Below are 57,387 nucleotides of genomic sequence, written 5' to 3' on the forward strand. Positions count from 1 at the left end.
CTCAAGAAAATGTCTCCTCTCTCCATGGTGACATTTTCTCAGACCGCTTACAGGGTGACAATATCACAGTCCGACGACATTTTCTATGAAAAAAATTTTACCAACCATGCGGGATATGATATACTGGTGGGTGGGCCGTTGGACTGGCCACCGGAACGAAGGAGGTTGTCCGCATATGGAAATAACTCATCCACAAAAGACTATTGTGGTGAGTATTCAGGGATGGGAACTGGAAGTATTGGAAGGACCGCGTAAGGTAAATGTAGATTTAATGGGAGAAATGTTGGAATTCAAAGGGATCTGGCTAACCGAACCGGAACGGGGCGTGGTAACCGTGCTCTGCTACCCGGAAAAGGTTTTTTACCTGGAAATAACTGAGGAGGAACTGCCGGTAAAAAGACCCGGTCGAAGAAATAAAGTTACCTTCTTACGGCCCATTGAACAGATGCAGCCGGAAAAAGATAATTGAGCACCCGCACGGCCTCTTGCCGTGGAGTGCCCATCATTACCAGCCTCACCCAGCCGCCGTAAAACTAACGGCGGTGTCGCTCTTTATGGGTCTTGCCGTGGCGAGATTTGCCCTCACCTGAGGAGGCTACCTTTAACACGGCAAAACTGGCCTGGCTCTCCATCAATACAGGTTCTATTTCCAGTGCCTCCTTGGGGCGCATAACCGTCTCCAGTTTTTTGAGTGTTTCCGGGGAGATTGGAGCCGACTTATCGTTCTCACTGCTAGCCTTCCCGTCTGTGTGCCCCCGGTTGTTTTGTCCCGACCTGCCAGATGAAGATTCTTCCCTGGCTTCAGCCAGCTCCAGGGCGCAGGCCACCTCCTCCAGGACCTTCTCCTGCTTCTGCCCTACTTCCCGCATCTTTTCGCTGCCCTGCTTGTCCTCCCCACAGCCGGCGGAAAACTTATCATGCATTTGTTCCACCGGAAGCCCGGCTTCGCTATTGATCTCCCTGTTTTCACCCCATAAGAGCTCGTAGCGCAACTGGCGGCAATCGGCAAGAATCCTTTCCATGTCAGCCTCAAGTGCCCCGATAACACCGGCTAGTCTGGTGAGAAAGCCTTCCCGGAACCCTACCTGGCCTTTGGCGCTTTCCATTATACCGGGCAAATCAACCAGTTCTTCTTCTACTCTATTGGCTAAATCCTGCAGGTGCAGCAGGGCCTCTGTAATCAAGTATCCCAGTTCCCCTGCCAACTCCTCCTGCTCCCTGCGCAAATCAAGATACCGCATAATTTCTTCAATTGATAGATCGGCAACCAGGCTTTTCTCCAGCACGCTTAATTCTTCAACCAGCTCGCAATAGCGTTGTAACATTTCATCAACCTCCAGGCATAATTTTCCGCTATTCTTATTCTACCATAAATAACCTTTTCCTTCATTAAATGGATAATTCTAGCTAAATTTTTTCGCACCTGGAACGGTCTTACGTTTAAAAAAATTGGTACTGGTTAAAATAACACTGAATGCAACATTTCCAAGCATGTGGGAGGTGAAATCAGGTGAACAGATACGGCTGGCTTGGAATCGTCTTTGGTATCTGGTTGATCATTGCTCCCTTTGTACTGGGCTATTCCAACGTAGTCAATGCCATGTGGAATGATATCATTTTAGGCATTCTTGTTGCTGTCGTTTCCTACCTGACCAATGCTGAACTCAGGGGAGCAAGGGTTGGTGGTGGAGGAGAAAACAAATAACCCCTTTCACGCTCACGCCCGCCCGGAACAACATTCCGGACGGGCGTGTTTTTTACTTTCGGTTGAAGGCCTGGCGCCATGTCACTGCCCAATGTTGAGCTTCTTGACCGGGGTTGGCGGGTATGGCATACTGGATCTAAGGAAGGGAGGCAATGGCCGTGCCGGGCTTTAACCCTTTTACATCACCCCGGGCCGAGGAAATCGAGCAAAAAATAAAAAAGCTGAAGGAAACCTCTCCGGGCCTGTCCGCCCAGGAACTGGCCATGAAAATCATTCAGGAGAGGGCCTGGCAATGTGCGCTGGTAGGATTACTCACTGCCTTGCCGGCGGTAGTGCCCGGGCTGGGAACATTGCTGGCCCTTCTGGGAGGGGTGACCCTTGACGTAACCCTGCTTACCTACCTGCTGGGCCGCATGGTTCTCGAAGTAGCCGCCATTTACAATAAAGACCTTACCGGTTACCGTTACCGGCGGGAGGCTTTTTGGGCCTTCGTTTTTGCCGCAGGGATAGGAAGCGTGGGAAACAGCCTTTCCCGGGTGGCCGTCACCCAACTTTCCAAAGACGCCTTCACTGCCCTGATGGAACGCACGCTTCTCTCCTTAGGGGTACGGACAACCGCACGTTCGACCCTGGTGCGTATCATTCCGCTCTTAGGGTTGTTGCTGGCCGGCGGGGTGAATTATTTCATGGCCATGGCCATGGGCAGGCGGGCCATACAGTATTATGAAAAACGGCAGGAATGGCCGGGCAGAACCATAAACGTTTAACTGAAAAAGGCATAGCAAAAGGACCCTTTCCCGGGGTCCTTTTCTTACCAACCGTTTTGGATAGTTAACCGCTGACTCCCACCTGGGATATTTCACCTTTGGACCGTTGCATTTCCAGGGCTCTTTCCCTTAAACGGAGGAAGTAGAGGGCGAAGGGCCGGTAGGCCAGGTGAGACCACTTGGTAAAGGGGACCTCCAGACCCAGAAGAGGTACCGTGAAAGCCAGGTGAAGGGCAAAGGTATGATAGGTCGGCAAAGGCATGCCCAGTTCCATGAAAATACGCATGAGTAACCCCGTGAAAACTGTAAACCAGAGCAGGATCAGGAACATCCAGTCAGTGGAATGGGAATACTGGTGAATTGGCTCTTTCTTGCTTAAGCGCCCAATAATGGCCTCAGTAGTGGCGTACAGCATGGCAATAGAGGCGTAACTCCAGAGCAGCTTACCCGGGTGCCACCACATGGGCGGTTCGTTGGTCAAAGACCACCTGGTAACAACATCGATGTTCACCAACATGAAAGCCACAAAGTAACCGCTCATGATGAGGAAGTGCCTCAACCAACGCGACTTATTGGTGCAGAGACGCATCCTCGCCTGTGTAGCAAAATGCACAATAAGGGTACCCAGCTCTTGGATGTATACGGATAACGGGATGCCGGCCGCATAGGGACCCATGACGAGCCTGTACATACGGTAAACATTGGAAAGCAGTAAAAAGGCCAAGACCGCACCAAAAACGTAGCCTACAGGGTGAACAATGTGTGCGGGGGCAAATGTCTCCAGCTCCACCCTCTCGGTAACCATTTCGCCGCTGAAACTGTAGACAACGGCCAGGGTGGCAAAGAAGAGAAGACCTACCGAAAGCACTTTCCATGCCATAGACGTGTAAAGCTTCCGTGAAAGACCAGTCCAGTCGTAAACGGACGTCAGGTACCGCCGCAGCGCCATCATCAGTTCGCCCGGATCGGCCTTCCTCGGACAGTTTTTCTGGCAATCCCCACAGTAATAACAAAGCCACGGCTCTACGGAATGCTTGATCTTATCCTCCAGGCCCAACTGCACGTACCGCATAAACTTGCGCGGAAACTGCTGCTCATCCGTTGCCAGGGAACAAACGGCCGTACAAGTTCCGCAACTAAAACACTGGGAGACAGTTTTAGCCCCAAACTTCTGGAGTTTCTTAGCAAAATGAGGGTTCACCTTTATCAATTAGCTCTCCCTCCCCATCGACGCGCTCAGGAGCTCCGAAATTTCCATCACCTTGATTGTTTCCTGTTTATCCAGAGCCAGGCAATCTGCTTCGAGCATGATCACACAGTAAGGACAGGCCGTAGCCAGAATATCCGCTCCCCGCTCCTCGGCATCCAAAACCCTTAATTCTCCAAAACGTTCTCCCCTGGGTACCTCAGCCCATAACCGGCCGCCGCCACCGGCACAGCAAAGGCTTCTTTCCTTTGCCCGGCTCAACTCGATAAGTTCTGCACCGGGAATGGCCTTGAGCAAAGTGCGCGGTGCTTCGAAGATTTCGTTGTGCCGCCCCAGGTAACAGGGATCATGGTAGGCCACTTTTTTATCCAGCGGGGCGGTAAGGGAAAGCTTACCCTCCTGCACCAAACCCGCCAGCACCTGGGTGTAGTGTACCACTTCGAACTCCCCGCCTAATTCGGGGTATTCATTCTTAAAGGTATACAGGCAGTGAGGGGAAGTGGTGATGATCTTTTTAACTCCCTTTTCTTTAAAAAGTTTAATATTGGACTCGGCTAGTTTTTGGAATAACTCCTCATCACCGATCTTGCGGACCGTTTCGCCGCAGCAACTCTCCTCCACGCCAATGACACCAAAATTCACTCCCCCTTTCTTCAAAAGATCCGCCACGCTCCGGGCGATCTTTTGACTGCGGGGATCGTAACAGGAAGTGCAGCAGACAAACAACAGATATTCGGTATCCGGCGTAAAAGCAGGCACTTCCACCCCTTGCTGCCAGTCCATACGCTTTTCCCGCGACCCGGACCAGGGGTTGCCGTTGGCATGCAGGCTTCCTACCACGGACCTCACGGGAGTCGGCACGAACCCGGCCTCGACGGTGGTACTCCGCATAGAACGTACATTTTCAATTATCTTTACCTGCCTGGGACAGTTCCGCTGACAGGTACCGCAGGTGGTGCAGGCAAAAAGTACATCCTCGGCATCGAAGCCTTCCAGGCCGAGCTGTGCCAAGCGTTGCATTTTCCGGATATAAAAAACTTCACTGGTATGACCAGAAACCAGGCGCCACGGGCACAGGGCAGAACAGAGCCCACAATTCATGCAATGATCCAGGGTTTGCGCTCCGGCTGCTACCAGATATTCCTTCATCTCTAAAGATATCTCTTTTGGTTCCATAATCTTTAAACCCCTTTGGCAATGGTTTTATTCGAAAAGGCTTGCTCAAGGCTAAACACCGGGGGCGGTACTTTGCGGCACCCGCTGCCTTGCACCTGCCGGCAGCAGATACAGCGCGGTTGCCCGCCGGTACCTGTTCACCGGAGGGCAACCGGCGAGAGGGTTTTTTTGCCCCCTCTCTGTACTCCTTTGAAGAAGTAGACCCACCTTACATTAGATACCAAATTGATGAGCCAAAACAGGAACCTGGAGAAGAGCCTTTTCTGTGAACCACCCCTCCCTTACGGAAGGAGCTTCCCGCTTCATCGAGGGCCATGGCCCGGCTCCACAGGCGTAACTTCGGGCAATCCCTGCCCTGGCCGCCTTTCATCCCCTGCCTTACGGCAGGGAACTTTACGGCGGGAAAGTTAAAAACCTTTATACGGGTTGGGACCGACTTCCTCCAGTTTGCTGGCAAAGTCCTCGATAATTTGAGGGATGCGGTCGTAATCCATAATGCTGACCTGCTCCATCCGCACCCGGTCAGATTCCAGAGCCAGGCGGTTCAATGTTTCTGAGATCTTGGACAGGCGGTAGCTGGCCAGTTCACTGCCCTTAATGAAGTGGCACTGGTAGTCGTCGCCGTGTTTGCAACCCAGGAGCAGAATGCCGTCAATACCCTTGGACAGGGCATCGGCAATCCAGATGAGGTTCATGGAGCCAAGGCATCTGACAGGAATGATCCGTACCCACGGACTGATGGTCAGGCGATTGATGCCTGCCATATCCAGGGCCGGGTAGGCGTCGTTTTCACAGGCAAAGACAAGGATTCTCGGTTTTTCCTCGTCCTCTTCCGGCACCTCGATGGCCTTCACCATGCTGCCGATCATGGGTACCGAGTAGTTCTTGAAGGAAATGATCCGCTCCGGACAGGCACCCATACAGGTACCACAACGCCGGCACCGGGTGGGATTGGGCAGCGGATTGAATTTCTCGTCTTCGTTGATGGCCCCAAAGGGACATTCCACCGTGCACCGCTTGCACTGGGTGCATCTCTGCATGAAGAATTCCGGGTAAGAGAGATCCCACACCCGCGGGTGCACCGCTGAACCTTGAGCCGTCAGTTCAATGCACTGGATGGCTTTGAGGGCGGCTCCGGTAGCATCCTTGATGGTTGAGGGAATATCCATGGGCGCCCGCACGCTACCGGCGGCGTAAATGCCCGTCCGGCGTGTTTCATAGGGGAAGCAGATAAAGTGCGAGTCCGCAAAGCCGTATTTTAAAGTAGGTACTTCGGGGCCCTGCCGGTACTCCAGATTCAGGATGTTCGACCTGATGATTTCATCCGCCGGCGGCTCGGATTCTTTGCCCTTCTCATCTGTCTGCACGACGAGCCTTTCCCCAATGGCAGTGGTGGGCACCATGCCGGTCGCCAGTACCACCAGGTCAATGGGTTCTGTTCTAATCCTATCCCCTACCAGCACATCATCGAATTCAACCACCAGGTTTCCGCCGTCTTCTTCAATGCCTGCAATTTCCCCTCTAAAGAAGAGGGCTCCTTCTTTTTGCACCCGCTGGTATAGAAACTCGTAGTTGCCCGCGGCCCGCATATCTTTATAGAAAATATATACCGTGGCTTCGGGATCCTTTTCCTTCACATAAAGAGCCTGCTTTAAGGATTCAGTGCAGCAGATGGCCGAACAGTAGGGCAAATGCTCTTTATCCCGGGAACCGGCACAAAGAATGAAGGCAACGCTCTTCACTTCCTTGCCGTCGGAAGGCCGCTTAAATTCGCCCCTGGCGGCCATTTCTTCAAACATCTCGCCGGTAATCACGTTGGGGTACTGGCCAAAACCGAGATGGCTCAACCTGGTGGCATCGTAGGCCACTGCTCCGGTAGCCAGGACGATGGAGCCCACCCTTTCGATAGCCAGGCTGCTGTTTTGTTTGATCTCGACGTCAAACATGCCCGGGGCGCCAGCAATTTTCCCAATTTGTGCGCCTTTATAAACCGTAATGTTGGGATTCTCTTCCACTTCCTTGATCAGCTGGGCGATACCAACATCTTCTAGCTCGCTATAAGGGGGCTTCAGGCCAACCTGCTTGTATAGCCTGGTAACCCAGCCGCCCAGGGACGGGTTCTTTTCCACCAGCACAGTTTTGTATCCGGCCCGAGCAGCTTCTGCTGCGGCCGTCAAACCGGCCAGGCCTCCGCCAACCACCAGGACGGTCTTGGACAGGTTTTCCGCCTGAAAAGGTTCCGGCAGGGCCGATTGCTGGGCTTTGACAATACCCATACGCAGGCTGTCTTCTGCCAGCATCTGGGTATCTTCATCGTTGGCCGGATGGCTCCAGACGCCCTGCTCCCTTAAGTTAACCCTTTCCACGATAGCGTTGGGGAAATTAAAAACATCGTAGTTCACCCGCATGGAGCAGGCCGCAATAACGATGGTGTTAACCCCTTCCCCTTCCATGTCTTGCTTAATCAGCTCAACGCCTTCCGCACCGCAAAGGAAGGGGTGGGACTTACAAACCGGTACTTTATACTCTTTAGTCGCTACCTTTGAGAGAGCATCAATGTCCAGGGCATCCCCAATATCACAACCGGTGCATATATAAACCGCCAGCTTCTTGTCCACCGTCATTTACCTCCCCACCGTCGATTGAATAGCCTTGAGGGCAGCGGCGGTCGCATCCTCGACACAGGAAGCAACATCCATCGGTTTGCTCACACAGCCGGCACTATATATACCAGGTGCGCCACCGACCGCAAAGCCATTCTCATCGTAAACTAAATCCGCAGGTGCTTTGGCCTCTCTTGTCGCCGGCGCCATTCCGGTCGCCAGAACAACCAGGTCGAATTTCTCTTTCATTAACTTCTGGGTCTCCTGGTCTTCCACCACCACAGTCAAATCCCTGGTTGCCGGATCTTCGGTGATGTCGCCGGCTTTTCCTTTAACTAAATGAATATTCGGATTATCTTTTACTTTCACGTAAAAGTCCTCAAACTTACCCAGCGCCCGGATATCAATGAAATAAATGTAAACTTGAGCATTTGGGTTTTGATCGATGATATAGGTAGCCTGCTTTAAAGATGCGAGGCAGCAAATACCGGAACAATAGGGCAGGTGATTTTCATCCCGGGAACCGGCGCACTGCACAAAAGCCACCCTTTCCACCGGCTTGCCGTCGGAGGGGCGCAGGATCCTGCCCTGGGTGGGACCATTGGAAGCGGCCAGCCTTTCCAGCATCACGTTGGTAATGACATTTTCATACTGGCCAAAGCCGTAATATCCAATGCTGGAGGCATCATAGGGGTTCCAGCCGGTAGCCCAGATAATGGCACCAACCCTCAAAGTCATCTCCTTGGGCTCCATATTCAAATCGACGGCATTAACCGGACATACCTCGGCACACTTATTGCATCTCGAGCAGGCCCCTGCATCAATAACATACTTCATTGGGAAGGCAAAAAGGTGTGGCAAATAAATGGCCCTGGTTTTGTCCAGACCGTAGTTGAAGGTATTCTTTCTTTCCTCCGGACATACCTCTACACACTTGCCGCAGGCGGTGCAATTCTCATTGACATAACGGGGGTGGATTTTTACCTTAACTTCGAAATCCCCTTCCTGACCGGAAACTCCTGTAACTTCAGCCAGGGTAAGGAAGCGTATCTTGGGATTACCTTTAATCCTGCGGAAATTGATCTCTAAACCGCAGTTCGGGGGGCAAAGCTTGGGAAAATATTGATTCATCTGGGCTACCCTGCCGCCAAGGTAAGGGTTTTTCTCAATAATAAAGACTTCATAGCCAACCTCTGAAGCCTCAATAGCAGCAGTTAACCCGCTTATTCCCCCTCCAACCACCAGGATGCTCTTATTACCCATATTTTCATCACCGTCGCAAGTTTAGTTTTTGAAAAATAAGGGTAAGCCGTGGCCGCGAACAGCCACGGCTCTCATCACATATGCAGATAAGGTAACAGTTTGATAGGGCTACTGATTAATCAATGATGGAGATGACGGGCCGCTTGAAGACTTCCCACTGCCCGGTGTTACGATCCCAACGGCAGTTGACGAAACACTTCCAGTTCTCTTCGTCCAGGTTCGGGAAGTCCGCCCTGATGTAGTAGCCGGGCCACCTGGTTTCTTCGCGGAACAGCACGCTCCTGATGTGGGCCTCGGCCTGCCACATCCTGTGGACGTTCTCCCAGCACCGCATCAGTTCATGCAGGTTCTCGGCAGCCAGTTTTTCCGAGTCCTCCTTCAACATTTCCAATAGCTCCAGGCCCTTTTCGAGCAGGTACTTGTTGGTGGTGAAGGACTTGGATACACCGCCGGCATACTCGTCCATGAGCTTCTGCAGGCGGAACATGAACTGCTTCGGACGGATGTAGTTGGGGTTCACATCCGGGTCGGTGGTCATGCCCTTGTACTGCTCGAAGGTGTCCAGCGGCTTCAAGATCCTGGCCTTCAGTTCTTCAACTTGAGCCGCGTCCACCTTGGGCTCCTCGTTGTTCTCCACGATGAACCGGATGGCAGACTTGGCTGCAATCCGCCCCTCAGTGAAGGAACCGGAGGAGAACTTGTGACTGGAAGCACCGGAAGCGTCGCCGGCACAGAACAGACCCTTGACAGTGGACATGTTGGTGTAGCCCCACTGATACTCAGCCGGAGCAATGTCCTCGGGACCGCTGACCCAGGCGCCGGAAGCACCGGAGTGCGAACCGATGAAGTAGGGCTCGCAGGCGGCAATCTCAGAAGGCTTTTCCTCGGGGAAGGTGTTGGTAGCCGCCCACAGCAGGGCCTGGGAAATGGTCATGTCGAGGAAATCTTCCCAAGCTTCGGCTTCCAATTCCTTAAGCTTCTTCTTGCGCTGCTTCTCGTCGGGCATTTCCTGAGCCAGGCGCTGAATGGCTTCCTCAGTTCTCATGTAGATGGGCCCCTTGCCGGCTCTTTCGTCAATGAGACCCAGGTGGTTCCGCAGGTTGGCCGGGATGGGCTTGGTCAGACCGTAAGGAGCATACTGCTCAAGCACATCCGGGTGGGTCTTCATGTAGTCCTCGCCCAGGGCGTTGGTAGCCACGGACTTGAAGAGCAGGAACCAGGCACCCACCGGGCCGTAGGCATCCTTGAAGCGCACAGGGATAAATCTTACTTCCTGGCAGGTCATTTCGGCGCCGGCCTTCAGGGTGAAGTATGCGCTGGAACCGGTGTTGAAGGGAGGATACCAGGAGCGGCCGAGACCCTCGCCGGTGGAACGGGGCCGGAATACGTGCACGGCGCCACCCATGCCCACCAGGACGGCCTTTGCCTTAAAGACATAGAATTTGTTCTCGCGGACGCTGAAGCCAACGGCACCAACACAGCGGTCGCCATCCATCAGGGGCTCCACGATGAACACGCGCTCGTAGATATTGTCGGGACCGAGAGCATTCAGGGCGTTCTTCGCGGCTTCCGCAACGATGATCTTGTAGGATTCACCGTTGATCATAATCTGCCAGCGGCCTTCATGGACGTACTTGCCGTTCTCGTCTTTCCAGATGGGCAGGCCCCACTTTTCAAACAAGTGCACGGTGGAGTCAACGTGGCGGGCGATGCTGTAAACCAGGTCCTCCCTGGTGATACCCATGAGGTCCTGTCTGACATAACGGACGTAGTCCTCAACGGTGTTGTCGCCGGCAGCCTGGCCGATGTAGAGGTTAATAGCGGACAGACCCATGGCTACGGCACCACTGCGGTCCATAGCGGCCTTATCCACCAGGGTGACTTTGAGGCCGTGCTTCTTGGCCCAGTAGGCGGCTTCTACGGCGGCACCGCAAGCCGACATACCACCACCAATAATCAATAGATCAGTACTGACTTCTACAGTTTCAAAATTTGCCATTTGCCTAACCTCCTCTTCTAATTATTTCTTCAGGGTCGGAACTTCGCAGCCCAGGGAACCGGGTTCAGTAAACAGCACATAGCTCTTCAGGTCGTCAGTGCCGGTTTCGAAGCCAGCATCGGGTACGATGGAGCCTTCCGGCGTGGTCCGGATTGGGAACTTGAAGCGCTTAATGGTGCCGTTCCGGAACTTGATGGTCCACATAATGTCTTCCGAACCTCTTAAAGGAATGGTGCTGGCACCCATGGGAACAAAGTCGGCGTATCCCCTTACGTCCATGGCCTGCTGCGGGCAAATCTTCACGCAGCAAAGGCATTCCCAGCACATTTGAGGATCCCGGTTGTACGCCTTCATTCTTTCTTTATCCAGAACCATCAGGTCATTAGGACAAATGTACATGCATGCAGTTTTGTCCTGCCCTTTGCAGCCGTCACATTTTTCAGCGATTACATAACTTGGCATAAACTCTAACCTCCTCATAAATTTTTGATTGCATTAAGGCACGCTGGAAAGAAAGCCTCCCTCTTCCCGCTACCCACCTCCCCTTCTGGCTGGTTACTTATTAAGTGGTTTTTAATAGTTTTTAAGGAAATCATCCATTACGTCTATGCTTTGCTTTTCAACCACCAGGTCAAAGATCTTGTCTTTTACTTCTCTGGGTAACAATTCGATGCTCTTGGTGGTGGCAGAGTCGTATTTAGCCGTGGGGAAGACTTTTAACACTTTATCCTTTTGCTCCTCGGTGCAGGGGACCTTAATTACCTTCAAGCCAGCCAGTGCCTCTTCCGCCATGTTGGCCAGACCGGCTTTTTGTAGCTTCTCATACCTCTCCTCGTTGATCCAGATATTAATGGTAATGGACATCTCGCCACCTCCTAAACTAGTACTTCATGTCGGGAAGACTAAAGACGGGGTTCCGCTCCTGCAAATACTTGTCTGTGACAAAAGCAGAACCAAAGCCGTACTTTTCTGCGCATTCCATGATGAGGTCGAATACTTCGGGTCTGAAGATCAGGCGAGGTGGCTTTACACCATCCTGGATGATGCTCCTGATCAAAGTGCCGCTGAAGTTTTGACTGTGCTCCTTGTGGCCACACAGCCCGGAATAGGTTACCTCACCGCAAATGGGGCAGTACCACCAGGCAAGCACACGGACTGGCTTAATGTTCAATGCACCTTCGGGGAACTGGTCAAATATTCTGTGGGCATCGTACGGGTCATAATAGGTACCCACTCCGGCATGGTCCCGGCCAAACATGTGGTGGGTCAAACCGAGGTTGGATCTCAAAATGGCGTGGAAAACGGCCTCTTTGGGACCAGCATAGCGCATATCCCAGAGGGTAATGGAGGTCAAATGTACGTCTTCCCTGAAGTAGCCCGCTTTGCGCAATACATCATGGCACAAAACGATGGCCTCATCGATGTAGTCGCCTTTTCTTTTCTCGCCGATAATGGCATTGACCAGCACGCCGGTAAGGGTCTTCTCCACGGGCAGTTCACCGTGAGTAGACAACCAGGCGCCCTTCATGAGCCACTCGTGTCCGGTGTGGGGTACGTTTCTGGTTTGATGGGCTACGATTCTCTGCCAGCCTTTTTCGGCAAACTTCTGCCTCAGCTGTTTCGGAGTGAAGAAGAATTCGTCAAAAGGAGGGTTAATCTTGGGCGGGTTGACAAGGGTGATTTTTCCACCGATAAACTTATCCTTGTAGTTATAAGTCCTGGCTACACCGGGGTGTTTTTCTTCCGTAGTGCCGTAGACCTTCTGAGCCATCTCTTGCTTGTCATAGGTGAAGATCTCTTCTACTTCAAGGATGGCCATCGGCTTATCCTGGTAGGTTAACAGCAGCTTATCGCCTTCTTTAATGCCTTTTTCGTTGATTTCTTCGGTGGAAATATCGAAAACAATGGGGATAGGCCACAGCACACCATTGGCGAGCTTCATTTCATTGCAAACGCCTTCCACGTCTGCTCTGGTCATAAATCCTTCCAGGGGCGTGAAAAATCCGTAAGAAATATCTATGATTTCCCTGGCTATTTGCCCACGGATAGGTACCGGAGTTAAACCTTTAATTGCCTCAGCAGCTTTTTCAGGTTCTAAAACCCTTTCCACAATTTCTTTGCCGCCATGGCCAATATAGGTCATTTCCCTTCTCCTTCCTTTAAAAATTGTGATTGTAACTGTGTACTTCACCTCTTTAATGAACCTTCTTTATGACTATCCCCTCCCCTTCCCGTTTGGAAATATAACTGACAAGAGCCTTACATGAGCACGCAGAACAGGGCACGCTAACATTATATATATCAATCTCTCTCTATCCTACTATTTTCCAGCAATAATTGTCGTCTACTTGCTAATTAATTTACTTGCTATCTGTTAGTATATCTGGTGGGCTGATAACGCCGGGGGTTTAAGCTATCCTTACCATCTACCCCTGTTCACTTAATTAAGTACTATTCTACACAAAAACGAAACCTCCTTCTAACGAAGGTCAGAAAATTTTAATTTAATTTTTAAAACAATGCGACAAATGGTTGAGACTGAAACACGCTGTGGTATTTTATCCCCCCATTTGTGATGGTGAAGGCTATCACTTGTTTATATACCATAAATTCAAGGAGCTGACAAGCACTTCTTGTGACCGTAAAAGGGTTCACGTTATTTGGTCACAAAGAACCGCTGAACCGCTGTTTCAGGCAACCCACTAAGTGCGCTGCGCTACTAGCTACAGGCCCCCCAAAAAAGGAAAAGCCAAGGAGAACAACTCCTCAGCTTTTCCGGCTTCGCCTGGAGGCGACACCCGGATTCGAACCGGGGAATAGCGGTTTTGCAGACCGCCGCCTTAGCCACTTGGCTATGTCGCCATAAAAAATGGAGCGGAAGACGGGATTCGAACCCGCGACCCTCGCCTTGGCAAGGCGATGCTCTACCACTGAGCCACTTCCGCACGTTTGACGAGTATATTATATATTACTTTTGCCGGTTTGTCCAGGTGGTGCCACGGGCCGGAATCGAACCAGCGACACGCGGATTTTCAGTCCGCTGCTCTACCAACTGAGCTACCGTGGCACATTAGATTGGCGGAGCTGACGGGAGTCGAACCCGCGATCTCCGGCGTGACAGGCCGGCATGTTAGACCACTACACCACAGCTCCGCTTCTATTACCTGCAGCCCGGGGTTACCGCCCCTCACTGCTGACAATCTTAAGTATACAAAAAGTACGCCTAAATGTCAATTGGTATTTTTCAGCTGCAAGACAAAAATTTTCGGTCCAACCTTCGATGATTTTTAACCGCCCGGGCTTTACCCACCCCACCTCTTTTGTGGTATAGGGTTTAACCAGTTTCGGCCACCAGGAGGACAAAAAAGAGGGCGGCAACAGCTGCCCCAAAAGTTGCGGAAAGTAAAAGGTTCACTTCCCCCGCCCAAAACATAAAATAGCTTCCCGGACGAGTTTGGCCGCCAACAAGGATGTGCGCTCCGTAGGGTCATAAGCCGGGCAAACTTCTACCAGATCCATACCCACCACCCGGCAGTCAGCCAGCAGGTAGAGGGCCTGGAAGACCTCCTGGGGCGTAGACCCCCCTGGCTCCGGCGTACCCGTCCCCGGGGCATAGGCCGGATCCAGGACATCTATGTCCAGGGTAAGATAAAGCGGCCGGCCTTTGAGCTGACCGCAAACTTGAGCTAGAGGTCGCAGGATTTCTCCGGGAAAGAAATGGGTGGTGGCCCGGCCGTAGGAAAATTCCTCCCGGGTTCCGGAACGGATGCCAAATTGAAAAACATTCCCCCCCCCGAGCACCTCCACCACCCGGCGCATCACGGTAGCGTGGGAAAGTCTTTCATTTAAATATTCCTCGCGGAGATCCGCGTGGGCATCTAAGTGCACCACTGCCAGGTCAGGATAACAACGAGACAGGGCTTCCACCACCGGCAGGGTAACCAGGTGCTCCCCCCCGAGCAAAAGGGGAAACTTGCCGTCGGCCAGGATAGCGGCCACCGTGGCACCGATGCGCCCAAGGCTTTCTTGAACCCGCCCAGGGGGCAGAACAATATCTCCCGCATCATAGTAAGCATAATCAACCAGGTCCCGCTCCAGGGCGGGGCTGTACTCTTCCAGTCCCACACTCACCTGGCGGATTTGGGCCGGGGCAAAACGGGTCCCCGGACGGAAGCTCACCGTTAAATCCAGGGGAGCACCCAGAATAACTACAGAGGCACGCTTGTAGTCATCGGTACTCCCCATAAATGCACCGCTCTTCTCCAGCCCTTCCGTAAGCATGAAGCTTTCCCCCAAAAGGCTGTTAACCTTGTTCAACCAGCTCCGCCACAAAGGGAGGCAACTCAAAGGCCGCCCGGTGGATGGCCGGGCTATAATACCTGGTTTTCAAATCGGGTAACTCCAGCACATTTACCTGCCGGGGGTCGTACTTCTTACTGCCCATGGTAAAGCTCCACAAACCACCGGGGTAAGTGGGAACACAGGCTAAAAACAGCCTGGTGATGGGAAAAATGCTCCGGATATCCCTGAATACACGGGAGATGATGTCCTGATTGAAAAAGGGAGATTCGGTTTGGGCAACAAACAGGCCGTCTTCAGTCAGTGCATCATGGACATCCTGGTAAAAAGCCTTCCCAAAAAGGCCTTCCGCGGGACCCACGGGGTCGGTGGAATCCACAATAATCATATCATAGGTGTTACGGTTTTCCTTCACATGCTTGATGCCGTCGTCCACAATAACCCGCACCCGGGGGTCATCCAGGGCACAGCTGATTTCCGGCAGGTACTCCCTGGCTGCGGCAATCACCCGTTCATCAATCTCCACCAGGGTGGCCTGCTCCACCGAAGAATGCTTGAGGATTTCCCTGATGGAACCGCCGTCTCCTCCACCAATGACCAGCACCCGGCGGGGGTTGGGATGGGTGTTCAGGCCCACGTGGGTGATCATTTCATGATAGACAAACTCATCCTTCACGGTAGTCTGGATGACATCATCCAAAGCCAGCATGCGCCCAAATTGGACCGTGTCATAAACGGCCAGGTGCTGGAAAGGCGTTTTTTCTTCGCACAATACCTTTTTCACCCGGCAACTCAGTTTCAGGTGGTCGGTCTGCAATTCTGTAAACCAGCAGTTCATCTCTATACCCCCAGAAAAATTAATACCACAGCGGTACGGCTGCCAGGGCGCAACCGATTTTTTCCACCCGGTGCTCGGTGGCCGCAATCTTCATGTCCACCAGTTTCATGCCCCGGGAGGCAAAGGCTTCCCGCAACATGGCCTCAATGCGCGCTTCGGCTTCCTTTTGCGAGCATTTACCCGCAAACTCCATGATCACGCCAAAGGTATCCTCTGAAAAGCCTATGCCCACGGCCGCGGCAATCAACTCTCCCGGCACATCGCTGATGATGTAGCCGTAAGCGGTGGGCACCAGAGAGCCGGGAGGAATTGACAATTCGGGGTCGTACTCTGCACCGGGAGGCAGAATACTGCTAACCCGAACCAGATTGATATTTCCGATGCGGCCGGCCAGAAGGGCGTTGTCAAATGCCGTCAATTCGCTGTGCCCCTCGGCGCTGGCAGCGGTGAGAAAAAATTTTTTTGGGGTGGGCAACACGGCAAATTCCCCCTTTCCATGGTCTTAACCAAAAACAACAAGTTATATTATAGCAGAAGACATGAAAAAATAAACTATTTTATTCACCAGGAACTTGTGCCATAATTTCCCTGGTATGAAAAAATCCTCCCGATTACATTCTAACCATCGAATGGTGAAACTTGTAGTCGAGGAGGTCACAACATGGCAAAAACAGTACTGGGAACTTTTAGTGCGAAGGAATCGGCGGAAAGAGCGGTTGCGGAGCTGCGTTCCAGAGGTTTTGACCGTGAAATTTCCATGGTGGCCAAAGAGGATGTAGCCCGCGGGGAACGCCGGGCCGACGCCGGGCCAATGATGGGCGGCGACCCGGTTGTTGATGGGACAGCTACCGGAGGGGTGCTGGGTGGCCTGGCCGGCCTGGTGGCCGGTGCCGGAGCCCTGGCTATCCCCGGCATTGGACCAATAGTAGCCGCCGGCCCCATTGCGGGATTGCTCTCCGGCGCTGCTACCGGGGGAATTGCCGGAGGATTGATCGACTGGGGCATCCCGGCAGAACGGGGACGCTACTACGAAGAAAAGGTCAAACAAGGCAACATCCTGGTTTCCGTGCGGTGCGATGATAACAAAGCCAATGACGCAGCCGCGGTTTTGCGCCAGTTTGGCGGCCAGGACGTGGAAACCCACTAGAATACCAAAGGCGGGGGAAATCAATCCCCTGCCTTTTCTTTTATCTGCTCGTAAAGTGCTTTAAAGACGAGGGCGTCTTCAACCTGGCGATCACAGGATTCGCAGATAATGGTGGGGGTGAGGTTTCTTTCCACAATCAGCCGGGCCAAAAGGCTGAAATCAGGACCATAACCATCATCCAATGTGGTGCGGTGTCTCTTTTCCCCTGCTCTGGTGAATTCAATGGGACTGAAATGAATATGCAGTTTCTGAACCGCCTCTTTGCCCAACCGGCTTTCAACCAGATCTAAAACGGCTGCAAAATCCTCCACCGTTTTCAATGCCCCCTGGCCAGCCGCATGTAAATGGGCAAAGTCCACGGCCGGCACCACCCGGGGATCCAGGGTACACAATTCCAGCACCTCATCCAGATTACCCAGTTGGGCCGGTTTACCCGCCGTTTCCGGCGCCACCCGGATATTCCCCAATCCCATGTCCTCTGCTACCGCCAGAATCTCCAGCAATAGCTCCCTGGCCCTGGCCATGGCGCCGACCCGGTCCTTTCCACCTCCCGTACCCGGGTGAAAGACCACCGGCGAAGCCCCCATCCACCGGGCGGCCTGTATGGATTTCAGCAAATGCATCTTTGTTTTTTCCCTGAAAACGGGGTCAGTAGTCCCCAAAGTGATGTAATAGGGGGCATGAATGCTTAAGAAAACCCCATTTTCCCGGGCCACTTCTCCAAGTTTCCGGGCCGTAGTTTCTCCAATATGCACTCCCCGCACACACTGATATTCGTAGGCATTAAGACCCTGCGCCCTTAACCACGCGGGCATGTCCAGGGAACTTTTATACCCCTGGGCCTGAAAGGACGGCGGATTTCCCGCCGGCCCGAAACGTATGCCCATCACAATACTCCTTCCCCTTGCTAAAGTTAACACTTCTCCTCGCCAAAAAGCAACAGCCAGTAATTTCGACAACGGCCGCCCCTTTCCTCCCCAGAAAAAAGAAAATGACAGAGTTTAACGATTATTTATTAGAGGTATTTTCCATTGCAAGCAGAATTATACATTGCTTCCCTTTCGCAAAATCATTGGAATTTGGAGGGAAAAGTTATGGTCAAGCGGCTCATTTTTTTCCTAACCCTCTTTTTGTGTCTGTGGTTTTTTTACATAAAAGGATTGGTGGCGGTCGTACCCACATCCTGGCTAAAGGAAAAACAGGACTTTTTAGTTTACCTGCAGGAAAACGATGCCCGTACCCTTGACCCTACCCGGGCTGACGACCTGGCTTCCGCCCGCGTACTGGCCAATATCTACGAGGGGTTGGTACGGCTCAGGACGGGTACGGAAGTAGAACCCTGCCTGGCCACCCGCTGGGAAGTTTCCCGGGATGGGCGGCAGTGGACTTTCTATCTCAGGCCAAACGTAACCTTTCACGACGGTACTCCTTTTAATGCTGAGGCGGTGAAGTTTAACGTCGAGAGATTGCTAAATCAACAAAATCGCTATACCTACGCCACTTTTACTTACGGGATGGTCCAATCTGTAGAAGTAATAGACTCGTTAACTGTACGCTTTAATTTAAAATACCCTTACGCTCCTTTTCTTTATAACCTGGCCATGCCTGTAGCCGCCCCGATGGTCAGTCCCCAGGCGGTACAACAGTACAAAGAGGAATTCTGGAAACACCCTGCCGGAACGGGACCTTTTGTCTTTCAACAGTGGAAACCAAATAACGAAATAACTCTTGTAGCCAACCCCCGCTATTGGGGAGTTAAGCCGTCCATATCAGGAGTTATTTTCCGCACTGTTCCCGACCCGAACATGAGAATAAAACTCCTTTTATCTGGAAGCGCCCAGATCAGTGAAGGCATTCCTCCGCAAGAAATGATGGCCTTAAAAAATAAGGGGTTCCGGGTGATCAATACACCAGGTCTTGACATCAGCTACCTGGGCTTTTTTACAAATAAAGGTCCATTTCGTGACGTTGCGCTGCGCCGGGTGGCCCGGCAGGCCTGTGACCCTCAAGCACTGGCAGAATTATTATTCCCCGGGCAAACAATCACGGCTGGAGGCCCCCTACCCCCTGGAACCCTGGGTTATGAACAAACTCCCGAACCATTGCGACCAGAACCCGAAAGGGCTCGCCGGGAATTAATTGCTGCCGGCTACACCCCCGGGTTACAAATTACCCTTTTGGTTTATGCCAACTCCCGTCCCTACAACCCCGCGGGGGGAGAAAGGCTGGGCCGGGCCCTGGCCGAACAACTGGAAAGGGCCGGTTTTTCCTGTTCCATTAAGGCTTACCCCTGGGACGAATTTAAAAAAGCACTCTTCCGACAGGAAGGAGACGCCTTTATTTATGGATGGACGAGCGATAACGGTGATCCGGACAATTTCCTTTATACGCTCTTTTCCTCAGAACAAATTGCCTGCGGTCTTAATACCACCCGTTACCGTAATCCCCAGGTAGATACCCTGCTCATCACCGCTCAACAAACACTGGACAGCAGTCTTCGGGCACAGATCTACCGGGATGTTCTCCAGCGCATCCGGGAGGATGCACCTATGGTATTTCTCCACCATAGTTTACACACCCTGGTTATGGCTGATAATGTTCAAGGAGTAATTACACGCCCCCAGGGGATACCTTATTTAGGTAATGTACAAATATGCAAATAAAATAAAATTTTGGTAATTCCTAAATATACCAGTTATAAAGCTGGAATTTGGCAACCATACTATGGCTGAAAAGTACAATCATTTTGAGGGGGAGTGTCAAATGCACCAGATCGTTCAAATGCAGCAGCAGATTCAAAGATTAAGGGATGAAGCAAGCTCTATCAGCCAACTGTGCAGCCAACTCCAGCAACAGCACTTGCAGCGCCTCACCTTTCTCGCCGGCCAAATGCAACAGGATCTGAATAGCCTGAGCAGTATGGCCCAACAAATTAGCTCCACAGTTCAGACGCAGGGTCAATTCGGACAAACCGCAGGCGGCTATGCCGCGCAATACGGTGTGGGACAGACAGGATTTGGCGGATATACCCAGGGCTATCAATCCTTCGCCGGCCAATACGGACAGACTGGCGAGCAGTTCGGCACCGCCCGCTTCGGAACTACCGGCACTGGAGGTTATAACATTAGCCAGTATGCCACCCAAGGAACTACCGGACAATTCGGTGGTTACCAGACCGGACAGCAGTTTGGTACCGCAGGACAGTACGGTGGCTTCCAGCAGTCCGGCTTACAAGGCGGCGGATTCCAGGGTAGCACTTACGAGCAGGGCAACTACTCGCCAAACTACACAGGGGTCCTATCAAACGTGTAAATTGACGGTTTGTTGCTAACGGGGTCTTTTTAAGGACCCCGTTGTGTTTTTGTACTACAAAAGTGGGATCTTTTAGACACCGTCTACCCCTTAACAATTTTTCCTGAAAATGTATAATGAGTATAAGAATTGATTTTTGGGGGGGAATCTTAGTGAAAACACTGCGGGACGGTGCTTCTTACAGTCACCGGGAAGTGGTGGATTTACTGATGGAGTTTTCTGCCTTTAAAGACCGCGTAGAGAAGAAATTTAAAGAACTGGCTAAAGAGCTGGAAGGCAAGAACAATGAACATGAACTGTGGGTGAACCTCTACCTGATTTCAACGGATTATGCCGAGGAGCAATACAATAAAAAGCAAAGACAAGAAACCATGCAAAAGGTTTCATGAAGATATATCCCTACCCTCGCCGGGTAGGGCTTTGTTTCAAATATTCCCGCCCAGGAAATAATAAACCCGGAGGTGTGGAAATGTTCAAAGCAGATAAAAAAAGAAACCCTTCCACCTGGTGGGCCATACCTGTGGGATTACTCATGGGTGCGGGCTGGCTGTCCCTGGCGGCCTACTCCATCTACAGCCGTATCCAGCCTAAAAATTAACCACAGGCGCAGGGCGCCAATTTCTGCGGCTCAGTATCTAAACCCCTTGTAACCGTGGCGGTTTCATGGTATAATGCAAATTGCCGTGGGGGCATAGCTCAGCTGGGAGAGCGCTAGAATCGCACTCTAGAGGTCGTGGGTTCGAGTCCCATTGCCTCCACCAGATCGAGTAGGAGGGGGCAGCTAGCCCCCGTCCTCTCACACCATCGGACGTGCGGGTCCGCATCCGGCGGTTCACCAAGCTTGACGAAGACTTTGATAGCGTTCGGTTAAGCTCATCAAGCCCTGGGACTTCCAATAGGCAGTTTCCAGGGCTCTATTCATTGATGGCGACCGCAGATGATGAACACCCCCCTCCGGGCCAGTTCCCGTAAAACATGCTTAATCTACAGCCAGTCGGCAAAAGGCCCTTTTAATGCCGGTAAAGTCGCCTGCAGCCATTTTTCCACATCCCCGCCTTTTTTGTTTTTCCACTGGCTTTAACTGCGCCAATTCCCTCAGCTTTCCCCGGCGGGAGTTTCCCACCGGGTTGCCGTACACCTTATAAACCCGCCAGCCGTTGATATTCCCGGCCTGGCGGGTTCGTTTTGTACACCTTATGTACACCTTCACAGTTGAATAAGTGCTGAAATAACGGGTGTTACCTGAAACTCCCAAATCCGCAAAGCCGCATAAATACTGGGTTTTGCTGATTGCTTCCGGAGCAACAGTTAAGGCAAAGTGATCGCAGATGACGAACACCCCCGTCCTGACCCCAATCTGACGCAATCTTTCTTCCGTGTGTGGCCCCACACCGTGTAGTTTCCTCACCGGCAACGACCAGATCATCGTTTTTAGAAACAAATGGTCACCTCATTGCTCCGTAATTGACCTTTTCAAAACGTTGTGGTAACATGTTTATGTAACAGGAGGTGTTACCAAATGGATAACACTCGTATGGTACATATTAGGTTGCCCAAAAGCATCGTCGCGCAAATGGAAAAACTCCTTGAGCTCCTGGGTATAAGCCGCAATGAGTTCATTGTTCAGGCGGTCGCGGAAAAAGTGGCCCGTGAAATGCGGCTCCGGGGGCTGAGAGAAACCCGTGGAGTGCTCGGACCGGAGGACGCTCCGGAATGGGCGGAAATTCCAGCAGCGGACTGGGTCCGGAAGGTGCGCAGGGAGGAGGGTGAACCGCCGGTATGGGCTACCTGATCGACACCTGCGTCTTGATCGACCACCTGACCGGAAGGCTGTCCCTCGATGAGAACGCCCGGCTGGAACAGGCTGTGGCGTCCGGTTCAGCGGTCACCAGTGTGATTGTTTATCACGAGCTATTGTACGGAGCACGCACGAAAAAGGCGCGTGCCGCTGTGGACAGGCTTCTGGAAGGGTGGGAAATATTACCGGTAGACCGTAAGGTGGCCGGACGCGCCGCCGAAATCCGGCGGGATCAGGCCGCGAAGGGCAGAACCCTGGGAATGGCGGACTGCCTCATCGCGGCGACGGCCGAACTGAATAACCTGAAGGTAGTCACCGCAAATATCAAAGATTTTCCCACTGTCGAAGCCTTACTTCCCGGAAAAGAAGCTATAGAAAAGTCATAGAGAAGAGGTCAATTTTCCCTATACAAAGCTAATCAAACTTTAGCTTTGTAATTATTCGACCTGAGCCAGAAGTACCCGGTCGTCATCAAATACATCCCCACTGCTTTGCGTGAACCTCTTGACCAGGTCAGGTACGGAGAGACGTTGCTTTTCATGGGGCCCGACATCTAATATAATTTTCCCGCGGTGCATCATTATCAGCCGGTTGCCGTAACGCAAGGCTTGCTCCATATTGTGCGTAACCATCAGGGTTGTTAGTTTATTGGTTCTTATTAACCGGTCTGTAATATCCATTATTAGGCGGGCGGCCTTCGGGTCGAGCGCAGCGGTATGTTCGTCCAGGAGCAACAACTTGGGCTGTACAACGGTTGCCATAGCGAGAGCCAGGGCCTGCCGCTGGCCGCCGGAAAGAGTGCCTACCGGAACCTTCAGGCGGTTCTCCAAGCCCATGCCGATTTGTGATAAGGCATTCTTGAAGGCCATTACACGGGACCCGGTAACAGCCCGTGATAACCCGCGGCGCTTACCGCGCATAAAGGCCATAGCAAGGTTTTCTTCTACGGTCATATCGGCCGCCGTGCTGGCAAGGGGATTCTGGTCAATGTACCCTATAAAACCCGCCCGGCGATATTCCGGTTGATCGGTTACGTCCTTACCGTCCAGCTCTATCCGCCCCTCGTCAACTTCTATGACACCGGCAATGACGTTTAGCAGGGTAGATTTGCCTGCACCGTTACTACCGATAACAGTAACAAAATCACCCGGCCGGATATGCAAATTTATGTTATCCAAAGCTTTAACCTGATTAGGTGTGCCGGCGAAAAAATATTTACTTACGCCCTCCAGTCGAATCATCTTGTCACATCCCGCCCACCGGCTTTGTTCTCAAAAAGACTAAGTATGGCCTGATGCCAGCGAAGGACTGTGCTGCCGTTAAACACTCCGTTTTTACGCTTTTTGTATTTGAGCAGAGGAATACTTAAGGCGGCCAGCACTAGCACAGCAGTAATAAGCTTAAAATCGTGTGCCGGGAAACCTAAATGCAGGGCCAGGGCCAGAACGCCGCGATAAAAAATGGAACCTAAAATGACCCCGGTTAAAAGCCACCCGACGCTGCGCTTGCCAAAAAGGCTTTCACCGATAATTACCGAGGCTATGGAAGCTACCAGAACCCCGATACCCATTCCCACGTCGGCAAAACCCTGCACCTGACAGGCCAGAGCCCCTGAAAACGCTACTAAACAATTGGATATGACGAGGGCTATTAGCTTGGTATTATCTGTATTAACGCCCAGGTTGCGAATCATACGTTCGTTATTTCCTGTGGCCCTGATGGCCAGGCCCAGGTCAGTAGCAAGGAACCATCCCATTATGAGCCTTAAAACCAGAACTGCAACTGACAAAATCAGGATGATGGCAATATGGTTTTGTATTGCCGTTAACTGGCTCTGGGAGATACCGATCCACCCCAGTACTTGCCCGTAAACGTTATCATAGGACAAAAGGGGGGTGTTAGGCCGCCCCATAAGCCGCAGCATAATGGTATAAATGGCGCTGGTGGTTATAATACCGGCCAGGATGTTATTGATCTTTAACTTGGTGTGCATCAAGCCGGTGGCCGCTCCTGCTAAACCGCCCGCCAAACTGCCTAGTATCACGGCATAAACGGGACTAATACCAGATACGACCGCCGTGGCAGTCACAGCGGCCCCGAGGGGGAAAGTACCCTCGACCGTCAGGTCGGGAAACCCGAGCATTATAAAGGTCAAGAGCACTCCCATTGCCATAAAGGCGTATATTAACCCTTGTTCCAGAGCATTAATCAGAACATTTTCCAAGGCCCTCACTACTTTCCGCCAACACTCATACTCCCAATTTTATTTAATAACATCGTCAGCGCGATTAAGCAAGGATTGCGGAATTTCAAGACCTATAGCGTCAGCCGCCTTCTTATTAATCAACAGGGTGCGCTTGCGTATTTCTTCCGGCGGGATGCTACCTGCATTTTCGCCACGCAAGACACGTGCCATCAGTTCGGCACCCTGGCGGCCGCAGTCGTATTCATCATTACCAATGGTAGCGACGGCACCGGCCTTTACCGATTCGGTGTCGCCGGTAAAGAACGGAATCTTATTATCCCGGCATACCTTAATCACCGATTGCACTGCCGACATTACCGTGTTATCCTGCGGCATAAAAACAGCATCCACACGGCCTACCAGCGACTGTGCCGCCATCTGGACTTCGCTACTGCTGCTGACCGTGCCCTCTATAACTTCCCAGCCTTTGCCAGCCACGTACTCCTTGATGAGATTTACATTCCTAACCGAATTGTCTTCGCCGGGGTTATACATTATACCGAGGCGTTTCATATCCGGTACCATTTCCTCAATCAGGTCCATCTGCTGCACTATCGGGTCGTTACTGGCTACACCGGTAATATTGGTGCCGGTCGGTTCCCCGACGGCTTTAATCAAGCCCGCTTTTACTGGATCGGAAACGGCAATGAAGACCACCGGAATACCGGTACCCTTGGTAGCCTGAACGGCAGCCTGCGAACTGGGTGTAGTAATGGCCAGAATAGCATCTACCTTATCGGCGACAAACTTATCGGCAATCGTTTTGGTCATATTGAGGTCGCCCTGCGCGTTTTGAAAATCAAACTTAACGGTTTTACCGTCAATAAAGCCTTCTTCTTTCATCTGGTCGACAAAACCCTGGTAATCAAGGTTCAGGGCCGGGTGGGATACAAGCTGTAGAATACCTACAACCGGAATATCTTTCTGCCCTTTCTGCTCTTCTGATGTGCTTTTACTTTGCTGCCCGCACCCGGCAGCGAAAGAGAATAATCCCAAACACATTATCAAAATCATTAACTTCTTAAACATCAACAATACCTCCTGTAAACAACCTGTAAAAAATAATTATAGTTTACGTCCTTTTCGCTGGCTTGCCTCTCGCCCATAACTTTGCTCATCTCCCCCTTTCTTAAAAACTAAAAGCCGCCGCCCCAATGAGCGCCGGCCATTAACCCAAATCGTCTCACCTCATCTCAGCAAAACTATCTCCCCCGGCAAAGGGCTCTCTTCTAAAACTAACTAAATAAAATTAATAAATGGTTAAAGCTCAGAGCTTACTACGATTATACCCACCGAAAACTAAAGTGTCAACGATCCTTATATTACCTGGTCCGTCTCAGGTTTAAATAGCGTTCCTGTAACCAGGAGCAATGAGTGTTGATATCCTTCCATTACCAGGTGCCGTAATGGCTTTTTCTTTTTAGTGCAAATACAACGCCCTGGCAAAATATTTTTTCTTTATCTTTCCGGAGCAAATTTTCACCGCACTGCGGCTGTACTCCTTTCACTGTGGAAGTTAATTCCTTAGCCATCCACCGGTACCTTCAATTTCCCACGTTCCATATTGGCCAGCCAGCCACTGCGGCTTACCAGATAAGTTATAACCACTGCCAGTACCAAGCGTCCCCCCAGAATAACCACTGGATCGGCCCCCAGGGCTATAAACAGCGCCGTATCCTCAATCACGGAATGGCACAGGGAGAGGAAAACGTTCACTAAAAACAGGTCCCGCCAGGCAATTCTCCCGCTCCTGGCCGACTCGATGATTACCCCGGCACCATAGGCAAGGCCAAAAACGCCACCCACCAGAAGCGGCAGCGAGGCTTCCCCACTCATACCGAAAACTTTCAACACGGGAGATACCTTTCTGGAAAACCGATCCAGAAGCTGAGCATCCCTGGCCATTTCCATCAGGAGCATTAAAGGAAAAATAATAGCAGCCATAATAGCTATGTTCTCAAATACGCCTCTTCCCGCTTCCCGGGCGAATGCCAGCCAATCCACCATAGCTCCCCCTTATAACAAAAGATTTAAAGCCGCCCCCGCCAGCAGGGACACGACCAGCCTGAACCCGCCCATGAGCAGGGGACTCACGCCGGTCCTCCTGGAAACTGCCGATTCAATGAGCAGGCTGTGGGAGATCAGCAGCATGGTGGCCAGAATGGTTATGGCCTTGGCCGAAAGGTGTAACGAGGAAATAGCCCCTATGGCGGCATAAATGTTTAACAGGTTGCCCAACACCAGCACAATAGAAGCCTCGCCCGGCAACCCGAGTATTTTCATGGCCGGTTCACAAAACCGGGCAATAAAGTCCATGGCGGGAGTGTACTTCAAAAACGTCACCACAATGTATACCGGAACCACTACTTTGGTCAGTTCCCAGGTGGTATAAAAACCTTTGTGCAACCCCCGTTTAACCGTGCTTACGGTGATCATTATAATCCCTCTCTCGTATCATAGTATTAGAACCACCGGACAACCCCAGATTCCAGTTTAGGAATAATATGGGTTGACCGGATGGTTGGGAACCGGTTCCCATATTACGGGTACCGAGGCCAACAAAATCAATGCCTGATTCCACAGCGGGTACAGTACTGGGACCGGTAAATCGCGCGATTGCTGTATCGTGGAATGGGTATTGATAGCAGTTGGCCAACAGTACCTCGAATATGGTGGTGATGCCCAAGCGCCCCCGGCTTTCGCCGGGTTTGCCCTCCAGGATTCGGATTGAACAAAATAGCTTTTTAACTTTTCGACCCCACTATTCTATTTCGACGTAATTTTAGCTTACTTGACGTAAGATCGTGAAGTCAGGTTCTTTCTCGAATGCCTCCAGGAGCGGAACGCACCGCTCCGGGTGCTCCCTGTACTCCCGCAGGCTTTCCTCGACTTCCCGCCTGGGGGTCAGGATATCTTCGCCCAAACACCCGTAGAAGGTCATCTCCCACAGTACGCAGGCGGCGATCTCCGGGAGCCGCATCCTTCGCAGTAACCCTTCATCCACCAGAAAGCCCGCCCATTCCCTGAACAGGCAGAAGTCCAGGGCGTTTGTTCTAAAGGAAAAACCGGGCACCCCCTGAAAAAGGTACCCGGCCTTATTACGCTCTCTTTCTGGCCCTGTTTTTACTGTTCCACGCAGCCGCACAAGATTCGCTGCAGAACTTCCGGTCCGACTTTTCGGCGAAAAACCCTACGCCGCAGTTAAGGCATCTGAACTGCCTCCAGGGTCTTTGTCTTTCCGGCGGAACGAAACTGCCGTACAGGTATTCCCGGAAAGAGTGGATGAAGGTGCCCACGTCCACCGGCCCGTACTTACTGGCCTGGACGAGGCACCGCAAGAAGAGCCCAGCCAACCGTCGCTCGCGCTCGGTCAGGACAGATTCCACAGATACCACCCCGCATTTTTCGCAAAAGTGACTCTGGACTACAAGGTTTCTCGAAAAAAGTATAACTGTTATACCTTTCCGAACATCATCTGCTATGGTGCCACTTGCCTTATCTTGGACATTAAGCACAAAACCACCAGGCTAAAACACCCCTGGCGATCCAACACCCTTTGCTACGCTTCTTTCGCCGTGGCCGGCCCAGAAATGGTGCCGCTGCAGTTGTCGCTTTCACCAAGTCCCAATAGTTCCAAAAATTTCTTTGAAAGAGGTTGCTGGGGCAATATAAGCTTAACTTTGGCCAGTCTACTGATCCTGAGGAGCCAGCTCAAAGCGGCCGGGCTGAGTTCCCGCAGGTCGGTTAAATCTACAACCGCCCTATCGGCATTTCTGAAGCGTTCCTCCACTATCCGCAGATCCAGGCGCGCGCCTGCCCTAATATTTAGCGTTTTTTCTTCTCCAGACAACTCTACCGCCTTGACGCCAGGAATAGCCTGGAGAGCCTCGTTTACAGTGTCCAGATTCTCCCTGGCGAAAAACCTCGCTTTTATTTCCGTGCCTTCAAAACCATGCTCCTTAATCTCATCAAACGAGGGCTTAACCTCAATAATTTCCACCAGTTCCTCCAGGGCCCTTATCACCACGCAAGCGCGAGCTGCCTTCATATCGCAGCTATCCTCGAGTTTGATTAATATTTCTTTCGGGCCTGCATGAGCGCCAGCATCATGCCCACCGTGAGCCAGATACTCCAGTTTATTCACCAGGTTACTCAGCTCAAGGACGCCCTCGTCCTTCCCGCAGAATTTGTCGGCAAGCCCTTTTAGAGCGTCAAGAGAATTTAGCAACGTGTCGATAATTTCCCCGGAAGAAGAAATCTTCCCTTTCCTCATGCCGTCTAGCAGGTCTTCCATACGGTGGGCCAGAGAAGCCATTTCCTCAAAACCCACCGTTGCTGCATTGCCTTTAAGGTTGTGGGCAATCCTGAAAATATCGTCTATACAGGTGCGGTCGGTGGGGTTCTTTTCCAGGAACACCAGCTTGCTTTCTAATTCCTGGAGCTGTTCAGCGGTTTCTTCCAGAAAGGCCTCCACGTAGGGAAGGGATTCTTCGCTATACATTGTTCCTAACACCTCCGCTTAATGATCTGTCTGCTGGAACTGCCCCCACATACGATGCGGGTCCAGAACCAGCAAGATACTCCCATCCCCAAGAATGGCCGCCCCGGCAAAACAGGAACCGGAACCAAAACCTGCTGGAAGAGACTTAAGCACAACATCCTCTTGACCCAGGAAATCATCTACGACCAGCGCAAAGCCGCTCGTCAGGATCACCAGGCACAGCTCTTCGTCACCGGTCTCTTTTTTGCCCTCCCCGAAAAACTCACCCAGGAAAAGCACGGGCATTAACTCACCGCGGATCACGGCAACCCTTTTTCCTTGCATGCTGGCCAGATCATCAGGGCGGACTTTAACCATTTCCCTTACATCTGCGATTGGTAACCCGTACTTCCTGCCGTCCTGCACCACCAGCAGGACGCGCGAGGTGGCTAAAGTGAGCGGAAGCTCCATTCTCACCCTGGTGCCGGAACCGGGAGTTGTTTTGATTTTTACGCTCCCTCCCAGGCTGTGCACGGCTGCCCTGACCGCATCCATGCCCACCCCTCTTCCCGAAACTTCTGTCACTTCTTCCATCGTGCTGAAACCGGGGGCAAAGAGAAACTCGATCAGCTGTTCCTCGGTCAAGGTTGTGGCCTCCTCCGCTGACACGAGCCCGACCGAGACCGCTTTCTGCCGCACGCGCTCTACGTCGATGCCCCGGCCATCATCCTCCACCTCCAGCAGCATTTTGCTCCCCTCCCTGAGGGCCCGGAGAGTTATTGTACCCGTGGCTTCTTTTCCCTGGGCCAACCTTTCCTCAGCAGGCTCTAGACCGTGGTCTATAGCATTGCGCACCAGGTGGACCATGGGCTCGCCGACCGCTTCCATAACGGCCTTATCGATTTCCGTCTCCTCTCCTTCCAAACGCAACTCGACCTCTTTACCAAGCTCCCTGGCCAGATCGCGCACCATGCGCGGAAACTTCCGGAAGAGATAACTGGCCGGGAGGAGCCTCATGTCCATCACGGCATCTTGCAGCTCCCGAACCAACCTGTCCAGCCCCGCATGTTGCTCTTTTAGCTCTCCGGCCACTTCAACCAGGCCGTATTCCCCTTCCACCTTCCTGGCTACGTAAAGCAGAGCATTGCACGTCACCACCAGTTCGCCTGCCAGCGCCATCAGGTAATCCACCTTGGTTTCATCCACCCGGATGCTCTTGCCCGCGGCAGCAGGGGCAGGCACTTTGGTTCCTTCAGATTTCCCGGAAGCTGAAACAATTGGAGCACTTTCTTTTGCAGTCAAACTCCTGGCCATTTTCTCGGCTTCGTCCAGGAGGGAAAAGAATTCTCTCTGCCGTTCGGAACCCGGGTTATCCAGGAATTCCTCTGCTTTTTTTCTTATCTCGGGCCTGTTAAAATATGTACCTATCCCCGCTAAAATTCTGGCTGCCGAGAGGACCTGACGCGGAAAATCTTCCTGGCTACCCGGCTGCATGAAGCGTTCTTTCTGTTGCGCTAAAATCATCTGTAGAGTTTCTGTTTCTTCTTTAGTTAATTGATCATCTAAAGAAGAAACGCTTTTTTCCCGTCGAAATTTTTCTTCACTAATCACCTGGGCGTCAGGAAGAAAAACTGGCTTTTCTTCTGGCTCTGCATTATTACTCTTGCTGCTTCCGGGAAATACTGGTAAAACGGCTAACCGGGCGCCCGGTGAGTCTCCCAGTATTGTACGAAGAGCATTTTCCAGAGCATGGGCACCGAAATCAGAACTAAGGTAAAAATGCAAGGACAGGCAGGAGGACAAATCCTTTGCCTGGCTGGTGTTCATGCCTTCTGTTCCGCTTACCAGAACGCGGAGCACCTCTCCGCAGGAGGCCAGCTTACCGTAAACAGCCAGCAAATCGAGTGATTCATCCGCAGCCTGCACCTCCAGGCTCACTTCATAAAGACACTTGTTTACTTCTACCTGACCGGCCAATAAATCAAGGCTTTCTTCTGTTTTTTGAGAAATGTGGACTGAGTCAGCACCGCTAAGCAGTTGGTTCAACCGGTCAATCCTTTCCCGGCACGCTTCCTCGTCCATTTGCAGATCTCCTTCTTTTTCTGCGTTCTCCACGGCCTCCAGCAAAAACTCAAAGATGCCGCCGAGGAGCTCGGTTAATTGCACCGAAACGGCAGCTTCGCCCGCTTTTAACCGGTTGAGAACCCTCAGCAAATAAATCGCCAGCCCGTGCCAGGATTCCAGCCCGCACTCTTTCGTAACTTCAACCAAACCTTTTACTTTTTCCAGGAGCTGATTTAATGCCTCACCGCCAGGCTCTTGGGCCAGGGAAAAGGCTAAAAACCCGGTTTTGTCAAGAACTCCTTTAATCTTTTCCAAATTCATTTTTCGCCCGCTACCTCACTCCAGAGATAATCTTGGTCAGAAAAAGAAGCCTTTCCGGTCTTACCGGCTTTACCAGGAAGAGGTTGGCCCCGGCCCGGTAACCTTCCAGGCGGTCGCTGTCCTTTGCTTCCGTCGAGATGATCACCACCGGCACCCCGGCCCCTCTCTCATCCTCCCTTAGCTGCCGCACCAGCTCGTAACCTGACATCTTGGGCATGTTTATGTCCACAATGAAAAGGTCGTAATCAAACTCCACCGACTTTTCCAGGGCTTCGTAACCGTTGGCCGCCTGGTCCACAGTAAAGCCGGCTTTGCTCAAGATAGAAGTGTAGTAACCACGCACCGTAGACGAGTCGTCCACCACCAGCACCCGTGCGGTCATCTCCCCTTCACCTCATTTCTGATATATAATTGCCTCCTTGAATTTCCTCAGCCTGAAAATAGGGGTAATGCGGCTCATGGATTCCGAGTGCCCGAGGAAGATGAAGCCGCCTTTCCTCAAGGCGTCGTAAAAGTAAAGGGCCACCTCCCTGCGGGAAGCGTCGTCAAAGTAGATGAGGACATTGCGGCAGAAGATGGCATCGAAGTCCGCCATTTTCCGCATGTTTTCCCGGTCGAGAAGATTAAGCCGGTAAAAGAGTATCTGGTGGCGTAGCTCTGGATGCACCTCGAACTGTTCCCCCACCCGGCGGAAATACCGGGCAAGGTAGACATCCGGAACGTCTTTGACGGCGCGCCCGCCGTAAAGGCCTTTTTTCGCTTGCTCCAGCACGTCCGTATTCAAATCCGTGGCGTGAATTTCCCAGGTGACAGGTAGTCCCTTAGTCATTTCCCTCATAATGATGGCTAAAGTATAAGCTTCTTCCCCCGTGGAGCAGCCGGCGGACCAGAGGCGCACCCTTTTGGGGTGCTGACCGTTTTTGCTCTGCAGGATCTCGGGGAGTACTTCTTCGGCAAAGCAGCGCAATTGCTGATACTCACGGAAAAAGTAGGTCTCGTTGACGGTCAGGGCGTTGAGGAGTTCTTGCAGTTCACATCCGGAGAGATCAAACCGCATCCAGGCAAAATATGTGCGGAAGTTGTCCAGATTAACGGCGCGCATGCGCGCTTTTACACGCTTTTCCACGTAGTAAAGCTTCTTTTCTTCAAAGTAAATGCCGGTCTTCCGGTAGATGTAATCCCGAAGTTTAACGAATTCCTCGATAGTCAATCCTAATCCTCCCCCGCCAGCGCCGCATAGAAGGCTTGCGGCACCGGGAAAACAGGTTTCCGCTCCATCCCCTCTATACCTCCATTTTCCTCAAGGCTTCCTCAACTGCGTATTCCAAAAACGGATCGGAAAAGCGTTCTCTTACTTTTTCTACTGCTTCCCGGTCCTCGCTGCGCAAGCCCATTTCGCCCACGTATTCCACCGCAGCGGCTACCACGTTGATATTTTCATCTTCTTCCACAACCCGGCGCAGAAGTTCCACCGCCTCCTTTACCTTAAGTTCCCCCAGAACGTCCACGGCAAACAGCCGGACGTCCGGGTCAGGATCCCGCAAGAGTTTCCTGGCCACCCCCAGCGATGTGCGTTGCAACAACCGCATTATTTCTACTGCCGCATTTCTTACGTAGGCGTCTTCACTGCGCAAGAGCTCAGCGCATCCTTTTACTACAGCCTCCGTACCAATGGTAATCAAGGTGGTTACAATGGCCTCCTGTACCGGGCGGCTTTTCTCTTCTCCCAGTCTTTTTACCAGGTACTCCACAACGTCATCCTGGGGAAAGCCACAAAGGTCAAAGGCCGCATAGTATCTTTCCCTTTCTTCCGGGTGAAAGGATAAAGTGTCCATGAGCTTTTTGACCTGGCTGTCCTTCAATCCCTCTTCACTCCTTTAATGATCTGCTCGGCAATGAGATAGGAAGGAGCCACCACTTCGGCACCGCCCCTGAGGTAAGCTTCTCTGGGCATGCCCCAGACTACCGCGGTTTCTTTCGCTTCAGCAATGGTGTAGCCGCCCTGCCTCCTTATTTCCACCATCATGTCTGCCCCGTCATCGCCCATCCCGGTAAGGAGCACCCCTACAACATTCCGGGGCTGCACCTTTTCCAGGACAGATTGCATGGTTACATTAACCGAAGGCATGTATAAAACGTCGGCCGGTTGCCGGCTAAGCCTGGCCACCAGGACGCCACCGGGCTTTTTCTCTACTTTTAAATGATAACCTCCTTTAGCTACCAAAACCTTTCCCGGCGCCAGTTCGTCGCCGTCGGCCGCCTCTTTGACGGCCATCCGGCAGCTCTGGTTGAGGCGCTGGGCAAAGGACGCCGTAAAGTTTTGCGGCATGTGCTGCACTACGAGCACCGCGGCGGGAAGATCTTGCGGCAGGCAGGGCAGAATATCCATGAGGGTGCGGGGGCCACCGGTCGACACTCCGATGACCACCACTTTAAGTGAATGCTGCCCGGGGTCTGGCTTAAGGCGCGGGCCAGGCAGACGCGGACCTAAAATGCGTTCCTTCTCCGGTCGTCGCAGCCTTACCCTGGCCCGCGCCGCTGCTTTTACCTTCGCGATGATTTCTTCTCTCAGGTGTCTTATGCCGAGAGAAACTGTCCCGTCGGGCTTGGCCACGAAATCCACCGCGCCTAACTCCAAAGCTTCCAGTGTGGTGAGTGCCCCTTCCTGAGTGAGGGAGGAAACCATGACCACCGCGCAGGGCGCCTTTAAGAGGATGTGCTGGAGGGCAGTGAGGCCGTCCATTTTTGGCATATTTACGTCCATCGTGACAACGTCAGGCCTTTGTTCCAAAGACTTTACTACCGCTTCCTCGCCGTCGCGGGCGGTATCCACCACCTCTATCTGGGGATCGGAAGAAAGCATCTCCTTAAGGATTCTTCTCATGAGAGCAGAATCGTCAGCTATCAATACCCGGATCCTCTGCGATTTCCACGCTCCGCCCAAAGTCCACCAACTCCTCCTTTTCTTTAAAGGAGAGGACTTCCTTCATGTTCAACACGATAATCAGCCGCTCACCTTCCCCGGCTTTCGCTATCCCCCTGATAAAACGGGTGTCCACCGAACCGGTCAAGAGATCCGGCGTCGCTTCGATGGCCAGCCGGGAAACCTTCAGCACTTCCCGCGCCGAATCAACGACAAGGCCGGTCAAAAGCCCATCTATCTCCACCACTACGACCCTCGTATGCTCGTCCCTGGCACATTCTTCCATCCCAAATCTTTTTCGAAGGTCGATTATGGGGATGATGGTTCCGCGGAGGTTAATCACTCCCTCTACAAAATGCGGAGCTTTGGGCACGGCCACTATATCCGGAACCCTGATGATCTCTCGGACCTCGGCGATGCCCGCGGCAAATTCTTCCTTGCCGAGTTTAAAAGTCACCAGCTGTTCTTCCTGTTCATCCATGCTGACCACCTCCTCTTCTTCTCCACTATCCACTGCTCCGTCCACTTTCAGGAGGTCGCCCAAGGCGAGGAAACCAGCCGGGTCCAGCACGTATACCAGCCGCTTTCCTTCCGCTATCTTGCACACCCCGCTTATTCCTTCTCCGCCCCCGGTGCGCAACAGGACCGGTACGGGGTCAATAAGCGCCCTGGAAATGCGGAGCACCTCCGTTACCGCGTCGACCACCAGGCCCACGGAAAAATTCCCCTTTTGCTGGTCGCAAAAGTTCACTACTACTATGCGCGCCCGGTCATCCATTTCCTTATCTTTTAGTTGAAAAAGGGCACGCAGGCTGACCACCGGCAGAACGTGGTTCCGCAGGGTTATAATTCCGAGAAGGTACGCGGGAGCGTCGGGCACCCGGTTAATTGTCTCCGGCAGGTGAACGATTTCCTGCACCATCCCGATGTCAACCCCGTATTCTTCCTCCCCGACCCGAAAGCTGACGAGCTGAACATTTTCTTCTTTCTCTTCTTTCTTTTTCTCCTCCGCTCGGGCAAGCCCCAGAGATTCAACGGCACCCGTGACCCGGTCCCGGGTTTCCTCGGTCTTCATAAGATGGGCCGGATCTAATACCATCACCAGGCGTTTGCCCGCCGCCAGCCTGGCTATGCCCTTGAGAAACTCTGCCCTGGTTTCCTCTTTTTTGACTTCTTCTATTTCGTCGGCGGCTATGTTTACCACCTCGGATACCTTGTCCACGATGAAGCCCAGCCGCTTGCGGCCGTCGTCCAGGACGATAACTCTGCTGGCATCGCTCAAGGGCTGCTTCTCCAGGCCAAACCTGACGCTTGTGTTCACTACAGTGAGGATATTCCCCCGCAGGTTGGCCAGCCCTTCCAGATAGGGCGGGGTCCGGGGAACCTTCACCATCCCCGGGACCCGGATTATCTCCTGGACGTACTCGATTTCTACGCCGTAAGCTTCACTGCCCACGGAAAAGACAACATACTGCACAAACCATCCCTCCCCGCCGTTACAGCTGCTGCAGTTCGTCCGCCAGCGCGGCTATCTCTTCGATGGCCCTGGACAGTTCCTGCATTCCCTGGGCCTGCTGCCTGCTGGCGGTCGCGGCCTGTTCGGAAGCCGAAGCTGCTTCCTGGGCCGCCTGGGCAATCTGATCTACCGCTTTTCTGGCCTGCTCAACGGCTGCGGCAATCTGGTCCGCATTCTCGTTGATTTCCCTGGTGCCACCTAAAACGGCCTTCATGTCCTCTTCGATGCGTACCAGATCTTCGGTGGTCTTTTTCGCTTTTTCTACCTCCTGCCTTGTCACTTCCCCTATCTCTTCAATGTCCTTTAACACCACGTTTACCTGGCCCTGGATGCCCTTCACCTGGTCCTTGATTTGATCGGCGTTGCGGGCGCTTTCCTGAGCCAGGTTGCGGATGTCGGAAGCGACCACGGCGAACCCTTTGCCGTATTCGCCGGCACGCGCCGCCTCAATGGCCCCGCTGACCGCCAGCATATTGGTCTGGATGCCTACAGTAACAATTGTATCCACTATCTTGTCAATCTGCCTTGCCCTCTCTTCCAGAGCTTTGACTTTCTTGACATTTTCTACGTTAGCCTCCAGGGCCAGGGAAATCCCCCTGATCAATTCGTCCACGTTAACTTTGTTGCGGGCCAGGATTTCAGACAGGGCCTCTACCTTCTGGAGGGAAGCACCGGCCTGCTCACTGATGAATCTGACCCCGCTTTCTATCTGGGCAGCGGCGCCGGCAGACTCTTCTGCCGCCCTGGCCTGGGCTTGCGCCCCCTTGGAAATCTGGTCCAGGGCCGCCATGATCTCCTGGGCAGACCGGGTAGATTCCTCAATAGCCGCCGAAAGCTCCTCTGCTGCAGCGGCCAGGCCTTCTGCCGATTTGGAAACGTCGGTGGACCGCTTGAGGTCTTCGGCCATTTCGGCCAGCTCACTTGCTGAGGTGCTGATGTCACTTAAAGCTTTGGCCTGTTGATCTACAGCTTTTAAGGCTTCCTCTGCCCCGCCGGACTGCTCCTCTGCCGTCCTGGCAATTTCATTTGCCCCCTGCTGGAAGAGCTGAATGCTGCGCATGGACTCCTGGGAAAGATTGTTGATCTGCCCTGCTGCCGTCACCACCTCTTCCATAGCGGCCCTGATATTTGCCAGGTCATCAGTAATCGCTCTACCCTTTTCTGCCTCCTGCCGGGCACTGGCGGCGGCCTGATTAATGGCATCGGCCACCACTTTCACATCCTGCTGGATGGCCGTAATCAGCTCGCGGATGTCGTTGGCTGCTTTCTCCGAGGTCTCCGCCAGAGTTCTCACCTCGTCCGCCACCACGGCAAACCCCTTGCCGTGATCTCCGGCCCGGGCCGCTTCAATGGCCGCATTAAGGGCCAGCAGGTTGGTCTGGTCGGCAATTTTAACCACAGTGCGCACAATACTGCCAATGTTTTCGGCCAGCTTTTCCAGCTCGGCCACCAGCCTGGCCGACTCCTCATTTTTGGCGGCAGCCAGATTAACGCCTTCCGCAAGTTTCTCAATGTCGGAGCTGACTTCTTTTACCAGCAGCTGGATGGCTTTTCCCCGGTCTAAAGCCGCGGCGGCATTTTCTGCTGCCTTTCGTGCGCTTTTTTCAATCTGATTGATAGCGGCAAGTGACTCTTGAGTGGCGCTGCTGGCCTCCTCGGCCCCGCTGGCTATCTGCTCCATGGCCGAGCGCAGCTCCTCCACCGCTCCAGAGGCTTCTTCCACTCCGGAGGAAAGCTCTTCGGTGGCTGCGGCAATGCGCTCGGCTATCTGCTGCTGTTTGGCGAAGGTTCTGGCCTGCCTGCGCTGAGCTTCCAGTTTCTTTTGCTCAACCTTCTTTGCGTCAAAATCTGCTTTGCCTTCAGTCTTCTGCACCTGCGTCCTTGCTGGCGGAGGTGCTAACTTTTTCTCCTCAATCATTAAACAATACCTCCTTAAATTTTTTCTTCATATGGCGCACCAAATGGCTTGCCACATTACGGCTGTGAACCGCGCTCACCCGGTCTCTGGCCGCCTGGACAAAAAACAATGCCTTTGCGAGTTCCACCACAACAACACCCCATTTCTCCCGGCGTCTGCTATTAAATTTTGTCACCACCTCCCCAAAAACAAAAGCAGGTACCGGTGGTAACCCAAAAAAGATACCACCCGTACCTGCTGGTATTTTTTTACTAGGACACGGGAAATATATTCAAGAAGCGAAGAAAAAATAGAAAGAAAACTCTTCGCAGGTTTATGTAAAATATCGATTATTAGGTCAGGTGGGGTTACCCCCCCCCCCCCCCCCCCCCCCCCCCCCCCCCCCTTGCCTTTTTATGGCTTAACCCTAAAAATTTTTTCCAATTCCCCTTCAAAAAGTGCTTGACTTTTTACCGCTGCGCTCTTAATTAATGATCATCCTCAAGGACGAGATTACCTTCGCGAAAGCAGTGAATATAAAATGATTATACTCCCGAAAGGCAATTCTGGCCAGACCGCGAAACCCCTTACTTGTCAAAAGCAGGTCCATTGGGCTAAAATAGGGAAGGTAGTCAAGCATATACTTAAGAAAAAAAATAAAAAATTAGGAGGTAAGAGAATGTACTGGTCCCAGAAAGGTCCTGTTAATACTGACGAGACTATTGCCCTGGCGGTGAAGAGGGCGCGGGAATTATCCATTGACCACATCGTGGTAGCCTCCTGCAGCGGGGAAACGGCAAAAAAACTTATCGGCAAGGTCCCCCATGTGGTCTGCGTAACACACCACGTGGGCTATACCGCTCCGGGAGAGGATGAAATGCCCCCCGGCGTGCGCGAAGAACTGACGGCCAGGGGAGTACGCCTGCTTACCACCACCCATCTCATGGGCGGGCTGGACCGGGGGGTGCGGAACAAATTCGGCGGCGTTTATCCCGCTGAAATCATTGCCCAAACCCTGCGCATGCTGGGGCAGGGTTTAAAGGTGTGCGTGGAAATCGCTGTCATGGCGCTGGACGCCGGGCTGATCCCGGCGGGCAAAGAGGTGGTGGCCGTTGCCGGAACAGGAACGGGTGCCGATACCGCCGCGGTAATTCTTCCTGCCCATGCCAACCGCTTTTTTGATACCAGGGTTAAGGAAATTATTTGCAAGCCCAGGGAATTTTAACGTCCAAATAAGATAACACAATAAACCCTAAACAGAGAATTATGTCATCACAATTATAAATTTGGATTAAAAAATTTTTTTGTTTAGCAGGAAAATGACCTGCGCTTCAAGAATAAATGTAAATATATCATTTTTTGTACGGGGAGGATCTTCATGGGCAAGAAAATTACCGTTACGGTCATCAAAGCGGATGTAGGAGGCTGTGTAGGACATTCGTCCGTCCACTCCGCCCTGATTGAAAAGGCCCAGGGCATGCTTAAGGGCAGTTCCCTCCTGATAGACTCCTATGTAGCCCATGTAGGCGACGATATTAACCTGATTATGACCCACGAACTGGGCCGGAATAACGGTGAAATCCACCAGCTGGCCTGGGATACTTTTGTAGCCTGCACTGAAATAGCCAAGAAACTGAAGCTTTACGGCGCGGGCCAGGACCTGCTGGCCGACGCCTTTTCCGGCAACATCAAGGGTTTAGGTCCCGGAGTAGCGGAGATGGAGTTTGAAGAGCGCAAGAGCGAACCCATTATAATTTTAATGGCCGACAAGACGGAACCGGGAGCCTGGAACCTGCCCCTGTACAAAATTTTTGCTGATCCCTTTAACACCGCCGGGCTGGTCATCGACCCCAGCATGCACGACGGGTTTATTTTCGAGGTGCGGGACCTGATTGAAAACACCCGTGTTACTTTCTCGGCCCCCGAGGAAATATATGACATGCTGGTATTTATCGGCGCTCCCGGCCGCTACTGCATCAAGCGCGTTTTCCACAAGAGATCGGGGGAAATTGCCGCCGTATCCAGCACCCAGCGGTTAAATCTGATGGCCGGTCGCTACGTAGGCAAGGACGACCCGGTGTGTATCGTACGCTGCCAGAGCGGTATGCCGGCGGTTGGGGAAGTGCTGGAACCCTTCACTAAACCCCACCTGGTCAGCGGCTGGATGCGCGGCTCCCACAGCGGCCCTCTGATGCCGGTCAGCCTGCAGCAGGCCACCCCATCCCGTTTTGACGGCCCGCCCCGGGTGGTCGCCCTTGGCTTCCAGCTGGCCGAAGGCAAGCTCATTGGTCCCCAGGACTTCTTTGCCGACCCGGCCTTCGACCAGGCCCGGCAAATGGCCAACGAAATAGCCAGTTACATGCGCAGTCTGGGACCCTTTGAACCCCACCGGCTGCACCTGGACGAAATGGAATATACCACCATGCCCCAGGTATTGAAAAAGTTAAAGGATCGTTTTGAAAAACTCCGCTAAACCACTGAATCGGGTAGATAGAGGCTGCTAACCTCAGACCTCTCACCCACCGGACGTGCAGCTCCGCATCCGGCGGTTCGCCAAGCTGGACGGGTTGCCAAGTAGCGTTTGGTTAGACTGAGCAGGCCCTGAACCCGCCTGCAGGCGGTGCTCAGGGCCTGTTCATTTTTTTGTTTACTTTAATATTTTATCTTCATCCAGATCGGCGATGCCCGCCTCGCTGAAACTGGCCATCTCGTTAATCACCCGGCAGGCCGCCTCCACCAGGTGCATGGCCAGGGCCGCACCGGTTCCTTCACCCAGGCGCATGTTCAGGTAAAGCATGGGTACCAGTCCTAAATACTCCAGCATCAAACGATGGCCCTGTTCGCCGGAAAGATGAGAAGCAATCATAAATTCCTTCACCCGGGGCTGCAGGGCAACCGCCACCATGGCCGCCGCAGTGGTAATAAAGCCGTCGATGACCACGGGCACCCGCCGGGCGGCTGCCCCCAGAATAACCCCGGCCAGGCCGCCAATCTCCAGCCCACCCACTTTGGCCAGCACGTCCAGAGCGTCTGCTGGATCGGGCCGGTTCACTTCCAGCGCCATGGCTACCACTTTTATCTTCTGGCGCAGAACCTGGTCGTTGACCAGGGTGCCCCTGCCGGTAACCTCCTCGGGGGTATAACCACCCAGCACCGCGGCAATGGCGCTGCTGGGAGTGGTGTTTCCGATGCCCATATCGCCAAGGCCAATCAAAGTGGCTCCCCGGTCGATCTCCCCCTGGACAACCTCAATACCCACTTCCACCGACCGTACCGCTTCCTCCCGGGTCATGGCCGGGCCGCGGGCAATGTTCCCCGTCCCGGGACGCACTTTCCGGTTAAGCACACCGGGGTAATCTACCGGCACCGCTACTCCCACGTCCACCACTACCAGGCGGGCGCCGGCCAGCCGCCCCAGCACGCCGATACCGGCCACCCCCGAAAGGAAAGCCGGAATCTGCTGGTGGGTGATCTCCTGGGGCGCCACACTCACTCCCTCGGCCACCACACCGTGATCCCCGGCCATAATGATAATCACCCGGTCGCCAACCACGGGGCGGGGGTTGCCGGTAATACCGGCCAGTTGGACGGCCAGCTCCTCCAGCCGGCCCAGGCTGCCAGGTGGCTTGATCAGACTGTCCAGCCGTTTTTTGGCTTCAGCCATGGGCTCCAGGTATAGCGTTCCCACTTCGGCAATGGTCTTTTCCAGCAGCAAAACGATCAACCTCCCACGTGTTAAAGTTCAGATTAAATTAAAAAGTCCACAGCCCGAACAAGGCCGTGGACTTTACCATCATCCAGCGGTGAAAGAATCAGCAGGCAGGTCTCCTGGCTCCGGTTCCTCACAACCAACCGCCTTCCCAGCCAGCACTCACCAGTGATATGATTAAACCATGCTGTTACATTTCCATTGCTGAAACAAGTGCCATCGCATGTATCAGCTCATCAGTGAGTTATCCCCACTTTCCAACCTAGCCGGTTTTGGCCCTCGTTCGCTCCGGTGAGCCTCGCGGGCCAAACTAATACTCGGCTCAAGTCGCTCGCTACCCAGCCAACCGGCTGAATAACTGGGGATACTTCAGCAGCTCATCAGTGAGTGCCTTGCCAGTGGCTTATACCGTTGGAGGTTGCTCCCCGATCACAGTGGCGGGACCGCTCAGGATTTTCACCTGATTCCCTATTCTCCCCCGGTTAAAAACGGGGGCACCTGCTGATGTTTAATATTTGCCTGTTGATGTAGTTGTTAGTTCTACGTGCCCGGATATTTTTCCTGCCATGAATCTGAAATTAAAATTTACCGGTATCACTTTACCGGGCGATCAAAATAAATGTTCTTGCCTGTAGCAGAAATGGGAATACCCACCACAATGGGACCCTGGAGTAAACCCATCTGGCGGGCCACCGTACCCACCCGGTACATGATCCGGTTGTCGGCGTTAAAGAGGCTGGCCGTTTTGACCGCCGATCCCAGGGCAATACCCACATCTAAAAGACGCCAGGCGCACAGAGGTCCAGGAAACTCCGGTCCTTCGTGGCTTTGTAAATCCTCACACCGGCTGTAACCGCAGGCTCCGCAATTTAAACCTAAAGGCTTGTTTTCCGTCAGGGAAATGAGCAATACTGCATCGGAGCGGCGTACATTATCGGCATCACGGTCGAAATTAACCTTGCCCCGCTCCCTTCCAAAGCGTTCCATTTCATCAGCCAGCCGGGAGAGCTCTTCTCCCGACAGCACCCGGGTACCCACATAATCCTGGCCGAGCCCCTTGGGAGCGGTCCGGGCCGACAGGGCCATCAATTGAGCGACCATTAAAATAGCCTCGCGCAAACCCATCACCTTCCCTGATTGCATTAATTTCCGGGGACAATATCCAGTTCTCCCTCTTTATTGAGACGGGCTTTAAAGGAGCCCATTTCCTGCGTAAGAACCAGGCGGCGCTGCCCCACCTGCACCACGGACCCTGGGAAGGCCCGCTTTACTCTGATTACCCCGGCCACCCCTACCCGGACCACCGGAGGCACCCCCAGGGCGCTGCCCAGTTCCTCTATTTCGGCGTTGCCCTCACAAAAGACCTCCCCGCCTTTGAATGAACCTTTAACCACCACATCCTGCCCGGCATTAATGGTGGTATTGACACACCCCCGCCGGGTCACATAGACGTTGCCGGAGCTCTGGATGGTGGAACTCATGGCCGAAGGGATCACCACATCGGCCGGGTTTTCAGCAGTCTCCTGCAGCAGGGCGGAGGCAGATTCCACATCCTTGATTACATCGCCAAAACTTTTTACCGTCAGGGGATTCAGCCCCACCAGGCAGTTTAAGGAACGGCCGCATCTGGCCAATTCATCGGGCACCTCTGCCCTGATGGCGGCAATTTCCCGCAGGGTGTTTTTCACCAGGGAACGCAGGTTTTTGAATTTTGTATCCATCAGGGTCATAAGGACCCGCCCGAAGTCTACCCGTTCTAAATTGTTTCCCTGGTACCGCTTTAACTGCTCCAGAGCCTGCTTGAGAAGGTCCAGGTTGTATTGAATGTCCCGGAGCATGAAGGAAAGCTTTTTGGCCCCCGGAAAACCGCTACCGGCCCGCAGTTTACTGCCGATCACCCCCCGGTGTACCTGCAACTTGCCCCCGCTGATCACCGTGGCCCGGGTCACCAGTCCGGTAATTTCTACATAGCCGGTAGCCTGAACCTTCATGGCCTCGCAGACATTGCCCAGAATTTTTATATCCCCTCTAAACCTGATGTTACCGCTTTTAATGCAGACATCCCCTTTGTGGACCAGCAGGGATTCAACGTAAAAAACAAAAGTGTTCCCCGCCTGCTTATACCAGGGCCGCCCGTTAACCAGGGCCACCACCCGGGTACCATTTTCCTGTAGTTCCACCCCTTTCCCCGCCCGCAGCTCCAACAGCCGCGGCGGCGGGGGAGGCAGATCCTCACCGGTCACGGCCCTGCCGGGTAGTCCGGGCCGTGGGGGGTGCTTTACTGCCAGCAAGGTTCCGGCTTCCACAGAAACAATGGTACTGGTTTCCCGGAAATCAACGCGCTTTCCCCCATCCACAGCCCTTTCGAGAAGTGTTCCGTCGTCAAAAAGCACTTCCAGCCGCTCATCCACACCCGGTTGCGGCGGCTCCCCTTCCGCCACCAGCAGCGGCTCTGATTGGGGACTCGCGGCAAACGAGATTACCGCATCTTCTTTAATTCCGAAAACCACTCCTGCCGCCTGCAGCGCTTTTTGAATTGATTCCGGATCCAGAACGGCAACTTCCCCCGGAGCAGAAACATAAGCTTTCATTTTATCCTCGCTAATGACTACCTTCAGGCTCCGGTATTCATCGACCATTATTCCCTCCCTCCCATGCCGCCACACAACAGCTATTTAATATATCTTTCGGAACGTCGCGGTGAAAAATAAGGAGGCCAAGTAATTTTCCTTTATTAAAAGAACTTCGCTTCTTTTCGAGGAATTCCTGCCAGGCACACCGCTTAATTCCAAACGGCAATACAAACTGAGGAGTTGAGTAAATTTTTGTCCCCTGGGGCAGGAATTTTTTCTTCCCACTCGAAATAAATCAAGTTAAAGGCCTGTTCTTAAGGGGGGAGAAACATGTACCACCCGGGAGAGATAAAAACACCCGGACTGGAACTGCTCCTGGTTTTCCTGCGCTTGCTCTATTTCACCGGCGCCATGTTGCTGGTGGCCGGAATAGGCGTTGTTCTACAGGCACCCGCCGTAGTCACCGGCGTTGTGGCCGGGATTGCCGCCTGTATCCTGCTGTCAAGCGGCCTCTTTGAGGTGACCACCTATCGTTGTCCCCACTGCGGGAATGTCACCCGCACCATCAAGGATTTCGGTTCCTACCGTTGCTCCAGCTGCGGGCAAGAAAGTTACATCACAGGCATGTAAAAAACAACGGTCCCCCGGCGGGGACCAAATTTATTTTAACCGGTGCATAGAGAAAGAAAAGGGAACGACACCATAAACCGGCTTTTAGTGAACCAGCGCCCGGCTCCAAACGTCATCGAAATTATTCCCTACGGCCACCACAACACCATCCACGAGGGCCAGCCACTGGCCCTGGCACTGCACCAGAATAACCCCCTCAGCCGCCATACCCGCACCTCCTCCCGGATAAAAAATTTTAGGCCACCCCAACCGGGTGGCCTTGTCCTGTCAGCTAAACTAAATTTGGACAAACCATCAGGTTGCAGGCGAGAAAAAGGCAATGACAAAGAGGCCGCGCATTTGCATGCCCGACCGGGTCATGGTAGTCATGCCGTTGATCATACTCGCCAGCAACATGTACAAAAAAACCTCCTTACCCAGAATCAGTATACCACCAAATACCCTCTGCAGACAAGGGGTAATTAAGCCGATTCCGCCAATTCCCGGGAAAAAATAACATCATTCACCTCGCCCTTAGCTTGCGCCCCGGCAAAACAAACTATGCGAAACGCATTAAAAAACAGCCCTGGATAAACACTAAGGGTAATCTTGAATGAGCGCGGATACTGCCATTAAGGTGGAAGTGCCGAAATAGGAGGGAACCAGAAGTGGAAAATGCCCCCCCAATACCTGCCGGCCATTGTGAACCCGTCCCCCAGCCGGAGGAAGAAAAAGTCGGGATCTGGATCAACGACCGGCCCGTAAAAGTACCCAAAGGGATGAATTTGCTGGAGATCTGCCGCGCCGAAGGTATCGATATCCCCAGCCTTTGCTACCTCCCGGGCGTCCACGAAGCCGGCATATGCCGTGTCTGTCTGGTGGAAGTGGAAGCCAACGGCAGAAGAACCCTGCAGGCTTCCTGCGTCTACCCGGCCAGCGAAGGTATTAAGGTTTACACCCACAGCCCCCGGGCCAGGCGGGCCCGGAAAAGGGTGGTCGAGCTGTTGCTCACGGAACACGAAGGGGAATGTCCCACCTGTGTGCGCAATCTCACCTGCGAGCTGCAGCGCCTGGCCGATGAAATGGGTATCCGCAGGGTAAGGGCTACCGGGGAACGGCGCCGTTATCCTGTAGCCAATAAAAATCCCTTTATCATCAGGGACTATAACAAGTGCATCAGATGCCGCCGCTGTGAGGCGGTCTGCCGGGAGATACAGGAGGTTGGCGTCCTGGGCCCGCGCAACCGGGGTTTTGACCTGGTCATCGGCCCGCCCTTCGGCAAGGATCTGGGCGAGGCAGATTGCATCAGCTGCGGCCAGTGTGTAATGGTTTGCCCCACCGGCGCCCTCACCGAAAGGGAATATATTGATGAGGTGTGGCGGGCCATTGAGGATCCGGATAAATTTGTGGTGGTACAGGCCGCCCCGGCCATCCAGGTCACTCTGGGAGAAGCCTTTGGCCTGGGAGCGGGAACGGTAGTGCGGGGAAAATTGGCCGCCGCCCTGCGGCGCCTGGGTTTTGACCGGGTCTTTACCACCGAACTGGCCGCAGACCTGACCATTGTGGAAGAAGCCCACGAACTGCTGGAGCGGCTGAAAGGGCACGGCAAACTGCCCCTGATCTCTTCCTGCAGTCCGGGATGGGTGAAATTCTGCGAATATTTCTACCCCGAATTTGTGGACAACCTGAGCACCTGTAAATCCCCCATGGAAATGTTTGGCGCCCTGGCCAAGACCTATTATGCGGAAAAAGAAGGCCTGGATCCCAAAAAGATGGTGGTCGTGGGGGTAATGCCCTGTACGGCTAAAAAATTTGAAGCCGCCCGGCCCGAACTGGTTACCCGGGGCTTAAGGGACGTGGATTACGTTTTGACCACCCGGGAATTGGCCCGGATGATCCGCCAGGCGGGTATCCGGTTTGATGAACTGGCAGATGAAGAATTCGACCAACCCCTGGGGTTGTCTACCGGAGCCGGCGTTATTTTTGCCGCCACCGGTGGGGTCATGGAAGCAGCCATACGCACCGCTTATGCCCTGGTGGAAGGCAGGGATTTGCCCACCCGGCTTGAATTCCGGGAATTCCGCGGACTGCGTGGCATTAAGGAAGCACGGCTTAAACTAAAGAACCAGACCCTGCGCCTGGCCGTGGCCCATGGCACCAGGAACGCCCGCCGCCTGCTGGAGCGGATCAAGAGGGGAGAAAAATTTCATTTTATCGAGATTATGGCCTGCCCGGGAGGATGTGTGGGCGGAGGAGGTCAACCCATCCTGGGACGATTGAACCGGCGGGAAGCAAACATGGTCCAACGCCGCATGCAGAGGGCCCAGGCTTTGTATAAAATAGATTTAAACAAAAAGCTTCGCCGAGCCCACGAAAACCCGGCGGTACAGCAAATTTACCGGGAGTTCCTCGGTCACCCTTTGAGCGAAAAGGCCAAAGAGATTTTGCATACCCATTATACTCCCCGGGTAAGAACGGATTACCGCTTGCTACATTAGAGAAAGTAACGTCAGAACACCCGGCTAAAAAAAACCGGGATTTTTCGTTGTCAGGCAGAGTACGGACCGGTAAACTATAAATATCGGGTCCAGCGCTGTAAAATATTTTGCGGAGGTTATTTCATGCGTCGCAAGCTATTACCCCTCCTCCCCGGTGCCGTCATTGGCAACGGCCGCATGCTGGCCACCATTAAAAATACCGGGGAACTCTACCGTTTGTTCTGGCCACACATTGACCAGGCACAGCATCTGGGTCAGTTTATCGCAGGTATCCGCCAAACCGCCCCCACCCCGGAAGGGGTCTGGTGGCTGCATGAGTCCCCCTGGCACGGCGAACAGCATTACCTGAACGAAACTCCCGTGGTTCTTACCTGCAGGCGCCGGGACGACGTGGCCCTTTTAGTGGAACAGGCCGATTTTATTCTGCCCGAAGAAGATGTCCTTGCCCGTCAGTACCGGGTGACCAATCTTTCCGACCGGGCACGCACTCTTAATTTAGCGGTCTACTGCACCTTTCTCATTGACGAATCAGCTCTTTACGATACCATGTACCTCGAGTTAACCCACCAGACGCTAATCCAATTCCGCCGCAACATTTTTCTGGCCTTAAGGGCCCCGGGTTACCCCCTGGTGGGGTATCATACCGGCCGCCGGGACACCCCCGGTGATCCTCTTGGACCGGCCAGCCGGGGCGAGTTTTACGGTGATTCTTCCACCCTGCGCGCCGGTGCCGGAGCCGTGGCCTGGGAAATGGGAGAGGTTATGCCCGGGGAAACCCGTGAATTGACCCTTTACCTGGCCGCCGCGTCCAGTGAAGCCGCCGTCCTTGAGCTGCTCTCCAGGGTCTCCGCTAAATCGGGACAACAGTGGCGGGAAGAAACGGCCGGTTTTTGGGAACGCTGGCTGGAACACCGGCCCCTATCGGGTGAACAGGGGGAAGAACACGGCGCTTTTCGCCGGTCCCTGATGGTTTTAAAACTCCTGACCAACCGGGAAACGGGCGGCAGCATTGCAGCCCCCGAATTCGACCCCTTTTATACCGGTTGCGGCGGATACGGCTATTGCTGGCCCCGGGACGGCATGTATACCGCCCTGGCCCTTGATGAGGCCGGCTATCACAGGGAGGCCCGGGAATTTTACCGTTTCGCCGCCCGGGTGCAAAATTCCGATGGAAGCTGGCAGCAGCGCTACTTTACAAATGGTTTTTGGGCCCCCACCTGGGGAAAACAAATTGACCAGGTAGGAGCGGTTTTGTGGGGCTACCACCACCATTTCAAACTGACCCGGGACCGGGAATTCTTGAACGAAATCTGGCCTTCAACTCTTTCGGGCGCCGCTTACCTGGTGGAACACCTTTCCCCAAACGGGTTGCCTGAACCGGGACTGGACCTGTGGGAAGACAACTTTATCCAGAGTACCTACGCGGCGGCAGCAATCTACGGGGGACTGAGAGGCGCCGCGGCCCTGGCCAAAAGCATAGGCGCACCCGAAAAGGCAAAAAAATGGAGCGAGGCAGCGGAAACTGTACGGAAATCCATTCTCACCCACCTCTGGAATCCCGGCCGGCAGTGCTTCCTGCGGGGGATCAACCGCCGGGTTAGCTGCTACGATTACCAGTGCGCCCTGGACCGGGGCGAACAGGCCTGGAAGGACAGGGAACCCTCGGGATTGTATGAAATTTACTGGGTGGAAAAGGACACCCGCATTGACTCCGCCGTTCTAGGCCTGGTGTTCCCCTTTGGGGTCCTCGAACCTGAACATCCCTTAATGGATGAAACCATAAAAAGTATAGCCCGGGTACTGGGCAACAACCGGGTAGGGGGCATTCATCGCTATGAATGGGACGGTTACCGCGGCGGAAACCCCTGGATATTAACTACCCTCTGGTTGGGAATCGTCCACGCCCTGCGGGGTGATCAGGATGCTGCCCGCGCCCTTTACCGCTGGGCACTGGATAATGCCGGCCCCACCGGTCTGTTGCCCGAACAGGTGGACAAAGAACGGGGCGGGCCGGCCTGGGTAATACCTCTGGGCTGGTCCCACGCCATGTTTATCCTCCTCCACCTCGCCCTGCAGGGAAAACTTTCGTTTGCGAAAGAAAAGTAGATGACGCTTTCAGCGACACCAACAGAGGATGAAAGCGGCCGCTGTTTTGCACGAAGCATTTTGGGGTGTTTTACAAAAGAGGTGAGCTATGTTGCGGGGAGAAGTAGAGCAGTTAAGACACATCCCCCTTTTTGCCGGGCTTTCCGATGAACAACTGGCGGAAATTGCCCGCTTAATCCTGGACAGAAAATACCGCAAGGGGCACATTATTTTTATGGAGGGGGAGCCCGGGGAAGCGGTTTATCTTTTAAAATCCGGACGGGTCAAAATCTACAAACAGGATGAGGAAGGGCGGGAGCATATCCTGCACTATATCAACCCGGGCGAGGTTTTTGCCGAAGTGGTCCTCTTTGATGGCGGGGAATACCCGGCCTGCGCCGAAGTGGTGGAAGATGCCCACGTGGGGCTGATCCGCAACCGGGACATGGACGTCCTTATCTTAAAAAACCCTTCCATCGCCCTGGCCCTGCTGAAGATTATGGCCCGGCGCTTAAGGGTATCCCAGCGACAGATCATGGAGCTGGCCTTAAAGGATACCACCCGCCGCCTGGCCAGTGTGCTCCTGGAACTGGCCCTGGAACACGGTGAACCGGAAGATAATGGTATCCGTATCACCATGCCCCTGACCAACCAGGAACTGGCCAACCTGGTAGGCACCTCCCGGGAGACGGCCAACCGTATCCTCGGTGAATTACGCCGGGATAAAGCCGTTGCCGTTACCCGCCAGGGCATTGTGGTGTTTAAGGAACGTTTGAAAACCTGGCTTTAATAAAGGATTGTATGATGACCGGTAACCAGGAGGACCATGGTAGATGCTTTACCCGGAGGTTAAAATGGTCCTGCCCGGGATGGCTGCTGAAGTGGCAAAGCAAATAGAAAAACTCCCGGGTCTTGATCCCAGGAGTTAATGAGAACCTTAACCGTAAGGCCACTTTTATACCGGGTGGGATTTCTGTTCATTGATTATTCCCTGCTAACGGGGCGGCCCTGCTCATCCCAGCCCCGCAGCCGGTAATAATCGGCAAGCATCTGGCTGAAATTTTCTTCCGGGAGAACGTCCCCGTTTTCCAGCGGCTCTTTAAAGAAGCGGGGAGGTAGGATGTCGTCATCCCGGGTCAGGCCCTGCTGAATGTTAAATTGCCGGGTGGCCGACACTATCCGTTTGGCCATGCGGCGCAGCTGGCCTTCATCCACGCCCAGGCCCGTGGTGGCGTTGACCAGCCTGACCAGGTCTTCCCACAGGACCAGGTCCCGGTAAAAACGGCAGAGAATCAGGGCATCGTAAATGGCCAGCCGGTCCTCATAATCGATCAAGAGCTCCGCCTTCCCCTCCGTGGTTTTGGGGTCAATCAACCCGGCCAGCTCGGGCTTGTAGAATGTAGCCCGCAGGTGGCAGGCCCCCCGCGGGGAGGTGGCATAGGAGAGGCCCATGCCGTGCAGCACCCGGGGATCGTAGCCGGCCGGTTCCATCCCCTTGACATGGATGGCCAGGTCACCCAGGCCCAGCTTCTCCGCCGCCGTGCGGATGCCTTCGGCCAGGAGGTCGCCCACTCCTTCGCGCCGGGCTATCTGGTGCAACATTTTGGCTACGCCTTCCACATCCCCGTATTTCACGTCTACATCCAGGACGCCTTTTTCGGCGGCCGTGATGGCAAAGGCCACCATGTTGCCCGCGCTGATGGTGTCCAGGCCCAGGCGGTCGCAGAGGTCGTTCAGGTAGACGATTTCGGCCAGATCTTTAATGCAGCAGAGCCCACCGAAGGAATAAATGGTTTCGTATTCCGGGCCTTCCACCGCAAGCCCTTTGTGCCTCCCCCTGGTCACCCGTGTGAGCTTACCGCAGATCAACAGGCATGGGCGGCAGGCTCGAGGCTGCACTTCAAAGTTTTCGACCAGGTAGTCGCCGGTAAGGGACTCCCATCCGGGCAGGGTTCCCCGGCTCCAGTACCTGGCCGGAAAAGCGCCCACGGAATTCATCAGCGACACCATCTGGGGAGTACCGTATTTGCGGTAGCCCAGTACTCCGGGGTTGTCCTTTGCCTTTTGGGTTAGCTCCGTCAAATATTGTTTCAGCCCTGCCGGGTCGGCCAGCTCGCAGCTGACTTTACCATGGAAAACAATGGCCTTTAATTTTTTGGACCCCATAACGGCGCCCATGCCGGTTCGCCCGGCAGAACGCCAGTAGTTGTTTTCAATGCAGGCGTAGCGGACCAGGTTTTCGCCGGCCGGGCCGATGACCACCGCCTGGGCGTCCTTGCCCCCCACCTCGGCCAGGGCCATATCTTCGGCAGCGTAGCAGTCAAGGCCCCATAGTTTGGTGGCATCCCGGAAAGCGACACCTTTATCGCTGATTTCCAGCAGGGTGGGCCTATCTGCCCGGCCCTGGATGACAACGGCATCGTAACCGGTTTTCTTCATCACCGCCCCCACGTTGCCGCCAGAGTAGGACTCACCGTAAAAACCGGTGAGAGGCGACCGGGCAAAGACTCCAAAACGGTTGGAACCGGGCATGGCCGTTCCTGTGGCGGGGCCGGTGGTGAAAATGAGGCAGTTTTGCGGTCCCAGCGGATCGGCCCCGGGCGGGATGTTCTGGAGCATCAGGTAAGTGCCTAACCCTTTACCACCCAGGTATGCGGCCAGTACTTCATCCGGAATTTCCTCCACCTGCCATTCCCTGGTTGAAAGATCAACCCGGAGCAAACGTCCGTAAAAGCCTTTCATTTACCTGTCTTCCCTTCTCGCCTTTTAAAAGACCACAATAAGTTCCCCAAACTCCTAAATTTAAGATATATGCTTTTGAATGGTCTCTACATTTCCATAGCCATCTGTTTTGATCATGTTTACCAACTCGTCCATAGTTTTAGCGACCTTTACTCCAGCTTTTTTTAATCTCTCCATTTTTGATGCAGCAGTTCCTTTGCCCTTTTGTACTATGGCACCGGCATGGCCCATCCTTTTCCCTTGAGGTGCAAGCTGTCCTCCAATAAAAGCATACACCTGTTTAGGATAGTTAGTTTTCTCTATATACTCGGCGACTAATTCTTCGTTGCTTCCTCCGATTTCACCGATAAGAACAATTGCCTTTGTCTCGTCATCATCTTTAAATAACTCCAGTGCTTCAACTGCTGTAAGACCATTCACCGGGTCCCCGCCAATCCCTATACAGGTGGATTGGCCTATGCCGTTATAAGTTAAATTTGATGAAATTTCATGAGTCATGGTCCCACTTCTGGATATAACACCAATATTTCCCTGGCTGTAGATATAGCCAGGCATTATTCCCACTTTTGATTTTCCAGGGCTGATAATGCCAATGGTGTTGGGTCCTATAACTATCGTCCCATATTCCTTGGCTAACCATTTAATCTTTAAAGTATCATGAACAGGAACATGCTCCGTTACTATAACTACTAAAGGTATCCCATTTTCAATTGCCTCTTCAGCAGCAGATAAAACTCCTGGCGGAGGCACCATAATTAATGAAGCATTAATATCGGGATGCTGTTCCAATGCTTCTTTTACTGTATCATAGACAGGCACGCCATAAACTTCACTTCCACCTTTGCCAGGAGTCACTCCTGCCAGTACTTTTGCATTATACTCCAGCATCAATTTAGTATGATGAGAGCCGTGTTTACCTGTTATTCCTTGAATAACTACTTTGGTATTTTCATCAACCAACACTGACATTTCCGGCACTCCTCTCACGAACCAGTTTCATCAATAATTCAGCGGCTTCATCAGTAGAACCGTATTTTATCAAAGGCACGTTATACTTTTCCAGCAGCTTCCAGCCTTCTTCCTGATGGTGACCCCTCATTTTGACAACTATAGGTATATCGACCTTATGTTTTTCTAAGACATCAACAATGCCCTGGGCCATAATAGCGCAGTTATTGATTCCCCCAAATAAATTTGCAATTACTCCCTTAACTCCGGGTGTCTTCAATACTACCTCTAAGGCCTTTGCCATTCTCTCCCTCGTTACACCACCGCCGGTGTCCAAAAAGTTGGCCGGGATACCTCCATGGTGGTAAATTGTGTCCATGGTAGCTAATCCAACACCGGCGCCACCACCAATAATTCCTATATAGCCATTATTCTCCAGGAGGACAAATGGAAATCCTGCTTCTTTTGCTTCTTTTTCTAAAGGCTTCAGATTTTCATTTAACCTTTCCCATGGCAGATCCGGATGCCTGTAGCTGGAAGAATCATCAACAACCAACTTAGAATCCGCAGCAATTATTTCATTATCGCCAGTTATCACTAGCGGGTTAATTTCTACAGTAGTGGCATCATAATCGAAATACACCCTGACTAGACCATACAAAATCTTTCCGGCCTGAACAAGCTGCTTTCCATGAAAACCAAGCTGCCGCATAAAGTCATTCGCCTGATGAATTTTAAAGGGTTTTAAAACTTCTAAAGGCTGCTTAACAATTTTTTCCGGGTGCTTTTCTGCAACCTCCTCGATATCCATTCCGCCTTCTGCACAACCAATAATAACCGGCTTTTGCAATTCAGGATCCAGGGTAATGCCCAAATACAATTCTTTGGCAATATTAATCTTTTCCTCAACCAGTAATAATTTAACTGTTTCTCCCTTTACTTCCTTTCCAAGTAACTGCTCAGCAAGAGCCTTTGCCTCATCAGGAGTTTTTGCAAACTTAACTACTCCAGCCTTCCCCCTCCCGCCGGAAGAGATCTGAGCCTTTAGAACTACTTCACTGCCAATTTTCTCTGCTGCTTCTTTGGCTTCCTCCGGGGTTGTAGCTTTTTCACCACGGGGAATAGGGATACCATAAGATTTAAAAATTGCTTTTCCTTCAATCTCATACAAAAGCATTATTGACTCCCTCCGTCAGCTATTCTTCAGGCCTTCGAGCATTTTCTGGGCAATTATTTCGGCAACACGGTTTTGGGCTTCAACAGTCCAGGCACCCAAATGAGGGGTAATTAAGAAATTATCTAAATCAAACAATTTGATATGTTTTACGGGTTTTTCCGGGGGTGGTTCATCTTCTAAAACATCACATCCTACACCGGCAAGCTTACCGTTTTTAAGAGCCTCATAAGCAGCCTCCTCATCGAGAACCCCACCCCGGCTCATGTTCACAATATAGGCACCGTCTTTCATTTTTTTAATCTGATCGTACGATATCAAATGATATGTTTCTTTAGTCAAGGGAACGTGGATTGTAATTATGTCTGCAGTTGCAAACAACTCATCCAAAGTCATTAACCGTATGTCGGCGGGTAAGGCATCCTGGGTTACATACGGGTCATACGCAACAACCTGCATTTTGAAGGCACGGGCAATTTCAGCAACACGTAAACCTATTTTTCCTACTCCTATAATCCCAATGGTTTTCCCGGACAACTCATTGCCCATAAATAGGTATTTATTCCAGCAGCCTTCCTCCTTCACCTTTTTACTCGCAGCGTAAATGCGCCTGCTTAAAGCTAAAATATGAGCAAAAGTTAATTCAGCGACTGAATCCATATTGCCGCCAGGAACATTATATACTTTAATATTTTTCTTTTTCGCATACTCAACATCTATATGGTTTAGTCCAGCGCCGGGCATTCCAATTACTTTAAGCTTTTTGGCCTTATCAATAATTTCTTTATCAATCGGAGTATTTACCCTCACAAGAACTGCATCGTAGTCTTCAATAACTTTTAACAACCCGGCTTTATCAATATCAAAAGCCTTTGTTACTTCACATTCTTTTTCAAGAATTTTAATACCGACCTCTTCTAAAGGATCAGCAAGTAAAACCTTATACATTATTTCACCCCTTAGCTCTTATTTTCAAAACTCTCTTGGAGTTTTAGTAATTGCGCTGACAAGTCAGGGATATTTTCCTTTTTCACAAACTCACCAATTATAAATTTTCCTTCTAATTCTTGCTCAGACATATCCTGGGCTTTTTTTATACTAACTGACTGTTCCTTAACCCAGTTATACAAAACACTGGGATTACGGAATTTATTCTTTCTTCCGTATTGAACGGGACAAGGTGAAAGAACCTCGATAAAGGAAAAACCTTTATGTTCAATTGCCTTTTTAATGGCTTTTGTCAACGGCACGGGATGCATTACGGTCCACCGTTCCACATGGGTAGCACCTGCCGCTTCGGCTAAGCGACAAAGGTCAAAAGGTCTTTCAATATTCCCATAGGGCGAAGTGGATGCATATTTTCCCTCGGGGGTAGTGGGGGCTACCTGACCGCCCGTTCGACCGAAGATCATATTGTTTGAACAAATGGTAATTAAATCTACATTACGCCTTGCGGCATGGATAAAATGGTTGCCACCAATGGCCGCCAGGTCTCCATCACCCGTAAGGGCAAAAACTTTCAATTTCGGGTTCATTAATTTTAACCCGGTTGCCATGGGTAGGGCTCTCCCGTGTGTAGTGTGCAACCAGTCAGCATTTATATAATTGCCTGTAAGGCCCCAGCATCCTATACCCGTTACAAAGCTGGTTTCATCGATATCTATTCCCAATTCGTCTATGGCCCGGATAATAGCCGCCAATATAAGTCCATTGCCACAACCAGGGCACCAAATATGGGGTAAAAACTGCTTACGCATGTATTTAAATGCCGGATGCTGCCGTACAACCTCACTCATTTTCATTCACCGCCTTTTCAATGGAAGCCAGTATTTCACCTGGTGTATGGTAGGCGCCCCCAATTTTGGGCAAATGATTAACCTGCACTCCATAGGGGTCTACAACGCGTTTTACTTCCCTAAGTAATTTACCAGTATTCATTTCAGCGACTAACATTTTTTTAGTAGCCCCTGCCACCTCAATTAACTGCTCATCGGCAAATGGCCAGATGGTAATCAACCGGAAATAACCAGCCTTAATACCTTTCTGTCGGGCCATTTTGACCGCTTCCAGGGCGGAGCGGGAAACGCAACCGCAAGATACTACAACCAGTTCAGCATCGTCCAGGAACAAGCCCTCTGTTTTAACAATGTCCTTTTTAGCATTTAGTATTTTGTTGCATAACCTGTTTATTAGCTGGGTGTGAAGGGCTGCATCAGTTTGGTTTGTTCTACCTGTTGCATCATGGGTGTTGTTTTCAACCATTACTTTAAATCCATCCCCAAATTTTGCCATGGGAGGTATGCCGTCGTCATCAGGCTTCCAGGGCAGGAAGTGTTCCTTATCTTCTGGCCTCGGCCTTTTTCTCTCAATTATATCTAACGTTTCGGGTATATAAATGTTTTCCCTCATATGGGCTATAATTTCGTCACTCAAAAGAATGACGGGAGTCCTGTACTTCTCCGCTAAATTAAACGCTTCTATCGTTTTATCATATAATTCCTGCACTGAATTGGGATAAATGACTATTAATTCATAGTCGCCATGACTCCCCCATTTGGCCTGCATTAGATCTCCCTGGGCCGCCCTGGTTGCCTGACCAGAACTGGGTCCACTGCGCTGCACATCCACAATTACGCAGGGTGTTTCCGTCATAACCGCCATACCTATGTTCTCCTGCATCAGTGAGAAACCAGGTCCTGAGGTAGCAGTCATGGCTTTTGCGCCGGCCCATGAAGCGCCAATCACTGCGCTGAGGGATGCCAACTCGTCTTCCATCTGTATAAAAATGCCCTTTTCCTGCGGCATCCTTATGGCCATGGTTTCGGCTATCTCTGAGGCAGGGGTAATAGGGTACCCGGCAAAAAAGCGGCAACCCGCAGCGATTGCAGCCTCTACCACTGCCTCATTTCCCTGTAAAAATTGACGACCGCTAATTCTCATTGCCGCCCCTCCTCCCCATAATTTCTTTCACGGCTCTAAAACCTTCCCTGGCTGCGTTCATATTCAGTTCTTTGGCATACGCAGGAACACTGGCTTCAATAATTTTCAACAGTGATTCAAGGGAAACGATATTCGAGGCCGCAGAAACAGCCCCCAACATCACCATGTTCGCGGCTATTTTGTTACCCATATCCGTTGCAATTTTAGTTGCCCGAACCGGGTAGGGCGTAAAACTTCCGCTCAGGTTCAGCTGCACTAAATCCGCATCATATATAATGATGGAATTGTCCTTGATTTCAGAGCCGTACTTCTCTGCTGCTTCCTGAGACATTAAAACGAGCAAATCAGTTTTATCCACTTTAGGGTAATCGATTTTCTCCTCCGAAATGACAACCTCCGATTTTGCCGCTCCCCCACGACTGTCCGGTCCATAGAGTTGAGTTTGGACGGCGTTTTTCCCTTCTTCTATGCTGGCGGCTTTAGCTAAAATTACTCCGGCAAGTACGACACCCTGTCCACCAAAACCACCAAATCTAATCTCGTACTTTG

Annotated in this window: 57 protein-coding genes, 5 tRNA genes and 1 riboswitch (1 of these 63 cut by a window edge); of the genes, 17 read left to right on the plus strand and 45 right to left on the minus strand. The window is 52.5% G+C overall.

Annotated features, from left to right (window positions below):
- The first annotated feature begins 175 nt into the window (after positions 1-175).
- Positions 176-469 carry a hypothetical protein gene (locus D7024_RS11210; protein WP_121451888.1) on the plus strand — a complete coding sequence of 98 codons (294 nt, stop codon included), beginning with the start codon at positions 176-178 and terminating at the stop codon, positions 467-469.
- Between the two features lie 64 nt (positions 470-533).
- Here the strand turns inward: D7024_RS11210 and D7024_RS11215 are convergent, their stop codons facing one another.
- The gene (locus D7024_RS11215; RefSeq protein WP_121451889.1) at positions 534-1,325 is read right to left on the minus strand and encodes a hypothetical protein; all 792 of its coding nucleotides are present in this window, start codon (positions 1,323-1,325) and stop codon (positions 534-536) included.
- A gap of 185 nt (positions 1,326-1,510) precedes the next feature.
- On the opposite strand from D7024_RS11215, the gene D7024_RS11220 reads away from it, so the two are divergent.
- Positions 1,511-1,705, plus strand: coding sequence for an SPW repeat protein (locus D7024_RS11220; RefSeq protein WP_121451890.1), 195 nt, complete (start codon positions 1,511-1,513; stop codon positions 1,703-1,705).
- Positions 1,706-1,863: 158 nt separating this feature from the next.
- On the plus strand, positions 1,864-2,472 hold the full coding sequence (locus tag D7024_RS11225; protein WP_125185650.1) for a hypothetical protein: 609 nt from the start codon (positions 1,864-1,866) through the stop codon (positions 2,470-2,472).
- A gap of 64 nt (positions 2,473-2,536) precedes the next feature.
- On the opposite strand, the gene D7024_RS11230 is transcribed toward D7024_RS11225, so the two are convergent.
- The 15 genes from D7024_RS11230 to D7024_RS11305 form a co-directional block, all read right to left on the minus strand.
- A complete protein-coding gene (locus D7024_RS11230; protein WP_243113855.1) occupies positions 2,537-3,673 on the minus strand; it encodes a 4Fe-4S dicluster domain-containing protein in 1,137 nt (378 codons plus the stop codon).
- 9 nt (positions 3,674-3,682) lie between these two features.
- On the minus strand, positions 3,683-4,858 hold the full coding sequence (locus tag D7024_RS11235) for a (Fe-S)-binding protein (protein WP_121451893.1): 1,176 nt from the start codon (positions 4,856-4,858) through the stop codon (positions 3,683-3,685).
- A gap of 404 nt (positions 4,859-5,262) precedes the next feature.
- Positions 5,263-7,473, minus strand: a complete 2,211-nt coding sequence (locus D7024_RS11245) for an FAD-dependent oxidoreductase (protein ID WP_121452551.1) — start codon at positions 7,471-7,473, stop codon at positions 5,263-5,265.
- Positions 7,474-7,479: 6 nt separating this feature from the next.
- Entirely contained in the window at positions 7,480-8,721 is a 1,242-nt protein-coding gene (locus tag D7024_RS11250) for a CoB--CoM heterodisulfide reductase iron-sulfur subunit A family protein (RefSeq protein WP_121451895.1), read from the minus strand.
- 115 nt (positions 8,722-8,836) lie between these two features.
- On the minus strand, positions 8,837-10,720 hold the full coding sequence (aprA, locus tag D7024_RS11255; RefSeq protein WP_121451896.1) for an adenylyl-sulfate reductase subunit alpha: 1,884 nt from the start codon (positions 10,718-10,720) through the stop codon (positions 8,837-8,839).
- A gap of 21 nt (positions 10,721-10,741) precedes the next feature.
- Positions 10,742-11,182, minus strand: coding sequence for an adenylyl-sulfate reductase subunit beta (gene aprB / locus D7024_RS11260; RefSeq protein WP_121451897.1), 441 nt, complete (start codon positions 11,180-11,182; stop codon positions 10,742-10,744).
- 111 nt (positions 11,183-11,293) lie between these two features.
- Positions 11,294-11,584 (minus strand): DUF6955 family protein, encoded by a 291-nt coding sequence (locus D7024_RS11265; RefSeq protein WP_072870904.1) that lies wholly within the window; start codon positions 11,582-11,584, stop codon positions 11,294-11,296.
- A 16-nt stretch (positions 11,585-11,600) separates the two neighbouring features.
- Positions 11,601-12,863 carry a sulfate adenylyltransferase gene (sat, locus tag D7024_RS11270; protein ID WP_121451898.1) on the minus strand — a complete coding sequence of 421 codons (1,263 nt, stop codon included), beginning with the start codon at positions 12,861-12,863 and terminating at the stop codon, positions 11,601-11,603.
- A 643-nt stretch (positions 12,864-13,506) separates the two neighbouring features.
- Positions 13,507-13,582 (minus strand) — tRNA-Cys (locus tag D7024_RS11275).
- 8 nt (positions 13,583-13,590) lie between these two features.
- A tRNA-Gly gene (locus tag D7024_RS11280) sits at positions 13,591-13,665 on the minus strand.
- Positions 13,666-13,711: 46 nt separating this feature from the next.
- A tRNA-Phe gene (locus D7024_RS11285) sits at positions 13,712-13,787 on the minus strand.
- A gap of 9 nt (positions 13,788-13,796) precedes the next feature.
- Positions 13,797-13,873: transfer RNA gene (locus D7024_RS11290), tRNA-Asp, on the minus strand.
- 258 nt (positions 13,874-14,131) lie between these two features.
- Positions 14,132-15,001 (minus strand): agmatinase, encoded by an 870-nt coding sequence (gene speB, locus D7024_RS11295; protein WP_121452552.1) that lies wholly within the window; start codon positions 14,999-15,001, stop codon positions 14,132-14,134.
- A 22-nt stretch (positions 15,002-15,023) separates the two neighbouring features.
- Positions 15,024-15,857, minus strand: a complete 834-nt coding sequence (gene speE / locus D7024_RS11300; protein ID WP_121451899.1) for a polyamine aminopropyltransferase — start codon at positions 15,855-15,857, stop codon at positions 15,024-15,026.
- 19 nt (positions 15,858-15,876) lie between these two features.
- Positions 15,877-16,335 (minus strand): pyruvoyl-dependent arginine decarboxylase, encoded by a 459-nt coding sequence (locus D7024_RS11305; RefSeq protein ID WP_121451900.1) that lies wholly within the window; start codon positions 16,333-16,335, stop codon positions 15,877-15,879.
- Between the two features lie 183 nt (positions 16,336-16,518).
- Between D7024_RS11305 and D7024_RS11310 the strand changes: the two genes are divergently transcribed.
- Positions 16,519-17,004 (plus strand): DUF1269 domain-containing protein, encoded by a 486-nt coding sequence (locus D7024_RS11310; protein WP_121451901.1) that lies wholly within the window; start codon positions 16,519-16,521, stop codon positions 17,002-17,004.
- A gap of 20 nt (positions 17,005-17,024) precedes the next feature.
- On the opposite strand, the gene D7024_RS11315 is transcribed toward D7024_RS11310, so the two are convergent.
- Positions 17,025-17,891 carry a TIM barrel protein gene (locus D7024_RS11315; protein ID WP_121451902.1) on the minus strand — a complete coding sequence of 289 codons (867 nt, stop codon included), beginning with the start codon at positions 17,889-17,891 and terminating at the stop codon, positions 17,025-17,027.
- A 207-nt stretch (positions 17,892-18,098) separates the two neighbouring features.
- Between D7024_RS11315 and D7024_RS11320 the strand changes: the two genes are divergently transcribed.
- The 5 genes from D7024_RS11320 (at position 18,099) to D7024_RS11335 (ending at position 21,077) form a co-directional block, all read left to right on the plus strand.
- Positions 18,099-19,667 carry an ABC transporter substrate-binding protein gene (locus D7024_RS11320; RefSeq protein WP_121451903.1) on the plus strand — a complete coding sequence of 523 codons (1,569 nt, stop codon included), beginning with the start codon at positions 18,099-18,101 and terminating at the stop codon, positions 19,665-19,667.
- Positions 19,668-19,767: 100 nt separating this feature from the next.
- On the plus strand, positions 19,768-20,316 hold the full coding sequence (locus D7024_RS11325) for a hypothetical protein (protein WP_121451904.1): 549 nt from the start codon (positions 19,768-19,770) through the stop codon (positions 20,314-20,316).
- Between the two features lie 116 nt (positions 20,317-20,432).
- Complete coding sequence (locus tag D7024_RS11330) at positions 20,433-20,705, plus strand: hypothetical protein (protein WP_121451905.1); 273 nt, start codon at positions 20,433-20,435, stop codon at positions 20,703-20,705.
- Positions 20,706-20,785: 80 nt separating this feature from the next.
- Complete coding sequence (locus D7024_RS15425) at positions 20,786-20,914, plus strand: hypothetical protein (RefSeq protein WP_279221000.1); 129 nt, start codon at positions 20,786-20,788, stop codon at positions 20,912-20,914.
- An 87-nt stretch (positions 20,915-21,001) separates the two neighbouring features.
- Positions 21,002-21,077: transfer RNA gene (locus D7024_RS11335), tRNA-Ala, on the plus strand.
- Between the two features lie 218 nt (positions 21,078-21,295).
- On the opposite strand, the gene D7024_RS15670 is transcribed toward D7024_RS11335, so the two are convergent.
- The gene (locus D7024_RS15670; protein WP_121451906.1) at positions 21,296-21,757 is read right to left on the minus strand and encodes a hypothetical protein; all 462 of its coding nucleotides are present in this window, start codon (positions 21,755-21,757) and stop codon (positions 21,296-21,298) included.
- Positions 21,758-21,835: 78 nt separating this feature from the next.
- On the opposite strand from D7024_RS15670, the gene D7024_RS11350 reads away from it, so the two are divergent.
- Together D7024_RS11350 and D7024_RS11355 are read left to right on the plus strand one after the other, a co-directional pair.
- Complete coding sequence (locus tag D7024_RS11350) at positions 21,836-22,108, plus strand: YlcI/YnfO family protein (protein WP_121451907.1); 273 nt, start codon at positions 21,836-21,838, stop codon at positions 22,106-22,108.
- Complete coding sequence (locus tag D7024_RS11355; protein ID WP_121451908.1) at positions 22,096-22,500, plus strand: type II toxin-antitoxin system VapC family toxin; 405 nt, start codon at positions 22,096-22,098, stop codon at positions 22,498-22,500. Before D7024_RS11350 ends, D7024_RS11355 begins: the two co-directional genes overlap by 13 nt.
- Positions 22,501-22,551: 51 nt before the next feature.
- On the opposite strand, the gene D7024_RS11360 is transcribed toward D7024_RS11355, so the two are convergent.
- The 16 genes from D7024_RS11360 to D7024_RS11430 all read right to left on the minus strand — a co-directional run bounded on the left by D7024_RS11360 (position 22,552) and on the right by D7024_RS11430 (position 37,581).
- Positions 22,552-23,355 (minus strand): ABC transporter ATP-binding protein, encoded by an 804-nt coding sequence (locus tag D7024_RS11360; protein ID WP_121451909.1) that lies wholly within the window; start codon positions 23,353-23,355, stop codon positions 22,552-22,554.
- Positions 23,352-24,338 (minus strand): ABC transporter permease, encoded by a 987-nt coding sequence (locus tag D7024_RS11365; RefSeq protein WP_121452553.1) that lies wholly within the window; start codon positions 24,336-24,338, stop codon positions 23,352-23,354. Before D7024_RS11365 ends, D7024_RS11360 begins: the two co-directional genes overlap by 4 nt.
- A 39-nt stretch (positions 24,339-24,377) precedes the next feature.
- Complete coding sequence (locus D7024_RS11370) at positions 24,378-25,388, minus strand: ABC transporter substrate-binding protein (RefSeq protein ID WP_121451910.1); 1,011 nt, start codon at positions 25,386-25,388, stop codon at positions 24,378-24,380.
- A 362-nt stretch (positions 25,389-25,750) separates the two neighbouring features.
- Entirely contained in the window at positions 25,751-25,891 is a 141-nt protein-coding gene (locus D7024_RS14850; protein ID WP_165859351.1) for a hypothetical protein, read from the minus strand.
- A complete protein-coding gene (locus D7024_RS11375; protein WP_121452554.1) occupies positions 25,884-26,363 on the minus strand; it encodes a nucleoside recognition domain-containing protein in 480 nt (159 codons plus the stop codon). The genes D7024_RS14850 and D7024_RS11375 overlap by 8 nt, the downstream gene beginning before the upstream one ends.
- A gap of 12 nt (positions 26,364-26,375) precedes the next feature.
- A complete protein-coding gene (locus D7024_RS11380) occupies positions 26,376-26,795 on the minus strand; it encodes a nucleoside recognition domain-containing protein (RefSeq protein ID WP_121451911.1) in 420 nt (139 codons plus the stop codon).
- Positions 26,796-27,141: 346 nt separating this feature from the next.
- Positions 27,142-27,432 (minus strand): DUF6557 family protein, encoded by a 291-nt coding sequence (locus D7024_RS11385; RefSeq protein WP_121451912.1) that lies wholly within the window; start codon positions 27,430-27,432, stop codon positions 27,142-27,144.
- 25 nt (positions 27,433-27,457) lie between these two features.
- Entirely contained in the window at positions 27,458-27,745 is a 288-nt protein-coding gene (locus tag D7024_RS11390; RefSeq protein ID WP_121452555.1) for a hypothetical protein, read from the minus strand.
- A 173-nt stretch (positions 27,746-27,918) separates the two neighbouring features.
- On the minus strand, positions 27,919-28,860 hold the full coding sequence (locus D7024_RS11395) for an Hpt domain-containing protein (protein ID WP_121451913.1): 942 nt from the start codon (positions 28,858-28,860) through the stop codon (positions 27,919-27,921).
- Between the two features lie 18 nt (positions 28,861-28,878).
- Positions 28,879-31,224, minus strand: coding sequence for a chemotaxis protein CheA (locus tag D7024_RS11400; RefSeq protein WP_121451914.1), 2,346 nt, complete (start codon positions 31,222-31,224; stop codon positions 28,879-28,881).
- 10 nt (positions 31,225-31,234) lie between these two features.
- On the minus strand, positions 31,235-31,606 hold the full coding sequence (locus D7024_RS11405) for a response regulator (protein WP_121451915.1): 372 nt from the start codon (positions 31,604-31,606) through the stop codon (positions 31,235-31,237).
- A gap of 12 nt (positions 31,607-31,618) precedes the next feature.
- On the minus strand, positions 31,619-32,434 hold the full coding sequence (locus tag D7024_RS11410; protein WP_121451916.1) for a CheR family methyltransferase: 816 nt from the start codon (positions 32,432-32,434) through the stop codon (positions 31,619-31,621).
- A 73-nt stretch (positions 32,435-32,507) separates the two neighbouring features.
- Positions 32,508-33,086: a HEAT repeat domain-containing protein gene (locus D7024_RS11415; protein WP_121451917.1), complete on the minus strand. Its 579-nt coding sequence runs from the start codon at positions 33,084-33,086 to the stop codon at positions 32,508-32,510.
- The gene (locus D7024_RS11420; RefSeq protein WP_243113764.1) at positions 33,083-34,108 is read right to left on the minus strand and encodes a protein-glutamate methylesterase/protein-glutamine glutaminase; all 1,026 of its coding nucleotides are present in this window, start codon (positions 34,106-34,108) and stop codon (positions 33,083-33,085) included. Before D7024_RS11420 ends, D7024_RS11415 begins: the two co-directional genes overlap by 4 nt.
- A gap of 13 nt (positions 34,109-34,121) precedes the next feature.
- Complete coding sequence (locus D7024_RS15220) at positions 34,122-35,624, minus strand: chemotaxis protein CheW (RefSeq protein WP_243113765.1); 1,503 nt, start codon at positions 35,622-35,624, stop codon at positions 34,122-34,124.
- A gap of 19 nt (positions 35,625-35,643) precedes the next feature.
- Positions 35,644-37,581 (minus strand): methyl-accepting chemotaxis protein, encoded by a 1,938-nt coding sequence (locus D7024_RS11430; RefSeq protein WP_121451919.1) that lies wholly within the window; start codon positions 37,579-37,581, stop codon positions 35,644-35,646.
- A 658-nt stretch (positions 37,582-38,239) separates the two neighbouring features.
- Here D7024_RS11430 and D7024_RS11440 point away from each other — a divergent pair.
- Both D7024_RS11440 and fbp read left to right on the plus strand, forming a co-directional pair.
- On the plus strand, positions 38,240-38,785 hold the full coding sequence (locus tag D7024_RS11440; RefSeq protein WP_121451921.1) for a pyruvate kinase alpha/beta domain-containing protein: 546 nt from the start codon (positions 38,240-38,242) through the stop codon (positions 38,783-38,785).
- A 153-nt stretch (positions 38,786-38,938) separates the two neighbouring features.
- Entirely contained in the window at positions 38,939-40,033 is a 1,095-nt protein-coding gene (gene fbp / locus D7024_RS11445) for a fructose-1,6-bisphosphate aldolase/phosphatase (protein ID WP_121451922.1), read from the plus strand.
- A gap of 174 nt (positions 40,034-40,207) precedes the next feature.
- Here fbp and cobT read toward each other — a convergent pair whose 3' ends face one another.
- The 3 genes from cobT to D7024_RS11460 form a co-directional block, all read right to left on the minus strand.
- Positions 40,208-41,275, minus strand: a complete 1,068-nt coding sequence (gene cobT, locus D7024_RS11450) for a nicotinate-nucleotide--dimethylbenzimidazole phosphoribosyltransferase (protein WP_121451923.1) — start codon at positions 41,273-41,275, stop codon at positions 40,208-40,210.
- Positions 41,276-41,634: 359 nt separating this feature from the next.
- A riboswitch (cobalamin riboswitch) is annotated at positions 41,635-41,787 on the minus strand.
- A gap of 76 nt (positions 41,788-41,863) precedes the next feature.
- Positions 41,864-42,394 carry a ferredoxin domain-containing protein gene (locus D7024_RS11455; RefSeq protein ID WP_121452556.1) on the minus strand — a complete coding sequence of 177 codons (531 nt, stop codon included), beginning with the start codon at positions 42,392-42,394 and terminating at the stop codon, positions 41,864-41,866.
- Positions 42,395-42,411: 17 nt separating this feature from the next.
- Positions 42,412-43,908 (minus strand): flagellar assembly protein A, encoded by a 1,497-nt coding sequence (locus D7024_RS11460; protein ID WP_121451924.1) that lies wholly within the window; start codon positions 43,906-43,908, stop codon positions 42,412-42,414.
- A 264-nt stretch (positions 43,909-44,172) separates the two neighbouring features.
- On the opposite strand from D7024_RS11460, the gene D7024_RS11465 reads away from it, so the two are divergent.
- Positions 44,173-44,472 carry a hypothetical protein gene (locus D7024_RS11465; protein WP_121451925.1) on the plus strand — a complete coding sequence of 100 codons (300 nt, stop codon included), beginning with the start codon at positions 44,173-44,175 and terminating at the stop codon, positions 44,470-44,472.
- A gap of 84 nt (positions 44,473-44,556) precedes the next feature.
- Here D7024_RS11465 and D7024_RS15225 read toward each other — a convergent pair whose 3' ends face one another.
- On the minus strand, positions 44,557-44,679 hold the full coding sequence (locus D7024_RS15225; protein WP_243113766.1) for a DUF5678 domain-containing protein: 123 nt from the start codon (positions 44,677-44,679) through the stop codon (positions 44,557-44,559).
- 440 nt (positions 44,680-45,119) lie between these two features.
- On the opposite strand from D7024_RS15225, the gene D7024_RS11470 reads away from it, so the two are divergent.
- From D7024_RS11470 to D7024_RS11480, 3 genes are all read left to right on the plus strand, one after another.
- Positions 45,120-46,949 carry an NADH-dependent [FeFe] hydrogenase, group A6 gene (locus D7024_RS11470; protein ID WP_121451926.1) on the plus strand — a complete coding sequence of 610 codons (1,830 nt, stop codon included), beginning with the start codon at positions 45,120-45,122 and terminating at the stop codon, positions 46,947-46,949.
- Positions 46,950-47,072: 123 nt separating this feature from the next.
- Positions 47,073-49,055, plus strand: coding sequence for a glycoside hydrolase family 15 protein (locus tag D7024_RS11475; RefSeq protein WP_121451927.1), 1,983 nt, complete (start codon positions 47,073-47,075; stop codon positions 49,053-49,055).
- 88 nt (positions 49,056-49,143) lie between these two features.
- Positions 49,144-49,824, plus strand: coding sequence for a Crp/Fnr family transcriptional regulator (locus D7024_RS11480; protein ID WP_121451928.1), 681 nt, complete (start codon positions 49,144-49,146; stop codon positions 49,822-49,824).
- Positions 49,825-50,018: 194 nt separating this feature from the next.
- Here the strand turns inward: D7024_RS11480 and D7024_RS11485 are convergent, their stop codons facing one another.
- The 7 genes in view from D7024_RS11485 to D7024_RS11515 are tightly spaced (at most 60 nt apart) and all read right to left on the minus strand, a layout consistent with a single transcriptional unit that may run on beyond the window.
- Entirely contained in the window at positions 50,019-51,776 is a 1,758-nt protein-coding gene (locus D7024_RS11485; RefSeq protein ID WP_121451929.1) for an aldehyde ferredoxin oxidoreductase family protein, read from the minus strand.
- 60 nt (positions 51,777-51,836) lie between these two features.
- Positions 51,837-52,745 carry a succinate--CoA ligase subunit alpha gene (gene sucD / locus D7024_RS11490; protein WP_121451930.1) on the minus strand — a complete coding sequence of 303 codons (909 nt, stop codon included), beginning with the start codon at positions 52,743-52,745 and terminating at the stop codon, positions 51,837-51,839.
- Entirely contained in the window at positions 52,729-53,895 is a 1,167-nt protein-coding gene (gene sucC, locus D7024_RS11495; RefSeq protein ID WP_165859352.1) for an ADP-forming succinate--CoA ligase subunit beta, read from the minus strand. The genes sucD and sucC overlap by 17 nt, the downstream gene beginning before the upstream one ends.
- 21 nt (positions 53,896-53,916) lie before the next feature.
- The gene (locus D7024_RS11500) at positions 53,917-54,846 is read right to left on the minus strand and encodes a hydroxyacid dehydrogenase (RefSeq protein WP_121451932.1); all 930 of its coding nucleotides are present in this window, start codon (positions 54,844-54,846) and stop codon (positions 53,917-53,919) included.
- 11 nt (positions 54,847-54,857) lie between these two features.
- Positions 54,858-55,694, minus strand: a complete 837-nt coding sequence (locus D7024_RS11505) for a 2-oxoacid:ferredoxin oxidoreductase subunit beta (RefSeq protein ID WP_121451933.1) — start codon at positions 55,692-55,694, stop codon at positions 54,858-54,860.
- On the minus strand, positions 55,687-56,838 hold the full coding sequence (locus D7024_RS11510) for a 2-oxoacid:acceptor oxidoreductase subunit alpha (protein ID WP_121451934.1): 1,152 nt from the start codon (positions 56,836-56,838) through the stop codon (positions 55,687-55,689). The genes D7024_RS11505 and D7024_RS11510 overlap by 8 nt, the downstream gene beginning before the upstream one ends.
- Positions 56,828-57,387 carry the 3' portion of a 2-oxoacid:acceptor oxidoreductase family protein gene (locus D7024_RS11515; RefSeq protein WP_121451935.1) on the minus strand. Its footprint extends 4 nt past the window's final position, so 560 of the gene's 564 nt are visible here — the last part of the coding sequence; its start codon lies beyond the right edge, outside the window; its stop codon occupies positions 56,828-56,830. Before D7024_RS11515 ends, D7024_RS11510 begins: the two co-directional genes overlap by 11 nt.

This window comes from Desulfofundulus salinus, from assembly GCF_003627965.1.
Taxonomy (GTDB): domain Bacteria; phylum Bacillota; class Desulfotomaculia; order Desulfotomaculales; family Desulfovirgulaceae; genus Desulfofundulus; species Desulfofundulus salinus.

What these genes read in the sequence shown, in the direction of transcription:
- D7024_RS11210 (WP_121451888.1), top strand. Translation starts at nt 176, where the DNA reads ATGGAAATAACTCATCCACAAAAGACTATTGTGGTGAGTATTCAGGGA.
- D7024_RS11215 (WP_121451889.1), bottom strand. Translation starts at nt 1,325, where the DNA reads ATGTTACAACGCTATTGCGAGCTGGTTGAAGAATTAAGCGTGCTGGAG.
- D7024_RS11250 (WP_121451895.1), bottom strand. Translation starts at nt 8,721, where the DNA reads ATGGGTAATAAGAGCATCCTGGTGGTTGGAGGGGGAATAAGCGGGTTA.
- aprA (WP_121451896.1), bottom strand. Translation starts at nt 10,720, where the DNA reads ATGGCAAATTTTGAAACTGTAGAAGTCAGTACTGATCTATTGATTATT.
- aprB (WP_121451897.1), bottom strand. Translation starts at nt 11,182, where the DNA reads ATGCCAAGTTATGTAATCGCTGAAAAATGTGACGGCTGCAAAGGGCAG.
- D7024_RS11265 (WP_072870904.1), bottom strand. Translation starts at nt 11,584, where the DNA reads ATGTCCATTACCATTAATATCTGGATCAACGAGGAGAGGTATGAGAAG.
- sat (WP_121451898.1), bottom strand. Translation starts at nt 12,863, where the DNA reads ATGACCTATATTGGCCATGGCGGCAAAGAAATTGTGGAAAGGGTTTTA.
- speB (WP_121452552.1), bottom strand. Translation starts at nt 15,001, where the DNA reads ATGCTTACGGAAGGGCTGGAGAAGAGCGGTGCATTTATGGGGAGTACC.
- speE (WP_121451899.1), bottom strand. Translation starts at nt 15,857, where the DNA reads ATGAACTGCTGGTTTACAGAATTGCAGACCGACCACCTGAAACTGAGT.
- D7024_RS11310 (WP_121451901.1), top strand. Translation starts at nt 16,519, where the DNA reads ATGGCAAAAACAGTACTGGGAACTTTTAGTGCGAAGGAATCGGCGGAA.
- D7024_RS11315 (WP_121451902.1), bottom strand. Translation starts at nt 17,891, where the DNA reads ATGGGCATACGTTTCGGGCCGGCGGGAAATCCGCCGTCCTTTCAGGCC.
- D7024_RS11320 (WP_121451903.1), top strand. Translation starts at nt 18,099, where the DNA reads ATGGTCAAGCGGCTCATTTTTTTCCTAACCCTCTTTTTGTGTCTGTGG.
- D7024_RS11325 (WP_121451904.1), top strand. Translation starts at nt 19,768, where the DNA reads ATGCACCAGATCGTTCAAATGCAGCAGCAGATTCAAAGATTAAGGGAT.
- D7024_RS11330 (WP_121451905.1), top strand. Translation starts at nt 20,433, where the DNA reads ATGAGTATAAGAATTGATTTTTGGGGGGGAATCTTAGTGAAAACACTG.
- D7024_RS15425 (WP_279221000.1), top strand. Translation starts at nt 20,786, where the DNA reads ATGTTCAAAGCAGATAAAAAAAGAAACCCTTCCACCTGGTGGGCCATA.
- D7024_RS11350 (WP_121451907.1), top strand. Translation starts at nt 21,836, where the DNA reads ATGGATAACACTCGTATGGTACATATTAGGTTGCCCAAAAGCATCGTC.
- D7024_RS11355 (WP_121451908.1), top strand. Translation starts at nt 22,096, where the DNA reads ATGGGCTACCTGATCGACACCTGCGTCTTGATCGACCACCTGACCGGA.
- D7024_RS11360 (WP_121451909.1), bottom strand. Translation starts at nt 23,355, where the DNA reads ATGATTCGACTGGAGGGCGTAAGTAAATATTTTTTCGCCGGCACACCT.
- D7024_RS11370 (WP_121451910.1), bottom strand. Translation starts at nt 25,388, where the DNA reads ATGTTTAAGAAGTTAATGATTTTGATAATGTGTTTGGGATTATTCTCT.
- D7024_RS14850 (WP_165859351.1), bottom strand. Translation starts at nt 25,891, where the DNA reads ATGGCTAAGGAATTAACTTCCACAGTGAAAGGAGTACAGCCGCAGTGC.
- D7024_RS11380 (WP_121451911.1), bottom strand. Translation starts at nt 26,795, where the DNA reads ATGATCACCGTAAGCACGGTTAAACGGGGGTTGCACAAAGGTTTTTAT.
- D7024_RS11395 (WP_121451913.1), bottom strand. Translation starts at nt 28,860, where the DNA reads ATGTATAGCGAAGAATCCCTTCCCTACGTGGAGGCCTTTCTGGAAGAA.
- D7024_RS11400 (WP_121451914.1), bottom strand. Translation starts at nt 31,224, where the DNA reads ATGAATTTGGAAAAGATTAAAGGAGTTCTTGACAAAACCGGGTTTTTA.
- D7024_RS11405 (WP_121451915.1), bottom strand. Translation starts at nt 31,606, where the DNA reads ATGACCGCACGGGTGCTGGTGGTGGACGACTCGTCTACGGTGCGTGGT.
- D7024_RS11420 (WP_243113764.1), bottom strand. Translation starts at nt 34,108, where the DNA reads ATGAGAAGAATCCTTAAGGAGATGCTTTCTTCCGATCCCCAGATAGAG.
- D7024_RS11430 (WP_121451919.1), bottom strand. Translation starts at nt 37,581, where the DNA reads ATGATTGAGGAGAAAAAGTTAGCACCTCCGCCAGCAAGGACGCAGGTG.
- D7024_RS11440 (WP_121451921.1), top strand. Translation starts at nt 38,240, where the DNA reads ATGTACTGGTCCCAGAAAGGTCCTGTTAATACTGACGAGACTATTGCC.
- fbp (WP_121451922.1), top strand. Translation starts at nt 38,939, where the DNA reads ATGGGCAAGAAAATTACCGTTACGGTCATCAAAGCGGATGTAGGAGGC.
- D7024_RS11455 (WP_121452556.1), bottom strand. Translation starts at nt 42,394, where the DNA reads ATGGGTTTGCGCGAGGCTATTTTAATGGTCGCTCAATTGATGGCCCTG.
- D7024_RS11460 (WP_121451924.1), bottom strand. Translation starts at nt 43,908, where the DNA reads ATGGTCGATGAATACCGGAGCCTGAAGGTAGTCATTAGCGAGGATAAA.
- D7024_RS11465 (WP_121451925.1), top strand. Translation starts at nt 44,173, where the DNA reads ATGTACCACCCGGGAGAGATAAAAACACCCGGACTGGAACTGCTCCTG.
- D7024_RS15225 (WP_243113766.1), bottom strand. Translation starts at nt 44,679, where the DNA reads ATGGCGGCTGAGGGGGTTATTCTGGTGCAGTGCCAGGGCCAGTGGCTG.
- D7024_RS11475 (WP_121451927.1), top strand. Translation starts at nt 47,073, where the DNA reads ATGCGTCGCAAGCTATTACCCCTCCTCCCCGGTGCCGTCATTGGCAAC.
- D7024_RS11480 (WP_121451928.1), top strand. Translation starts at nt 49,144, where the DNA reads ATGTTGCGGGGAGAAGTAGAGCAGTTAAGACACATCCCCCTTTTTGCC.
- D7024_RS11485 (WP_121451929.1), bottom strand. Translation starts at nt 51,776, where the DNA reads ATGAAAGGCTTTTACGGACGTTTGCTCCGGGTTGATCTTTCAACCAGG.
- sucD (WP_121451930.1), bottom strand. Translation starts at nt 52,745, where the DNA reads ATGTCAGTGTTGGTTGATGAAAATACCAAAGTAGTTATTCAAGGAATA.
- D7024_RS11500 (WP_121451932.1), bottom strand. Translation starts at nt 54,846, where the DNA reads ATGTATAAGGTTTTACTTGCTGATCCTTTAGAAGAGGTCGGTATTAAA.
- D7024_RS11505 (WP_121451933.1), bottom strand. Translation starts at nt 55,694, where the DNA reads ATGAGTGAGGTTGTACGGCAGCATCCGGCATTTAAATACATGCGTAAG.
- D7024_RS11510 (WP_121451934.1), bottom strand. Translation starts at nt 56,838, where the DNA reads ATGAGAATTAGCGGTCGTCAATTTTTACAGGGAAATGAGGCAGTGGTA.